At 44.9% G+C, this 57,671-nt stretch carries 52 protein-coding genes, 1 tRNA gene and 1 riboswitch (2 of these 54 running past the window's edge); of the genes, 30 read left to right on the forward strand and 23 right to left on the reverse strand.

Features of this window, described 5'->3' with window-relative positions; all coding sequences use genetic code 11:
• The 3 genes from yejK to ACZ5ZC_RS22070 all read left to right on the forward strand — a co-directional run.
• Positions 1-538: the 3' portion of a nucleoid-associated protein YejK gene (gene yejK / locus ACZ5ZC_RS22060; RefSeq protein ID WP_005396521.1), read on the forward strand. 461 nt of this gene lie to the left of the window's left edge; the window shows 538 of its 999 coding nt (coding positions 462-999); its start codon lies beyond the left edge, outside the window; it ends in the stop codon at positions 536-538.
• An 81-nt stretch (positions 539-619) separates the two neighbouring features.
• On the forward strand, positions 620-1,936 hold the full coding sequence (locus ACZ5ZC_RS22065; protein ID WP_464932291.1) for an Hpt domain-containing protein: 1,317 nt from the start codon (positions 620-622) through the stop codon (positions 1,934-1,936).
• A gap of 104 nt (positions 1,937-2,040) precedes the next feature.
• Positions 2,041-3,204, forward strand: a complete 1,164-nt coding sequence (locus ACZ5ZC_RS22070) for a chemotaxis protein (protein ID WP_464932292.1) — start codon at positions 2,041-2,043, stop codon at positions 3,202-3,204.
• Positions 3,205-3,292: 88 nt separating this feature from the next.
• Here the strand turns inward: ACZ5ZC_RS22070 and nhaC are convergent, their stop codons facing one another.
• The gene (gene nhaC / locus ACZ5ZC_RS22075) at positions 3,293-4,726 is read right to left on the reverse strand and encodes a Na+/H+ antiporter NhaC (RefSeq protein WP_005396525.1); all 1,434 of its coding nucleotides are present in this window, start codon (positions 4,724-4,726) and stop codon (positions 3,293-3,295) included.
• A gap of 430 nt (positions 4,727-5,156) precedes the next feature.
• Here nhaC and asd point away from each other — a divergent pair, with 430 nt between their 5' ends.
• Positions 5,157-6,272: an aspartate-semialdehyde dehydrogenase gene (gene asd, locus ACZ5ZC_RS22080; RefSeq protein ID WP_005396526.1), complete on the forward strand. Its 1,116-nt coding sequence runs from the start codon at positions 5,157-5,159 to the stop codon at positions 6,270-6,272.
• A 55-nt stretch (positions 6,273-6,327) separates the two neighbouring features.
• On the opposite strand, the gene ACZ5ZC_RS22085 is transcribed toward asd, so the two are convergent.
• Entirely contained in the window at positions 6,328-7,191 is an 864-nt protein-coding gene (locus ACZ5ZC_RS22085) for an ion transporter (protein ID WP_005396527.1), read from the reverse strand.
• Between the two features lie 35 nt (positions 7,192-7,226).
• Positions 7,227-7,865: a YchE family NAAT transporter gene (locus tag ACZ5ZC_RS22090; protein ID WP_005396528.1), complete on the reverse strand. Its 639-nt coding sequence runs from the start codon at positions 7,863-7,865 to the stop codon at positions 7,227-7,229.
• A 650-nt stretch (positions 7,866-8,515) separates the two neighbouring features.
• Between ACZ5ZC_RS22090 and adhE the strand changes: the two genes are divergently transcribed.
• A complete protein-coding gene (gene adhE, locus ACZ5ZC_RS22095) occupies positions 8,516-11,218 on the forward strand; it encodes a bifunctional acetaldehyde-CoA/alcohol dehydrogenase (RefSeq protein WP_046874521.1) in 2,703 nt (900 codons plus the stop codon).
• Between the two features lie 141 nt (positions 11,219-11,359).
• On the opposite strand, the gene ACZ5ZC_RS22100 is transcribed toward adhE, so the two are convergent.
• The 3 genes from ACZ5ZC_RS22100 to sodB form a co-directional block, all read right to left on the reverse strand.
• Positions 11,360-12,043, reverse strand: a complete 684-nt coding sequence (locus ACZ5ZC_RS22100; RefSeq protein WP_046874522.1) for an SDR family oxidoreductase — start codon at positions 12,041-12,043, stop codon at positions 11,360-11,362.
• Between the two features lie 191 nt (positions 12,044-12,234).
• Positions 12,235-12,738, reverse strand: coding sequence for a VC2046/SO_2500 family protein (locus ACZ5ZC_RS22105; protein ID WP_054867996.1), 504 nt, complete (start codon positions 12,736-12,738; stop codon positions 12,235-12,237).
• A 155-nt stretch (positions 12,739-12,893) separates the two neighbouring features.
• On the reverse strand, positions 12,894-13,478 hold the full coding sequence (gene sodB / locus ACZ5ZC_RS22110) for a superoxide dismutase [Fe] (protein ID WP_005396533.1): 585 nt from the start codon (positions 13,476-13,478) through the stop codon (positions 12,894-12,896).
• A gap of 284 nt (positions 13,479-13,762) precedes the next feature.
• Between sodB and ACZ5ZC_RS22115 the strand changes: the two genes are divergently transcribed.
• Both ACZ5ZC_RS22115 and ACZ5ZC_RS22120 read left to right on the forward strand, forming a co-directional pair.
• Positions 13,763-14,098 carry a Grx4 family monothiol glutaredoxin gene (locus ACZ5ZC_RS22115; protein WP_017635833.1) on the forward strand — a complete coding sequence of 112 codons (336 nt, stop codon included), beginning with the start codon at positions 13,763-13,765 and terminating at the stop codon, positions 14,096-14,098.
• A gap of 74 nt (positions 14,099-14,172) precedes the next feature.
• Entirely contained in the window at positions 14,173-14,802 is a 630-nt protein-coding gene (locus ACZ5ZC_RS22120; RefSeq protein WP_005396534.1) for a DsbA family protein, read from the forward strand.
• Positions 14,803-14,877: 75 nt separating this feature from the next.
• Here the strand turns inward: ACZ5ZC_RS22120 and ACZ5ZC_RS22125 are convergent, their stop codons facing one another.
• Positions 14,878-16,203 carry a Na+/H+ antiporter family protein gene (locus ACZ5ZC_RS22125; protein ID WP_005396535.1) on the reverse strand — a complete coding sequence of 442 codons (1,326 nt, stop codon included), beginning with the start codon at positions 16,201-16,203 and terminating at the stop codon, positions 14,878-14,880.
• Between the two features lie 28 nt (positions 16,204-16,231).
• Complete coding sequence (gene rnt / locus ACZ5ZC_RS22130) at positions 16,232-16,876, reverse strand: ribonuclease T (RefSeq protein ID WP_012841569.1); 645 nt, start codon at positions 16,874-16,876, stop codon at positions 16,232-16,234.
• Between the two features lie 263 nt (positions 16,877-17,139).
• Between rnt and motY the strand changes: the two genes are divergently transcribed.
• A complete protein-coding gene (gene motY / locus ACZ5ZC_RS22135) occupies positions 17,140-18,021 on the forward strand; it encodes a flagellar protein MotY (protein ID WP_012841571.1) in 882 nt (293 codons plus the stop codon).
• A gap of 120 nt (positions 18,022-18,141) precedes the next feature.
• Here motY and ACZ5ZC_RS22140 read toward each other — a convergent pair whose 3' ends face one another.
• The 10 genes from ACZ5ZC_RS22140 to ACZ5ZC_RS22185 form a co-directional block, all read right to left on the reverse strand.
• Entirely contained in the window at positions 18,142-18,576 is a 435-nt protein-coding gene (locus ACZ5ZC_RS22140) for a DUF2753 domain-containing protein (RefSeq protein WP_005384886.1), read from the reverse strand.
• A 150-nt stretch (positions 18,577-18,726) separates the two neighbouring features.
• Positions 18,727-19,143 carry a lactoylglutathione lyase gene (gene gloA / locus ACZ5ZC_RS22145; RefSeq protein WP_005380739.1) on the reverse strand — a complete coding sequence of 139 codons (417 nt, stop codon included), beginning with the start codon at positions 19,141-19,143 and terminating at the stop codon, positions 18,727-18,729.
• Positions 19,144-19,175: 32 nt separating this feature from the next.
• Positions 19,176-19,817 (reverse strand): endonuclease III, encoded by a 642-nt coding sequence (gene nth, locus ACZ5ZC_RS22150; protein WP_042522463.1) that lies wholly within the window; start codon positions 19,815-19,817, stop codon positions 19,176-19,178.
• A 64-nt stretch (positions 19,818-19,881) separates the two neighbouring features.
• The gene (locus ACZ5ZC_RS22155; protein WP_054867993.1) at positions 19,882-20,574 is read right to left on the reverse strand and encodes an electron transport complex subunit E; all 693 of its coding nucleotides are present in this window, start codon (positions 20,572-20,574) and stop codon (positions 19,882-19,884) included.
• Entirely contained in the window at positions 20,574-21,206 is a 633-nt protein-coding gene (gene rsxG / locus ACZ5ZC_RS22160) for an electron transport complex subunit RsxG (protein ID WP_006743364.1), read from the reverse strand. Before rsxG ends, ACZ5ZC_RS22155 begins: the two co-directional genes overlap by 1 nt.
• A 7-nt stretch (positions 21,207-21,213) precedes the next feature.
• On the reverse strand, positions 21,214-22,260 hold the full coding sequence (gene rsxD / locus ACZ5ZC_RS22165) for an electron transport complex subunit RsxD (protein ID WP_464932293.1): 1,047 nt from the start codon (positions 22,258-22,260) through the stop codon (positions 21,214-21,216).
• Positions 22,260-25,010 (reverse strand): electron transport complex subunit RsxC, encoded by a 2,751-nt coding sequence (gene rsxC / locus ACZ5ZC_RS22170; RefSeq protein WP_464932294.1) that lies wholly within the window; start codon positions 25,008-25,010, stop codon positions 22,260-22,262. Before rsxC ends, rsxD begins: the two co-directional genes overlap by 1 nt.
• A gap of 8 nt (positions 25,011-25,018) precedes the next feature.
• Positions 25,019-25,615, reverse strand: coding sequence for an electron transport complex subunit RsxB (gene rsxB, locus ACZ5ZC_RS22175; RefSeq protein WP_005396655.1), 597 nt, complete (start codon positions 25,613-25,615; stop codon positions 25,019-25,021).
• A gap of 3 nt (positions 25,616-25,618) precedes the next feature.
• Positions 25,619-26,197, reverse strand: coding sequence for an electron transport complex subunit RsxA (gene rsxA, locus ACZ5ZC_RS22180; RefSeq protein WP_005380762.1), 579 nt, complete (start codon positions 26,195-26,197; stop codon positions 25,619-25,621).
• Between the two features lie 328 nt (positions 26,198-26,525).
• Positions 26,526-26,601 (reverse strand) — tRNA-Asn (locus ACZ5ZC_RS22185).
• Positions 26,602-27,160: 559 nt separating this feature from the next.
• Here ACZ5ZC_RS22185 and uvrB point away from each other — a divergent pair.
• The 3 genes from uvrB (at position 27,161) to luxU (ending at position 31,234) form a co-directional block, all read left to right on the forward strand.
• Positions 27,161-29,191 carry an excinuclease ABC subunit UvrB gene (gene uvrB, locus ACZ5ZC_RS22190; RefSeq protein WP_046874402.1) on the forward strand — a complete coding sequence of 677 codons (2,031 nt, stop codon included), beginning with the start codon at positions 27,161-27,163 and terminating at the stop codon, positions 29,189-29,191.
• A gap of 295 nt (positions 29,192-29,486) precedes the next feature.
• On the forward strand, positions 29,487-30,893 hold the full coding sequence (gene luxO, locus ACZ5ZC_RS22195) for a quorum-sensing sigma-54 dependent transcriptional regulator LuxO (protein WP_005396653.1): 1,407 nt from the start codon (positions 29,487-29,489) through the stop codon (positions 30,891-30,893).
• On the forward strand, positions 30,890-31,234 hold the full coding sequence (gene luxU / locus ACZ5ZC_RS22200; RefSeq protein ID WP_012841577.1) for a quorum-sensing phosphorelay protein LuxU: 345 nt from the start codon (positions 30,890-30,892) through the stop codon (positions 31,232-31,234). The genes luxO and luxU overlap by 4 nt, the downstream gene beginning before the upstream one ends.
• Before the next feature lie 110 nt (positions 31,235-31,344).
• Here luxU and ACZ5ZC_RS22205 read toward each other — a convergent pair whose 3' ends face one another.
• Complete coding sequence (locus ACZ5ZC_RS22205) at positions 31,345-32,241, reverse strand: YvcK family protein (protein ID WP_074191595.1); 897 nt, start codon at positions 32,239-32,241, stop codon at positions 31,345-31,347.
• A gap of 175 nt (positions 32,242-32,416) precedes the next feature.
• Positions 32,417-32,551: riboswitch (molybdenum cofactor riboswitch) on the forward strand.
• Here ACZ5ZC_RS22205 and moaA point away from each other — a divergent pair.
• The 11 genes from moaA to ACZ5ZC_RS22260 all read left to right on the forward strand — a co-directional run bounded on the left by moaA (position 32,540) and on the right by ACZ5ZC_RS22260 (position 42,646).
• Positions 32,540-33,529, forward strand: coding sequence for a GTP 3',8-cyclase MoaA (gene moaA, locus ACZ5ZC_RS22210; protein WP_005396649.1), 990 nt, complete (start codon positions 32,540-32,542; stop codon positions 33,527-33,529). (Overlaps the previous riboswitch by 12 nt.)
• 105 nt (positions 33,530-33,634) lie before the next feature.
• Positions 33,635-34,147: a molybdenum cofactor biosynthesis protein B gene (gene moaB, locus ACZ5ZC_RS22215; protein WP_005396648.1), complete on the forward strand. Its 513-nt coding sequence runs from the start codon at positions 33,635-33,637 to the stop codon at positions 34,145-34,147.
• A gap of 26 nt (positions 34,148-34,173) precedes the next feature.
• Complete coding sequence (gene moaC / locus ACZ5ZC_RS22220) at positions 34,174-34,653, forward strand: cyclic pyranopterin monophosphate synthase MoaC (protein ID WP_005396647.1); 480 nt, start codon at positions 34,174-34,176, stop codon at positions 34,651-34,653.
• Positions 34,650-34,907: a molybdopterin synthase sulfur carrier subunit gene (gene moaD / locus ACZ5ZC_RS22225; protein ID WP_005396646.1), complete on the forward strand. Its 258-nt coding sequence runs from the start codon at positions 34,650-34,652 to the stop codon at positions 34,905-34,907. The genes moaC and moaD overlap by 4 nt, the downstream gene beginning before the upstream one ends.
• Position 34,908: 1 nt before the next feature.
• A complete protein-coding gene (gene moaE, locus ACZ5ZC_RS22230) occupies positions 34,909-35,364 on the forward strand; it encodes a molybdopterin synthase catalytic subunit MoaE (RefSeq protein ID WP_114323293.1) in 456 nt (151 codons plus the stop codon).
• Positions 35,365-35,896: 532 nt separating this feature from the next.
• On the forward strand, positions 35,897-37,573 hold the full coding sequence (locus tag ACZ5ZC_RS22235) for an ABC transporter substrate-binding protein (protein ID WP_457528823.1): 1,677 nt from the start codon (positions 35,897-35,899) through the stop codon (positions 37,571-37,573).
• Positions 37,574-37,701: 128 nt separating this feature from the next.
• Positions 37,702-38,622, forward strand: a complete 921-nt coding sequence (gene oppB / locus ACZ5ZC_RS22240; RefSeq protein ID WP_006742810.1) for an oligopeptide ABC transporter permease OppB — start codon at positions 37,702-37,704, stop codon at positions 38,620-38,622.
• 15 nt (positions 38,623-38,637) lie between these two features.
• Complete coding sequence (gene oppC, locus ACZ5ZC_RS22245) at positions 38,638-39,540, forward strand: oligopeptide ABC transporter permease OppC (RefSeq protein ID WP_005396642.1); 903 nt, start codon at positions 38,638-38,640, stop codon at positions 39,538-39,540.
• 27 nt (positions 39,541-39,567) lie between these two features.
• Positions 39,568-40,539, forward strand: a complete 972-nt coding sequence (gene oppD, locus ACZ5ZC_RS22250) for an ABC transporter ATP-binding protein (protein WP_005396641.1) — start codon at positions 39,568-39,570, stop codon at positions 40,537-40,539.
• A complete protein-coding gene (gene oppF / locus ACZ5ZC_RS22255; RefSeq protein ID WP_464932295.1) occupies positions 40,518-41,531 on the forward strand; it encodes a murein tripeptide/oligopeptide ABC transporter ATP binding protein OppF in 1,014 nt (337 codons plus the stop codon). Before oppD ends, oppF begins: the two co-directional genes overlap by 22 nt.
• Before the next feature lie 167 nt (positions 41,532-41,698).
• Positions 41,699-42,646: a glutathione S-transferase family protein gene (locus ACZ5ZC_RS22260; RefSeq protein ID WP_464932296.1), complete on the forward strand. Its 948-nt coding sequence runs from the start codon at positions 41,699-41,701 to the stop codon at positions 42,644-42,646.
• 113 nt (positions 42,647-42,759) lie between these two features.
• Here ACZ5ZC_RS22260 and ACZ5ZC_RS22265 read toward each other — a convergent pair whose 3' ends face one another.
• Positions 42,760-43,182, reverse strand: coding sequence for a DUF7282 domain-containing protein (locus tag ACZ5ZC_RS22265; RefSeq protein WP_464932297.1), 423 nt, complete (start codon positions 43,180-43,182; stop codon positions 42,760-42,762).
• Positions 43,183-43,468: 286 nt separating this feature from the next.
• Between ACZ5ZC_RS22265 and ACZ5ZC_RS22270 the strand changes: the two genes are divergently transcribed.
• Positions 43,469-44,746, forward strand: coding sequence for an MgtC/SapB family protein (locus ACZ5ZC_RS22270; RefSeq protein ID WP_464932298.1), 1,278 nt, complete (start codon positions 43,469-43,471; stop codon positions 44,744-44,746).
• 111 nt (positions 44,747-44,857) lie between these two features.
• Here the strand turns inward: ACZ5ZC_RS22270 and pta are convergent, their stop codons facing one another.
• Positions 44,858-47,002 (reverse strand): phosphate acetyltransferase, encoded by a 2,145-nt coding sequence (gene pta, locus ACZ5ZC_RS22275; protein ID WP_005396636.1) that lies wholly within the window; start codon positions 47,000-47,002, stop codon positions 44,858-44,860.
• 136 nt (positions 47,003-47,138) lie between these two features.
• Positions 47,139-48,335 (reverse strand): acetate kinase, encoded by a 1,197-nt coding sequence (locus tag ACZ5ZC_RS22280; RefSeq protein WP_005396635.1) that lies wholly within the window; start codon positions 48,333-48,335, stop codon positions 47,139-47,141.
• Positions 48,336-48,681: 346 nt separating this feature from the next.
• On the opposite strand from ACZ5ZC_RS22280, the gene yfbV reads away from it, so the two are divergent.
• The 6 genes from yfbV to ACZ5ZC_RS22310 all read left to right on the forward strand — a co-directional run bounded on the left by yfbV (position 48,682) and on the right by ACZ5ZC_RS22310 (position 55,964).
• Entirely contained in the window at positions 48,682-49,134 is a 453-nt protein-coding gene (gene yfbV, locus ACZ5ZC_RS22285) for a terminus macrodomain insulation protein YfbV (protein WP_054867655.1), read from the forward strand.
• Positions 49,135-49,477: 343 nt separating this feature from the next.
• Entirely contained in the window at positions 49,478-50,443 is a 966-nt protein-coding gene (locus tag ACZ5ZC_RS22290; RefSeq protein ID WP_012841583.1) for an ABC transporter substrate-binding protein, read from the forward strand.
• A gap of 174 nt (positions 50,444-50,617) precedes the next feature.
• Positions 50,618-51,553, forward strand: a complete 936-nt coding sequence (locus ACZ5ZC_RS22295) for an ABC transporter permease (RefSeq protein WP_054574798.1) — start codon at positions 50,618-50,620, stop codon at positions 51,551-51,553.
• Positions 51,550-52,344, forward strand: a complete 795-nt coding sequence (locus tag ACZ5ZC_RS22300; protein ID WP_464932299.1) for an ABC transporter ATP-binding protein — start codon at positions 51,550-51,552, stop codon at positions 52,342-52,344. Before ACZ5ZC_RS22295 ends, ACZ5ZC_RS22300 begins: the two co-directional genes overlap by 4 nt.
• Before the next feature lie 141 nt (positions 52,345-52,485).
• Positions 52,486-54,312: a maltodextrin glucosidase gene (malZ, locus tag ACZ5ZC_RS22305; protein ID WP_464932300.1), complete on the forward strand. Its 1,827-nt coding sequence runs from the start codon at positions 52,486-52,488 to the stop codon at positions 54,310-54,312.
• A 176-nt stretch (positions 54,313-54,488) separates the two neighbouring features.
• Positions 54,489-55,964, forward strand: coding sequence for a sensor domain-containing diguanylate cyclase (locus tag ACZ5ZC_RS22310; protein WP_134647358.1), 1,476 nt, complete (start codon positions 54,489-54,491; stop codon positions 55,962-55,964).
• A 35-nt stretch (positions 55,965-55,999) separates the two neighbouring features.
• On the opposite strand, the gene dusC is transcribed toward ACZ5ZC_RS22310, so the two are convergent.
• The gene (gene dusC / locus ACZ5ZC_RS22315) at positions 56,000-56,959 is read right to left on the reverse strand and encodes a tRNA dihydrouridine(16) synthase DusC (protein ID WP_054867659.1); all 960 of its coding nucleotides are present in this window, start codon (positions 56,957-56,959) and stop codon (positions 56,000-56,002) included.
• 170 nt (positions 56,960-57,129) lie between these two features.
• Between dusC and ACZ5ZC_RS22320 the strand changes: the two genes are divergently transcribed.
• Positions 57,130-57,671, forward strand: partial view of a YecA family protein gene (locus ACZ5ZC_RS22320; RefSeq protein WP_048625767.1) — the 5' portion only. It continues 76 nt past the right edge of the window; 542 of the gene's 618 nt are visible here — the first part of the coding sequence; the start codon lies at positions 57,130-57,132; the stop codon falls past the right edge of the window.

Below are 57,671 nucleotides of genomic sequence, written 5' to 3' on the forward strand. Positions count from 1 at the left end.
CTTGTCGAGCTACGACACTGATAAGGAATCTAATCGTTACTTGCAATACATCAAGGGACGCGTCGGCCGTAAAGTGGCGGATTTTTTCCTAGATTTCCTGCAAGCGGACATCGGCTTAGATACGAAACAACAAAACTTAGTGTTGATGCAGGCAGTGGATGATTTTTGTGCTGACTCGAAGCTAGAAAAGCAAGAAGTGAACGAGTACAAGAAACAAGTTTACGATTACTGCAATGAGCAAATTAAATCCGGTGATGAGGTTCAAATCTCAGAGCTTTCTGGAGAGCTTCCTCCAAGCCAAGATGGCACAAGCTTTATGGATTTCACCAAAGAGCAAGGGTACGAACTTGAAGAATCTTTCCCAGGTGACCGTGCGACGGTTCGCAAACTGACTAAATTTGTTGGCGCTGGTGGTGGCTTGAATATTAGCTTTGATAGCCTATTGCTTGGCGAGCGTATTTTTTATGACCCAGAGACGGATACCTTAACGATTAAAGGTACGCCACCAAATCTAAAAGATCAGTTGAGTCGCAACTAAAACCATATCGTCAAATTAAGAGAGCCAATGGCTCTCTTTTTTATGTGAATAAGAAACATCCATAGTATATGCTTGTAATTAATGGAGATATGCGAGGGGCGAGTGTTGCTGAAGCTAAAAGAAGGAATGGGGCGGTTTGTTTGGTTCTGGTTCGTGTTATGGTGTGTTTTAGCGCTAGGGATTTGGTTGCAAGCCAAACAAACGATTCAAACCATTTCAACAGTGAATGAGCTAGGAAGCAAAGTCGAAGAAGTCAGACACTTTTTTAACTTTGATCTGCCTTATCGTGTTAAGCACGTCGACCAAGTTTCACTAAAACTTCAGTTAGCCTATGCAGTTCGCTTACAGCTTGAAAGTGAGTTTTCTGAAGGAAAAATCACACCAGATATTACTCAATTGCTTTATGCGACCGATCGATTTTTAGAAAGTGCTCGAGCCTTTGTAGGAAGTGACAGTGAGCTAGTCTCATTAGCCGAGCAGTTGCGAAGAAGCCGCGCCCGAGATGAAAACTCTGAGCAAATTCAATCAATGTACTATCGCTTAGGCGCACTTGTTTTGGAGTCTATTTTTAGTGACTCAGCAACGAATAGCGATACTTATCGTGATTTAGACCGACTCTTTATCGAGTCGGACACGCTTTCTCCTCAAGAGCGAAGTGCTTTTCAGCGTCAACTAGCCCAGACTTCAAGCGCGCTATCTGCCAAGGCGCAAGGCAGCTATCTAGTTAATCAACTGCTTAATCCTGATTTCCCGAACCAGTTAACTTCGATAAATGACCAGTTGGAACAAAAGTTGATGACCTTTGTTACTTGGTTGTCAGTAATCAGTGGTTTATTTCTTTCTCTTATTTCATGGGGGCTTTTCTCCCAAAGAACCGTTCAGCCGCTAATACCATCAAGAGCAGAAGATAAAGAGTCTGAGCAAGCTGGTGGGTCTTACGTTGTTTTTTCTGCTCAGTCCGAAAGCGCTCAAAACGGCCAAGTTAACGAACAGAGTCATAATGAGCCGAACACATCACAAGTGGCAGTAGTGGAACGTGAGCCGTATATAGATATCAATAAGATGCTGGACTCGCTATCGGGAGATGAAAGCGCGGTGCGAATGTTACTTGAAGTCTTTATTCAGGATCACTCTGGCGATGGTTCAAAAATGCATCGGCTATTAGAAGAGGATAAAGAGCAAGCGCAAAGAGCGGCTCATAGTCTTAAAGGGGTCTCGGGAAGTTTAGGGGCAATGCCATTGCACTGCATTTCGGGTGATATTGAACTGTTGATTAAACAAGGGCAAAAAGTGCCGGAAGAGAAACTGACACGTTTAGATGATGTCCTAAAGCAAACCATACTTTTCGCTAACCACGTTCTCAATAGTGAAAAGATACAAGAAGCGCTAACAGATTGATATTGCTCTGACTTACAATCATCAGAGTTGGGGTATTAAAGGCCCGAACTATATGACTTAGTTCGCTTTATTCCTGTTCCATACAATTTGTTAAAGGTACTTTCATGTCCGTTCGTCGATTGTCTTCAATGATGTTGATAGGGTTGGTTGTGATGCTTTCAGGGTGCTCCCTGTTAGAAGTGAAAATCGAGAGTCAAACCGTCCCTCTTACCAAACAAGAGCTTAATATGCGTCTCCTGACTCGTGAGTATGCGCAACAGTTTTTTGCTCAGGTAGAGCAAGCTGCTGATGCATTGCACGATCAATATGAGCCGCATGATAAAGTCCATCAATCTTATATTTTGCTTTGGAAGATAAATGCTGAAGAAGGTCTTCAAGCCGCAGCATACCAAGTCTCGCCAATGGCAGCACTGATTGATACTTGGACTTTTACGCTACAGATGGATCAATTCTTTACGACTGGCCCTGGTAATGAACTATTTGCGACAGATGAGGCAAAGTTAGTTTCTGCTCACTTAGCGAAAGAGGTGGATAAACTGGCTCAATCTCTGTTGAAACAAGAAGCGTACATCAAGACACAAGCGTTTGTTGCAGAGTTCGTTAAGCAACATCCATTCGCGGACTTAAGTATGATCAGGACGCCAGCTTACCGTGGGTGGTTAGATGCGAATCAAATTAGCGAGGAAGAGGCAGTGACTACGCTAGGTACAATGCCAGAAGCATTAGGTGATGTCTCGGATCGTCTAAGCCTTGTATCAGAACAGACCCCCAAAATTATGACTTGGAAGGCGCAGTTATTAGCATTAAATAGCTCTGCCAGCATCGAAAAAGTTAATGCTGCGCTAAATAGCCTACAAATTACGGCTGATTCGATGAAGGACTTTATTGATAACAATCCAGAGTACATGCGCTATTTGGCAGAGCAAATGGCGGTAGAGTTACAACCTTTGGTTGACGATATTGACCAAAAAACGCAAGCGCGTTTATCTCAATTGGGTGAGGAGCGCCAAGCTTTAGAGCTGATGGTAGCCAGAGAGCGCCAAGAAATCGCGCAGATCATTACCCATGAGCGTGAGAAGTTTGTTCAAGATATGGACCGAGTCTCGCAGGAAGTGGTCAGTTTAGCGATGACCAAGCTGATTGAGCTCGTTAAAAGTACCATTATCTACTTCATCTTGTTCATTGCCGTTATATTCTTTGCACCACTTGGCTTGGGCTATTGGTTTGGTAAGCGTGCAGCAGTGAAAGCGCAAGTCAAACAAAGTTAACGTTTGGTTGAGATATAAAAAAGAGCGCTCATGCGCTCTTTTTCTTTGTCTCTCACTCGGAAGAGAGATTCTTCCTATCTATGCGAACTTAAGCGGTTTGCTGCTTCAGTTCGCCTTCTGCTTGTTCAACTGCTTCCGCCGTTGGTTCGCATTTATCAACAAACCAACCCATGTAGGAACTGATGATGGTCACAATGATACATACAAAACTTAGCCACATGAACGGTGCATAAGACAGTGTCGCAACACCCAGAATACTTGCCATGTAGATACCGTTGTCACTCCATGGAACCATACCAGATGTTAATGTGCCGCCGAACTCTGCGTTACGAGACAAGTTCTTACGTTTGTAGCCTAGGCGATCGTAGTTCTTCGCACAGATTTTTGGTGTCAGGATAAGTGAAACGTACATCGCTGAACCAAATACGTTCCCCATAAAGGCTGTACCGATTGTACTTGTTGCCAGTGAACCTGCACTTTGAACGCGTTTTTCAAACAGCTTAGCGATAGTTTCTAACACACCCACTTTATCTAGTAGACCACCAAAACCAAGGCCGAATACGATAACTGCTACTGAGCCAAGCATTGAAGACATGCCGCCACGGTTAAGAATGGAGTCAATGAAATCTACGCCTGAAGAAATCGCAAACGGAGCCCAAGCGGTGTTGAACGCGGTTAGGAAGTCTACATCTTGAATCATTACTGCCCAAATAATACCGAGCAGAGAACCAAAACTGATCACTGGGAATGAAGGCATACGCATTGCTAGAAGTGACAATACGATGATCACAGGAACAAATGAGTAAGGGGTGATGTAGAATTGCTGCTCCATCGCTTTAATTACAGAGTCTACCTGGCTCATGTCAACTTGACCTGCGTAGTGGAAGCCAAATGCAGTAAACATAATGCCTGTAATAATGTAGCTAATGAGTGCGATCGGCAGCATGCCTTTAATATGTTCCATCACTTCAACGTTAGACATCGATGAAGCAAGAATCACAGAATCTGATAGAGGCGACATTTTGTCACCAAAGTAACAACCTGAAAGCACCGCACCAGCTGTAATTGGTGCAGGAACGCCAAGGCCTTGGCCAATACCCATCATCGCAATACCAGCAGTACCAGCAGCGCCCCAAGAGGTGCCAGTCGCTAGCGCAGTCAATGAACAGATGATCATGGTTGCGAGCAAAAAGATAGAAGGGTGAATTGCTTTAAGGCCGTAGTAAATAATGGTTGGAACAATACCACCAGAGATCCACGTACCAACAAGCGCGCCAACGGCAAGAAGAATTAAGACGGCTCCAAGTCCATTGGAAATGCCATTTAGTGCAGCTTTTTCCAGATCTTTGTACTGATGACCAAGCTTAATGCCTAATATCATGATAATGAACCAACCGATGTACAGCGCTAGCTGGATCGGTAGGTCTAGCTTGGCAGTGAACGAAAATGCCAGCAGTAGAAATAAACCGAGCGAGATAAATACCTGTATCAAGCTTGGTAGGCGTGGTGTAACTTGCTTCATATGTGCCTCTGTCAATCTTGGAGCAATAGAGGAAGGCGCTCCTTGTTGTAATCGCGCATAACATACATTAACAAAAATTATATTTCGAATATTTGGTGTTTTATCTTGATGTTCGTCGGCAAAAACGTTTGCTTGTGAAATTAACTGTTAGTTTGTTTTAACTTTTTTGGTTTTAAATGTTGTGTAATGTAAAATTATTGTGCTTCATGTGTTATTTTGTCACTGAGTGGTAAGACCAATTTGGAGTAACAGGGCTTTCCCTACTTGAAAAATGGCCGAAATCGCAAACCAAACACTAAAAAATCTCGTTTAACACGAATTTTCATAGGAAAAGGTTAAAAAATAGGCTTATTTACAAAATAGGGGTTGAGATTTTGATGCGAAAAATTAACTATGGGGTAGGTTTTTTAATACATGGAGAGTTAATACGATGAGAGTTGGTTTAGTTGGTTGGCGCGGTATGGTTGGTTCAGTCCTTATGCAGCGTATGGTTGAAGAGAAAGACTTCGACCTAATCGAACCAGTATTCTACAGTACTTCTCAAGTTGGTATTCCTGCTCCTAACTTAGGAAAAGACGCAGGCTTACTGCAAGACGCGTATGATATTGAAAGCTTAAAACAGCTTGATGCGGTAATTACATGTCAAGGTGGTAGCTACACAGAAAAAGTTTACCCAGCACTTCGACAAGCCGGTTGGAAAGGCTACTGGATTGACGCAGCATCTACGTTACGTATGGCGGAAGATTCCATCATCACGCTTGATCCTGTGAACTTAAAGCAAATCCAACAAGGCATCCACGGTGGCACGAACACATTTGTTGGTGGTAACTGTACGGTTAGTTTAATGCTAATGGGTCTAGGTGGCTTATTCGAAAAAGGCCTTGTTGAGTGGACAAGCGCAATGACATACCAAGCCGCTTCTGGTGCTGGCGCGCAAAACATGCGTGAACTGATCTCGCAAATGGGCGTTATCAATGACTCTGTAAGTTCCGAACTTGCAAACCCATCAAGCTCTATCCTAGATATTGATAAAAAAGTTGCAGACACAATGCGCAGCGGTTCTTTCCCTACCGATAAATTCGGTGTACCACTAGCTGGCTCGCTTATTCCGTGGATCGATGTGAAACGTGATAACGGTCAGAGTAAAGAAGAGTGGAAAGCGGGCGCAGAGGCAAACAAAATTTTGGGCTCACAAAGCTCGCCTGTGCCAATCGATGGTACTTGCGTCCGTATTGGTGCGATGCGCTGTCACTCTCAAGCACTCACTATCAAGCTTAAGCAAAATGTCCCAATGGATGAAATCGAAGAAATCATCGCCACTCATAACGACTGGGTTAAAGTGATTCCTAACGATCGTGACATTACTGCGCAAGAACTTACACCTGCAAAAGTAACAGGCACTATGTCCGTACCAGTAGGTCGTCTACGTAAGATGGCAATGGGTGATGACTTCCTAAATGCTTTCACTGTTGGTGACCAACTACTATGGGGCGCAGCAGAACCATTGCGTCGTACGTTACGCATTATTCTTTCTGAGAAAGCATAATCACATCAATCTTTGTTTGATGACAAAATAAAAGAGCTCCCTAGGGAGCTCTTTTTTATGCTTCGTCTTCTCCACGAACAACGCGTTTATCAGGATCGGCCAGTTCACTACCACAGTGTTTACAGTAAGTCGCATCAGAGTCGTGCCCGGCGTGAGAACAGTTCGGACACTTCACTAATACTTTGTGCGATTGCATTTCTTGGTGAAGCTCTGCTGTGAAAATACCAGTAGGGACCGCCAAAATTGAATAACCCAACAACATGGTGAGTGAGGCAAGCCCTTTTCCGAGATCTGTTTGAGGTACCAAGTCACCATATCCAACCGTTGTGATGGTCACAATAGCCCAATAAATACTTTTCGGAATGCTAGTAAATCCGTTTTCAGGCCCCTCAATGACGAAAATCAGCGACCCAAAGATCGTGACCATAATGGCGACAGAGCTAAAGAAGATAAAAATCTTTCTGCGCGCCATCAGTAGAGAGCGTAAGAGGATGTTGGACTCTTGAAGATAGCGGACCAACTTGAGTATGCGGAATATTCGCATGACTCGCAGTGCTCTTATTACGCCCATAAAGGAGGCAGAAGGGAAAAACAGTGCTAAGTAAGTAGGTAAAATCGCGAGTAAATCAACGACGCCATAAAAGCTCTTCGCATAGGCGGCTGGTTTTGGAGAGCAATAAAGTCGGAGAAAATACTCAATAGTGAATAAACCGGTAAAAGTGTACTCCAAGTATTTCAGCTCTTTTGCCCACTCGGCGCGTACGGATGGTATTGAGTCTAATACCAGTACGATTAGAGAACTGATAATCGCGATAATGAGTGCAATATCGAAGGTTCGACCAGCTTTGGTATGAGTACCAAAAATGGTGACATATAGAGTATGTTTGAGAGAGTCAGTCGTCATGACAAAGCGATCCATTGTTGAATCGCTCTATCATACAATTTTATAGAAACTCAGGCTAATCCTGGAAATAAGTTGCGTAAACCATTGGCGATAAACTCAATACCCAATGCGCCTAATATCAACCCCATGATACGGGTAATGACGTTGATACCAGTTTGACCCAAAAATCGCACGATCAGTGGGGCAGAGCGGAACAACAGCCACGAGCATAGACAGAACAAGCCAATTGTAATGCTGATGCCTACCGTATCAAACATGCTTGGGTAGCGTGCACCGTAAACAATAGTCGAACTGATTGCGCCTGGTCCTGCCATTAGCGGCATCGCAAGAGGAACAACACCGATCTGCTCGCGACTCACGTATTCTGATTTTTCCTGTTTGTTTTGTTTATCTTCCCCCAGTTTACCGCTCATCATAGAGAACGCGATGCTAAGTAGCAGTAGCCCACCTGCAACACGAAACGAATCCAGAGAAATGCTGAACATATCTAATAGTAACTGGCCAGCAAAGAGCGAAATGATCAGAATGATAGCAACAGCCACGTTCGCTGTGGTTGCCGTATTGCGCTTTTCGTCTGGTGTCATATGTCCGGTTAGTGACACAAACACAGGCATGATACCAACAGGGTTTACTGCGGCGACCAAACCAAGAAAAAACTGCAAGAAGATAGCAAGTTCAAAAGTTTGCATGTTGCGTACTCATTAAAGTTCACATTAGTGAAAAGGCGAAGGGGTAATTTGGGCGTAATGTAAGGCAAAAGTTGGGTTGGAAGAAATGAAAAAAACTAACGCATTTCCTACTGTTTTAGTGAGAAAAACTAATTCTTTAATAAACTGTATCTAATCTGGAAAATAATTGTTGCGTATAAAGTTGCTGTCAAAGCGTGCTGTTTTACATAAACGTTAACATTCGCACACTTTTGATAAAAACTAAGGTGGTTTGTAGAGAGATGTATTCGGTTCGATATACTCTCAGTAGCACAAGGAATTGGGCCTACATGTAATTTTGTTGGCTAAAAATGAAACTTTTTTACAGGTTGTTGTAGTTTCTTTTATTTATTTGTCTATTTGCTTCTTTTTTGTTCAATAAAAATTGAAGATTAATTTATTTGTTTATCAGTGAGTTATGTCGTTTTAGTGTGATGGAGCACCACTTTGGTGGTATTTAGGTCGTGAGAACTGATCCAAGTCAATTTTTTTCACACTCTGAAATATTATACTCAGTCCTGAAAGCAATTTACTAAGACGTTTGTTTTCTAAGTGACTGATAAACAGTAAAAACGATAAGTAATAGCCTTAGTAAAAAGTTTTTAATATTTGTTAATTTTAGGAGATTCCCTATGCCTGTAACTAATATGGCTGAACTAGATGCAATGGTCGCTCGCGTTAAGAAAGCGCAAGAAGAGTTTGCTACTTACTCTCAAGAGCAAGTAGACAAAATCTTCCGTGCAGCGTCTCTTGCAGCTAACCAAGCTCGTATCCCTCTAGCGCAACAAGCGGTAGAAGAATCTGGTATGGGTATTGTTGAAGATAAAGTAATCAAGAACCACTTCGCTTCTGAGTTTATCTACAACAAATACAAAGACGAACAAACGTGTGGCATCCTAGAAGAGGATGACAACCTAGGCACTATGACTATCGCTGAGCCTGTAGGTATCATCTGCGGTATCGTACCAACAACTAACCCAACATCTACAGCGATCTTCAAATCTCTAATCTCTCTGAAGACTCGTAACGGTATTATCTTCTCACCACACCCACGTGCGAAAAACTCGACTAACGACGCAGCGAAACTTGTTTTAGATGCAGCGGTAGCAGCAGGTGCACCAAAAGACATCATCGGTTGGATCGACCAGCCTTCAGTTGAGCTATCAAACGCTCTAATGAAACACGATGACATCGCTCTTATCCTTGCAACTGGTGGCCCAGGCATGGTTAAAGCAGCTTACTCTTCTGGTAAACCAGCAATCGGTGTAGGTGCAGGTAACGTTCCTGTTGTTATCGACGAAACTGCTGACATCAAACGTGCAGTGGCTTCTATCCTGATGTCTAAGACTTTCGACAACGGCGTAGTATGTGCTTCTGAGCAGGCTGCAATCGTAGTTGACGAAGTTTACGACGAAGTGAAAGAGCGTTTTGCTTCTCACAAAGCTTACGTACTAAGCAAAGCAGAAGCGGAAAAAGTTCGTAAAGTACTGCTTATCGATGGCGCGCTAAACGCGAAAATCGTAGGCCAACCAGCAGCAGCAATCGCTGAAATGGCAGGCGTTAAAGTTCCAGCAGATACTAAAGTTCTTGTTGGTGAAGGTCTGGGTAAAGTTTCTTACGATGACGCATTTGCTCACGAGAAACTATCTCCAACTCTAGGTCTATTCCGTGCTGACAACTTCGAAGACGCGGTTGCTCAAGCGGTAACTATGGTTGAGATCGGTGGTATCGGCCACACATCTGGTCTTTACACTAACCAAGATACTAACGCTGACCGTATCCGTTACTTCGGTGACAAGATGAAGACAGCTCGTATCCTAATCAACATCCCGACTACTCACGGTGGTATCGGTGACTTGTACAACTTCAACGTTGCGCCTTCTCTAACTCTAGGTTGTGGTTCATGGGGTGGTAACTCTATCTCTGAGAACGTAGGTCCTAAACACCTAATCAACAAGAAAACTGTAGCGAAGCGAGCTGAAAACATGTTGTGGCATAAACTACCTAAGTCAATCTACTTCCGTCGTGGTAGCCTTCCAATTGCTCTAGGCGACCTAGAAGGTAAGAAACGCGCATTCTTAGTAACTGACCGTTTCCTATTCAACAACGGTTACGCAGATGACGTAGTAAGCCTACTTAAAGCTCAAGGCATGGAAGTTCAAACATTCTTCGATGTTGAAGCTGACCCAACGCTTTCTGTTGTAGAGAAAGGTGCGGCTCAAATGGCTAGCTACCAACCAGATGTTATCCTAGCATTAGGTGGTGGTTCACCAATGGATGCTGCGAAGATCATGTGGGTAATGTATGAGCACCCAGAAACTCACTTCGAAGAACTAGCAATGCGCTTTATGGACATCCGTAAACGTATTTACAAGTTCCCTAAAATGGGTCAAAAAGCTGAGCTTGTATGTATCACTACAACTTCAGGTACTGGTTCAGAAGTTACACCATTTGCGGTTGTTACTGACGACAAGACTGGCGCTAAATACCCACTAGCTGACTACGAAATCACGCCAAACATGGCTATCGTTGATGCTAACCTAGTGATGAACATGCCTAAGTCTCTAACAGCATTTGGTGGTTACGATGCAGTAACTCACGCTCTAGAAGCTTACGTATCTGTTCTTGCGAACGAATACTCTGACGGTCAGGCTCTACAAGCACTTAAGATGCTAAAAGAATACCTACCTTCAAGCTACGCGAACGGCGCTAACGACCCAATCGCTCGTGAGAAAGTACACAACGCAGCAACTATCGCTGGTGTGGCATTTGCTAACGCATTCCTAGGTGTTTGTCACTCAATGGCGCACAAACTAGGTGCTGAGTTCCACATTCCACATGGCCTAGCAAACGCATTACTTATCTCTAACGTTGTACGTTACAACGCGAACGATAACCCAACTAAACAAACAGCGTTCTCTCAATACGACCGCCCACAAGCACGTCGTCGTTACGCTGAAGTTGCTGACCACTTAGGTCTAAGCCAAGCTGGTGACCGTACTGCTCAGAAAATTGAACGTCTACTAGCATGGTTGGATGAGCTAAAAGTGAACCTAGACATCCCAATGTCTATCCAAGCGGCAGGCGTAGCTGAAGCAGACTTTATCGCGAAACTTGATGAGCTAGCAGTTGAAGCGTTCGATGACCAATGTACTGGTGCGAACCCTCGCTACCCACTAATTAGCGAACTTAAAGATGTGTTAATGGCTTCTTACTACGGTAAAGCATTCGTTGAAGGTGAAACTTTCGAAGGTACAACAGTTATCAAGAAGAAAGCAGACCAAGAAGCAGCGAAAGCGGCGCCTAAAGCAAAGAAAGAAAAAGCTGACGCGTAATCAAGAGTCGTGTGAGTAAGGTTTTCGCTAGCACGAAACCTTAACCGGGAAAAAGTAAAAGCCCCAGTCATTTGACTGGGGCTTTTTTGTTGAGAAAGTTGAGTAATAGCGATCCATTGACGCAACAAACACGTTGTCCATTCATACTTCTGTAGCAACCACTCTGCCACTAAAATACTCATTTGATACGATATATGCGGTATTGCGAACCAATTCATCTTGGATCTCGGCCCAGTGTCTTTCGTTAAGTTCTTCTCTTGTATGGTTTACCGAAGGAATGACGCCACCCACCCGAATATTAAATGGAGTGAGCTCTTTTGCCCAGCTGTGAGTAAAACCTGACACCAAAGCAGCCATGCTTTCGACTCCCGTTAAATCTTCATGGCTGTCATGGGAAATGACGTTAACAATTACCCCTTTCTTATTTCTAGCGCGAAATCGTTCGGCTCCCACTTGGCCATAGGTGTAGAGGAAACGCGCTGCAGAAGACAAGTGATCAATGTAAGTACTCATAGGTTCGGGAGCCATCAAGCCTGGCATGGGAGAGCTCGTCCAGCAATTGACTATCACGTCTGGTGTCGCACGCAGCTGCGATTCTATTTGATCAAACAGTAAGTTAATGGACGTTGTGTTATCACTGCACACATTCATCGCATAGACTTTATCTGTGAAGGCACTAATCTGCTCATAGCTCGCTTTTAGAGCGCTAGAGTTTTGGTCACAAAGAATCAACGTCGCTCCAAGGTGAGCAAAGTGACTAGCACAAGTCCTTCCTATAACAGAACCTGCAGACGTGACGAGAATAATTGATTCTTTAATATCCATAACACCTTCACTGTATCCCTGTGTGAAAAAAATACACCAGTGGTTTGTGCTATTAGCATGGTTGAAATTAGAAAGGCTCAGTGTGAAAGACTTCAAACTAACGCTTTTGGATGAGGACTATTATGCGGTAATTTGTAAGGCGTCACATTTCTGACTGTGGATACTGCAAGCTGTTGGTTGAACAATGATCTCTATACTTGCAGTTGAATTTGATACTGACGTTGAGCCGTCACTAGTTGATTGTATAGCCCTGCATCTGGGATGAGGTTTTTGTTGCGCTCGCCCAATTTGCGTCGCTCATGACCGGATAGGTTGTGATAAACGTCTTCAGGAAGATTAAACGTATCTTCCGGCAAGTAGGTCAGGGCATCTGGTTTCAAGTAGTGACTCAGTTTCGCTGAGGGTAGACCTGCACCGTGGAATTGTTTTGCTTGCTGCGCTGCTAGCTCATAGCTGCTGCTATCAGAACGAAGAGCTTGAGGCGTTGACAATTCAAGTTGTTGACGGAGTATATCTTCGCTAGTGGCTACTTCTTTGATTTGCTCTACAGGTACAACGTCGCGTACATCGTTAGAAAACATCGACAAAATCAGTGCAAAATCAGCACGACGTCCTTCGTGGACAGCATGGTTGATACCATTGCCGAACTGAAGTTCGTTAATAATTGCCGCTTTGTCTAAAGTATGAATTTGCATGATGTTCCTCGCTCGATGCCATTTTAACGGCGTGTCTGAGAAGAACTTTAGGAAAAAGAAGAGATTAAATTGGAGTTTTTAAGCGAAAAATAAAAAGCTCGCTGGTTCAGCGAGCTTTTAAAATAAGACTAAATTGAACTTAGGGGGAAGTAAAATTACTTCGCTAGGTTCTCAGCTACGAAGTCCCAGTTTACAAGTGCCCAGAAGCCGTTCATGTAATCAGGACGTACGTTGCGGTAATCGATGTAGTATGCGTGTTCCCACAGGTCAACAGTTAGAAGTGGTGTTGTACCTTCTTCTGTTAGAGGAGTAGCAGCGTTAGAAGTGTTAACGATCTCTAGAGAGCCGTCAGCTTTCTTAACAAGCCAAGTCCATGAAGAACCGAAGTTGTTGATTGCTGAATCAGTAAACTTCGCTTTGAATTCTTCGAAAGAACCGAATGCTGCGTTGATTGCGTCAGCAACTGCGCCTGTTGGTTCGCCGCCCGCGTTTGGAGCAAGACAGTGCCAGTAGAACGTGTGGTTCCAGATTTGCGCTGCGTTGTTGAATACGCCACCAGTAGAAGTCTTGATGATCTCTTCTAGAGTTTTGCCTTCGAACTCAGTGCCAGGGATAAGACCATTTAGCTTAACAACGTAAGTGTTGTGGTGCTTACCGTGGTGGTAGTCTAGAGTCTCTGCTGAGATGTGTGGTTCTAGTGCGTCTTTCGCGTAAGGAAGAGCTGGTAGTTCAAATGCCATTACTCGATTCTCCATTGATTTGAAAGGATGACCTTTCGATTGCTTCCAGTGTTTTTTATAGCTGTGTAGCCTTTAAGGCTGACTTGCTAAGTATTTTAGCAAGTTTTTACTTTATTAAAACCCCGATATGAAAATATTTTAAGGGGTTAGCGGCTGTGAAGTGCTGAATTGTTCGCCATCAAGCAACCTGAATTTAAGCCTTATTAATTATATGGTTTTTATTCTGTCGTTATTGAGTAGAATGTGGCAAATAAACAAAGTTCAAACCCATGAATGAGGAAGCGATGGAAACTATCGACAAAATCAAACAGCAGATCTCTGAAAACTCAATCCTGCTGTACATGAAAGGATCACCGAAACTGCCAAGCTGTGGTTTCTCTTCTCAAGCGTCACAGGCTCTAATGGCATGTGGTGAGAAGTTCGCTTACGTAGACATTCTGCAAAACCCAGATATCCGTGCTGAGCTACCAAAGTACGCACAATGGCCAACATTCCCTCAACTATGGGTTGAAGGCGAGCTTATCGGCGGTTGCGACATCATTCTAGAAATGTTCCAAAAAGGTGAACTTCAGCCTCTAATCAAAGAAGCTGCAGCGCGCGCTGAAGATCAAGCTGAGTAATTCGTAAATACTCACATTTAGCGATAGAATACGAAGGAGCCGTACTGGCTCCTTTTTCTTTTTAGGTTAGTGGAATGAACATAAAGCTTTACTACGTGCATGACCCAATGTGCAGTTGGTGTTGGGGTTACAAACCGACGCTTGATAAATTGAAACAGCAACTGCCAGGCGTTATTCAGTTTGAGTATGTGGTGGGTGGTCTTGCGCCAGATACTAGTTTGCCGATGCCACCAGAGATGCAACAAAAACTCGAAGGTATTTGGAAGCAGATTGAGCGTCAGTTGGGCACCAAGTTTAACTACGATTTCTGGAAGCTTTGTACGCCAGTAAGAAGCACTTACCAATCTTGTCGCGCAGTTATCGCTGCGGGCTTTCAAGATTCTTATGAGCAGATGCTAGAAGCGATTCAACATGCGTATTATTTACGTGCGATGCCTCCTCATGAAGAAGCGACTCACTTGCAGCTAGCTAAAGAAATTGGTTTGAATGTTCAGCAGTTCAAGAACGATATGGACGGCTCTTTCTTAGAAGGTGTGTTCCAAGATCAACTGAGTCTTGCAAAGAGCCTAGGCGTGGATTCTTACCCTAGCTTGGTTCTTCAAATTAACGACGCTTATTTCCCGATTGCCGTGGATTATCTGTCAACAGAGCCTACCTTGAAACTGATACGTGAACGTATTATTGACAATATGCCAGCGCAATAATCGCGATTTCAAATAACAAAAAGCCGCTCAATGAGCGGCTTTTTCGTAACTAAGTATATCCATCAAACAACGGTACTAAAGCACCATTGCAGCAATCCAACCAAAGATGATCAGTGGAATGTTGTAGTGGATAAAGGTTGGAACAACCGTTTCCCAAATGTGCTCATGCTGACCGTCGGCATTTAGACCAGATGTAGGGCCTAATGTCGAGTCGGACGCTGGAGAACCAGCATCACCCAAAGCAGCAGCAGTACCAACTAGCGCGATTGTTGCCATTGGCGAAAAACCAAATGCCAACGCGAGTGGAACGTAGATTGTCGCCAAGATTGGAATGGTTGAAAACGATGAACCAATGCCCATTGTTACTAGCAGGCCAACGATCAGCATCAGTAGTGCTGCAAGCGGCTTATTATCACCAATGCTCGTAGAGAGAGACTGTACTAATGTCTCAACGCCACCTGTTTGCTTCATTACCGCAGCAAAACCTGCGGCAGCGATCATGATGAAACCAATCATAGCCATCATATGCACGCCTTTTGTGAAGACATCGTGCGTTTCTTTCCAAGCTATCACACCGCCAAAAGTAAACACCATAAAGCCAGCTAGAGCACCAATAATCATTGAGCCAGTGTAAAGCTGAACACCCAATGCGGCGACAATACCAAGAGCAGCCACCAAAATGTGCTTTTTATTGATAGCATGATCTGTCTCGTGAACGACAGTCAACTCCGTTTCTTCGTAGATGCGCGGTTTACGGTAGCTAACAAAGATCGCCAGCAATAGACCAAACAACATACCAGCACCTGGCAGTAACATTGCAGTTGGAACTTGGCTTGCAACCACGTTCTCCAAACCGTTGTCATGTAGGTTCTTTAATAGAATGTTGTTTAAGAAAATGCCGCCGAAACCAACAGGTAAGATCATGTAAGGTGTGATCAAACCAAAGGTAAGAACACACGCGACCAAACGTCGATCGAGCTTAAGTTTCGCAAATACGCCCAAAAGAGGTGGAATCAAAATTGGAATAAAGGCGATATGGACCGGAATTACGTTCTGAGATGACATAGTGACAAGAACGAGCGCGACTAACACCGCGTACTTTAACCCGGTAGTTGACGCCGAGTTTTCTTTACCGTTTAAGCGCTTGATAACACTTTTTGCCAGTAGGTCCGTGATGCCAGATTTAGAGATGGCAACGGCGAAAGTACCTAACATTGCGTAGCTCAGAGCGATAGTCGCACCGCCACCTAAACCACTTTCGAACGCGGCAACTGTGTCTCCAAGGCTCATGCCTGCGACAAGGCCACCAACGATGGCACTAAACGTGAGGGCAACCACCACGTTTACGCGCATCAATGCTAACACGAGCATGACGCACACTGATATAACGACAGGATTCATACTTTTCCTAATATGTTGTGTTTACTTATTATTCTTCATCAACAAGCGGCCAACCGCCGAGGGCCTTCCATTTGTTGACAATACCGCAGAATAATTCTGCTGTTTTTTGTGTATCGTAAAGCGCTGAGTGTGCTTCACGATTATCGAATTCCATCCCGGCCGTTTTGCATGCTTTCGCGAGAACCGTTTGACCATAAGCAAGGCCACTCAATGTTGCCGTGTCAAAAGTAGCAAAGGGATGAAAAGGGACTCTTTTTAGTTTACAGCGCTCATTGGCTGCATTTACAAAACCTAAGTCGAATGCTGCGTTATGGGCAACCATAATTGCGCGCGAGCAATCTGCGGCTTTTTGTTCTTTGCGAATAAGTTTATAAATCTCTTTTAACGCTTCTTGCTCAGAAACTGCACCACGAAGAGGGCTATATGGGTCACGAATACCATTGAATTCTAGCGCTTCTTTTTCTAAGTTAGCGCCCTCAAATGGCTCAACATGAAAATGAATGGTGGAGGCTGGATGCAACACGCCATCTTCGTCCATTTTTAACGTAACGGCGCAAATTTCTAAAAGTGCATCAGTTTGAGCATTGAAACCTGCGGTCTCAACGTCTACTACCACAGGGAAATAACCACGAAAGCGTTTTTTCAAGGTCAGAGCTTCATTTTCTATTGTCATGTCGGCTTATTTTTGTGTGACGAAGGCTGCATTATTGCAGATTATACCGACGAGAAAAACCGCAATTTAGGAGAAAAACGGAATTCTATTTTGCATCTCATCAATACGCTCGATCGCATTTCGGGTGATTGAGTTACCATGATTAACGTTAATCGTAATATCACGATATTTCGCACGTTGGCGAGGTTTTTGCATGCCAGGTGAAGTGGTTTTATTGATTCAAATTGACGGCAACAGACTGCCGTTTAAGAGACAGTACTTAGATGAAGAAATGGCTGATTACTAGTGGCGTTGTATTTTCGTTGTTTAGCACAAGCAGTTTTGCTGTGATGGGCAAACGTTATGTTGCCACTCCACAGCAATCTCAATGGGAAATGGTGGTCAACACACCGTTAGAATGCCAACTTGTTCACCCTATTCCAAGTTTTGGAGATGCGGTATTTTCATCTCGTGCGAATAAAAAAATCAATTTAGACTTTGAGTTAAAAATGCGTCGTCCGATGGGAGAAACACGTAACGTCAGTCTCATCTCTATGCCGCCACCTTGGCGACCAGGTGAACACGCCGATCGAATTACAAACCTAAAGTTTTTTAAACAGTTTGATGGTTATGTCGGAGGGCAAACAGCATGGGGCATTTTGTCTGAGCTGGAAAAAGGGCGTTATCCGACCTTTAGTTATCAGGATTGGCAGAGCCGAGATCAGAGAATTGAAGTCGCATTGTCATCCGTGCTGTTTCAAAATAAGTACAACGCGTTTAGCGACTGTATTTCCAATTTATTGAAATACAGTTTTGAAGACATTGCCTTTACGATTTTGCACTACGAAAGACAAGGCGATCAGTTAACCAAGGCTTCCAAAAAGCGTTTATCACAAATTGCAGATTATATCCGACATAATCAAGATATCGATCTCGTGCTGGTGGCGACGTACACCGATTCAACCGATGGCAAAAGTGCGAGCCAAAGTTTATCTGAGCGACGTGCAGAGTCACTTCGTGATTATTTTCAGTCTCTAGGGCTACCGGAAGATCGAATTCAAGTGCAAGGGTACGGCAAGCGTCGTCCTATTGCAGATAATGGCTCGCCAATAGGAAAAGACAAAAACCGCCGAGTCGTAATATCACTTGGGCGAACCCAAGTGTAACGAATATAAAAACGCCGAAGCTGAAAGCTTCGGCGTTTTTGATTTACTGACGTTGTTAATAATATTTTAGTGGTATTTTGCCAAGCACCTTTCGGTGATTCCTGCTGTATAATTTGAATGTTAGTTTAAGCGGAATTTGGCAATGACTTCGCAATTGGTTGCGGTATCTATTTTTTCAACCTGTTTGGCAATAGCTGGATTAGGGTGACGCTTCATAAAGTCTATCAACGCCTTAGTACAGCATCCTATCGAGTCGATAAAGCTTGCACACTCTTTATTTGGGCATTGTGGGATAAGTGTTAAGACTTTCTCAGAGGCCAGTTGAAGGTATTTGAGTTCATAGTCAGTATCTCCGGCCCAACGCCAGAACTGAGCTAAGTTATGACAAGAAATCACAGAAATTAATAATCGCTCGTCTGCTTCAATTTCCACACATTCGCTAATATCTTCACTCAGGCTTAGGGCTTGCTGGTAATGAAGAATGCTGCGAACAGGGTCATCTAGTTGAAGTGCCGTATCGGCTAGAAGTGTGTGTTTTTCCCATTCACTGATCATTATCGTAATCCCGCATATCGAAGTTGCGAATGAATCTAAACGATAATTATTATCAAGTAAAGTGTTTTGTTTATAAAAGAACAGGCAGATCGCAGACCTGCCTGTAATCGATGTTCAACTTGCAGTACAAGTGATTATTAGAAGTGCCGCTTAGCCTTCAAGACCTGCTGAAGCTTGCTTGTTTTGGATAAGCTCAATCATATAACCATCTGGGTCTTTTACGAATGCAATGTGCGTGCTTCCGCCTTTTACTGGACCTGGTTCACGCGTCACATTACCGCCCGCCGCTTTGATAGCGTCGCAAGTTGTGTAGATATCATCAACACCAATGGCGATATGACCAAAAGCAGTACCTAGGTCATATTCAGTTTTACCCCAGTTGTAAGTTAGCTCGATCACAGCACCTTGGGATTCGTCACCGTAGCCAAGAAACGCCAGTGTGTATTCGTACTCTTTATTCTCGTTCGTACGAAGCAACTGCATGCCCATAACTTCAGTGTAAAACTTGATGGATTTGTCTAGATCACCTACGCGAAGCATAGTGTGGAGAATTCGACCATTTGACATTTTTTGCTCCTAGCTTTGATTTTCAAATAGCGTTAGCTATCTGGATATACTTTCTCTTTATATTCGCACAAATCTTCAATAATGCAGCTACCGCAGCGAGGCTTTCTCGCCAAGCACGTGTAGCGGCCATGAAGAATGAGCCAGTGGTGCACATCGAGTTTGAACTCTTTTGGCACAACTTTTAATAGCTTTTGCTCGACATCATCAACCGTTTTGCCCATTGCAAACTTAGTACGATTCGACACGCGATAAATGTGCGTATCGACGGCAATGGTTGGCCAACCAAAAGCGGTGTTGAGCACGACGTTTGCGGTCTTGCGACCTACGCCTGGTAGCGCTTCTAACGCTGCACGATCTTCAGGAACTTCACCATTGTGTTTTTCCAACAAGATCTTACAAGTCTTGATAGTGTTTTCTGCTTTTGAGTTAAACAAACCGATGGTCTTTATGTATTCTTTTAAGCCATCAACTCCCAAATCGAGAATACTTTGTGGTGTATTAGCGACAGGGAAAAGCTTGTCGGTGGCTTTATTGACACTTACATCGGTTGCTTGCGCTGATAGTAATACCGCGATTAGCAGTTCAAAAGGGGAGCTCCAGTTAAGCTCAGTTTGAGGATTCGGATTGTTTTCTCGTAATCGCTCAAGAATTTCGATTCTTTTTATTTTGTTCATTGCTGACTTCCAATACCGTCTCTGCGGTTTATGAAAAAGGCTCCTATGACAGAGCCTTATTTTGTTATGCGTTGGTGACGCGAGCACGTTCTATGGTTGGTTTTTCTTCTTTAGGTTGACGTGCCTGGACTGAATTATCGATGACATTTTTAAGCGCTATCAACAGACCAACACCGATAAATGCACCGGGTGGAAGAAGCGCTAGCAGAAAGCTGTTGTCAAATTGGAAAACTTGAATGCGGAGAGCGGATGCCCAGTCTCCTAATAGCAGATCTGCCCCGTCGAATAGCGTGCCATTACCAATTAACTCACGCATGGCACCTAGCACGACCAAAACGCTTGTCATACCAAGACCCATCCATAAACCGTCTAATGCTGCAGGCGCAACATCATTTTTTGAAGCGTATGCTTCAGCTCGACCAATAATGATGCAGTTGGTTACAATCAGAGGAATAAAGATACCAAGAGACAGGTATAAACCATACGCATAGGCATTCATCAATAACTGAACGCAGGTAACAAGTGAGGCAATAATCATCACGAATACAGGAATGCGGATCTCTTTTGGTACGTAATTACGAATAAGAGAAACCGTGACGTTGGAGCCGACCAGCACTAATAAGGTTGCAATACCAAGACCTAAGGCATTGGTTATTGTGGAAGAAACCGCTAGTAGTGGACACAGACCCAGCAGCTGTACGAGAGCAGGGTTATTACTCCACATACCGTTTTTCATCAGCAATTTATTCTCATTCATTACTGCTCTCCTTCACAGCCCAAAGGCTGGCTAAGAATGTCTTCACGAGATTGGTTTACGTAGTTAACGGTATTTCGCACCACTTTTACGACGGCTCTAGGCGTGATCGTTGCACCAGTAAATTGATCGAAATCACCACCATCTTTACGAACTTTCCATGAGTTCCAGTTACTTTCCGTGACTTGTTTGCCCGTAAAGCTCAGGATCCAGTCGGTGACACGAAGATCAATTTTGTCGCCCAGGCCAGGGGTTTCTTGATGGCTTAAGACGCGTGTCCCCAAAATATTGCCCTGATTGTCAATCCCAGTAATAACTTTTATCTCACCATTGTAGCCATCTGGCGCGATGGATTCTATTGCGATTGCTGTTGGTTCACCATTCTTCGTGGCGAGGTAGGCTGGCATCGCACGTAATGTCCCCAGTTCTGGTGACGTGACCATAGTGCAGGCTTGCGTGAGTGCGTTGTCATGCATGTTTTCTGGAATGACTTGATTCAAAACAGAAAGCAATTGTTGTTGTTCTTGTATCTTGATTTGGTCTTTTGTTAGGTACTGAGTAAAGGCGACTAATCCGGTTGTTGCACAGGCAAAGATCGCAAGTGTCAGACCATTTTTTCTAATAGCGGTTAACATGTTTACCTCAGTGACCGTAAGTTCTAGGTTTGGTGTAGTAATCGATCAGTGGCACACACATATTTGCAAGTAACACTGCGAATGCAACACCATCAGGGAAGCCACCCCAACTGCGAATGATAAAGACCAAAGCACCAATAAGCGCGCCAAAGATCAAACGTCCTTTAACGGTTGTCGACGCCGACACGGGATCGGTTGCAATAAAGAATGCGCCAAGCATGGTTGCACCTGATAACAAGTGGAAGATTGGCGACGCAGTTTCCCCTGGGGTCAGTAAGCTGAACACGAGGCTAAATAGCGTCAGGCTCACTAGGAAACCTACGGGGATATACCATTGGATGATGCGTTTTTTGATCATCACTAAACCACCAAGTAAGTAGGCAAGATTTACCCATTGCCAACCAATGCCAGCTAAGCCATCGAATATTGGCTGCGACAGTACTTCGCTTGGGGTTGCACCTGTATGAATACCAGTTTTAAATGCATCAAGTGGCGTCGCCATTGTCACGCCGTCAACCCCCGTTCGAACTTGCTGAAGCGATAAGCCGTCGTAATCATAGCCCGTAAAAATTAAAGAGAGTGTATCTGCAAAATTTACGTGATCAGGTATGAGTGACGTCGGGGCACTCCAACTCGTCATTTGCACTGGGAATGAGATCAACAAGACCACATAAGCGACCATGGCAGGATTGAATAAGTTTTGACCAAGGCCACCATATAGGTGTTTAGCGATTACGATCGCGAAAATAAGTCCGATCACCATAATCCACCACGGAGACCATGGTGGGATAGCCACGGCTAATAACCAAGCGGCAACGATCGCACTGTTATCACGTAGTGCTCGCATCGGCGAACGTTTACGGAAGACCATAACTAAGGCTTCAAGTGATACAGCGACTGCGATGGCAAAAATCAGCTGAATAAGCGTTCCCCACCCAAAGAAGTAGGTCTGAGCCGCTAAACCTGGGAGAGCACAAAGTGCCACCCATTTCATTAAGTCAGGTGTACTACGACGGCTGTGGGTATGCGGTGAACTGGCAATAAAAAACGACACTACTCGTTCTCCTCAGTATTATTTTTATTAGCTTCTTGCTGCGCTTTGCGAGCCTTCGCGCGCGCAATAGCAGCAGCGACAGCCGCTTTTTTCGGATCTTCAGTTTGTTCAGCAGGCGTTTCAGCTTCTAACGTTTCGGCTGGTTCTTCTTGCTTAGCTTTACGCGCTTTGGCACGCGCAATAGCCGCAGCGACAGCCGCTTTTTTCGGATCTTCAGCTTGTTCAGCAGGCGTTTCAGCTTCTACCGTTTCGGCTGGTTCTTCTTGCTTAGCTTTACGCGCTTTGGCACGCGCAATGGCAGCAGCAACCGCGGCTTTCTTCGGATCTTCAGTTTGTTCATCAGTCGTTTCAGCTTCTACCGTTTCGGCTGGTTCTTCTTGCTTAGCTTTACGCGCTTTGGCTCGCGCAATGGCAGCAGCAACCGCGGCTTTTTTCGGATCTTCAGCTTGCTCAGCAGGCGCTTCAGCTTCTACCGTTTCAGCTGAGTCTGCTTGTTTCGCTTTACGAGCCTTAGCGCGTGCAATGGCAGCAGCAACCGCGGCTTTCTTCGGATCTTCAGCTTTCTCAGCAGGCGCTTCAGTTTCTTCCGTTTCAGTTGAGTCTGCTTGTTTCGCTTTACGCGCTTTGGCACGCGCAATGGCAGCAGCAACCGCGGCTTTCTTCGGATCGTCGGTTGGCTCAGTAGGCGCTTCTGCTTCTACCGTTTCAGCTGAGTCTGCTTGTTTCGCTTTACGAGCCTTAGCGCGAGCAATAGCAGCAGCAACCGCGGCTTTCTTCGGATCGTCGGTTTTCTCAGTAGGCGTTTCAGCTTCTTCAGTTTCAGTTGAGTCTGCTTGTTTCGCTTTACGTGCTTTGGCACGTGCAATGGCAGCAGCAACCGCGGCTTTCTTCGGATCGTCGGTTTGCTCAGCAGGTGCTTGAGCTTCTAACGTTTCGGTTGGTTCTTCTTGTTGAGCTTTTTTCGCTTTAGCTCGGGCGATGGCTGCTGCAACTGCCGATTTCTTATCATCAGCGTTGTTGTCTGGTGTTTCGCCTTGCTCTTTTTGTGCTTTACGTTCGCGGGCTAGACGTTTGCGTTCTTCGCGCAGTTTTGCCATTTCTGAGTTATCAGGTTCACTAGAGCCTGCTTTAGCGGCTGCGGCCTGTTTTGCCTTCGCTTTGGCAATGGCTGCTGCGACGGCAGGTTTCACGGCTGGCTCTGCTTTTTCTGTTGTTTCTGTCTTCTGAGCTTTCACTCGTGCGATCGCTGCTGCAATCGCATCATCACCACCAGAAGATTTCATGTCTTTACGGCGCTGATCGGCTGCTTTCTTAAAGCGACTTTCACGTTCTGCTTTTTCGCGCTCCATGCGCGCTTTCTTCTCTTCAAAACGCAGCTTCGCTCGCTCAGCAGCTTCCGCTTCTTGTGTTCTGGTGCGAATTTCCGCTTTTGCTTGGCGGTAGTACTGTACGAGAGGAATTTCACTTGGACACACAAACGCACAAGCACCGCACTCGATACAATCCTTTAAGTTTAGTTCTTCGAGTTTGTCATACTCTTCAGCTTTTGCATGCCATTGCAGTTGCTGAGGTAGCAGTGAAGCAGGGCAAGCTTCAGCACATTGGCTACAGCGAATACATTCCATCTCATGTTGGTGTGGAGAGATCTCACGACGAGTCGGGGCAAGGATACAGTTTGCTGTCTTGGTAATCGGCACTTGAGAGTGGGGAAGGGTGAAGCCCATCATTGGTCCACCCATGATTAAACGTTGTAACTTCTTATCGGCTTTATAGCCAAACTCATCCAATAACGCCTGTACTGGTGTACCTAATAATGCCCAAACATTGCGTGGTTGTTTGAATGTTTTACCGGTGAGAGTCACCACGCGTTTTATCATCGGTTCACCATCGATGATTGCGCGTTTGATTGAATAAAGAGAACCGACATTTTGAACCAAAATACCAATATCGGCTGGAATTGCGCCGCTTGGTACTTCTTTATTGGTCAAAATTTTGATCAGCTGTTTTTCACCACCAGAAGGGTATTTAGTCGGGATAACGCGAATGACGATATCTTTGTTTAGAGCCGCAGCTTCTAACGCTTTAATTGCCTCTGGTTTGTTATCTTCAATACCAATAATCGTGAGCTTTGGTGTCAGGATATGTTCGACAATCTCGATACCTTGGATGAGCTCTTCGGCATGCTCTTGCATGAGCTTGTCATCTGATGTGATGTATGGCTCACACTCAGCTGCGTTGACGATAAGAATCTCTGTGCGAGCAAAACCTGATTGGATTTTTTTTGCGGTAGGGAAACCTGCGCCACCCATACCTGAAATGCCTGCGAGACGAATAATATCGATCAGTGCGTCAGGTGTTTCTTGTTTGTAATCCGCGACGGGTTTTCTGTCACACCATGTATCGTTACCATCAGGGGTAATGACCGCACAGAGTTCACTCAGACCTGAAGGGTGAGCAACGGTTCTGGGCTCAATTGCGGTGATCGTACCCGATGTAGGAGCATGCACTGGAACGGTAAAACCAGTTTCGGATTGCGTTAATGGCTGACCTTTTAATACGTGGTCACCTTCGGCAACCAATAAGTTACCAGCCTTACCAATGTGCTGTTTTAGCGGTAATACAATTTCTGATGGGATAGCCGCGTGAACGAGCTCAGTTTTGTTGGACTGCTTTTTGTTTTCTGCCGGATGCACTCCACCAGGGAAATCCCAAAGCGAGCCTGTACGAATTTGTTCAATCAAAGACAACATGCGAAACCTTACTTAATTGAATCTTTCACGTTCGCTGCATCGTCGGCAGCATCCGTAATGTTGAGTACTGGAATGGAGTTAAGTTGCCACTTCCAGCTTTCCGTGGTGGTTGCCACAGGAATCATTTCAATACAATCAGTTGGACATGGTGCAACACATAAGTCACACCCCGTACATTCGTCTTTAATTACGGTATGGACCGCTTTTGTACCGCCTACAATTGCATCCACTGGACACGCTTGAATACACTTAGTACAGCCAATGCACATATCTTCATGGATAAACGCAACGGTTGGAATTTTGCTGTCGAGATCGTGCGCAGATTCTTCTGGCTCAACACCCATTAAGTCGGCGAGCTTTTCGATTGTTGCCTGACCGCCAGGTGGACATTTGTTGATGTGGTCGCCATTTGCAATCGCTTCAGCATAAGGGCGGCAACCAGGATAGCCACATTGACCGCATTGAGTTTGAGGTAAGATTGCGTCGATTTGATCCACAATTGGGTCTGCCTCGACTTTGAAGCGAATAGAAGCAAAACCAAGTATCGCGCCGAAAATCGCAGCAAGAACTGCTAACGCGATGATCGCAATTAAAATCGTACTCATTGTTTACTTCACCAAACCTGTAAAGCCCATAAAGGCTAGTGACATTAAACCCGCTGTAATCATTGCAATTGATGCACCTTTAAAAGGCACTGGTACGTCGGCGGCAGCTATGCGCTCACGCATGGATGCAAAAAGTATCAACACCAATGAGAAACCAACAGCGGCGCCGAAGCCGTAGATAATCGATTCGATAAAGTTATGGTTCTCATTAATATTAAGAAGCGCGACGCCTAATACCGCGCAGTTTGTAGTGATCAGCGGTAAGAAAATACCAAGCAAGCGATAAAGTGTTGGACTTGTTTTGTGCACAACCATTTCGGTGAACTGCACCACAACGGCTATCACCAAAATAAAACTCATGGTTCGAAGGTACTCAATACCCAGTGGACGAAGAATGTAGCTTTCCACTAAATACGCACACACTGACGCGAGCGTTAGCACAAAAGTTGTCGCTAAGCCCATACCTATTGCTGTTTCCAGTTTTTTGGACACACCCATAAAAGGACAGAGGCCCAAAAACTTCACCAGTACAAAGTTGTTCACCAGCACAGTGCCGACCAACAACAAAACATATTCGGTCATAGTTATTACGTTCTTAAAATCCGATCTTGATATTATCGTGTTTTGTGACACCAATAACAACCAGTGAACGATGTGGTTTTACATACACGATGGAAAAATAGTCGTCTATGTGAGGTATTTTGATGAATCAATAAGAAATTGAACAGCTTGCTGAATGGATTTTACAAAGACGCTGGTGCTGTCTTTCCTCAAAGAATCTTTTGCTCAGAAGGCGGGAATTACATTTAGCGAGTAATTTTAAGTCGTCACTTGAGATATTGATGGTGAAAGAAGTTTTTTATTTCAAAACGAAAAAAGCCGTGTCTTGCGACACGGCTTTTTTGGAATTTGGCTCCTCCTGCTGGGCTCGAACCAGCGACCTGCGGATTAACAGTCCGTCGCTCTACCAACTGAGCTAAGGAGGAATTGCTTTGCTTGAAAGCGGGACGAATCTTACCGAGCAGCCAAACTACTGTCAACAGTAAAAAAATACATTTTTAGCAAAAAATATTGAGGGAAGGGCTTTACTTTTCTGTACTGCTTGTCAGCAAAGGGGTGAGGTTACTTATCCACTAATTTTGTGGATAACTATGTTGATGAGATCTGAGTAAAGATCTTTTATATGCAACCTGGTTTTTATTTAGTGAATTTTTAATCAGAGCTATACAGAGAATATGCAATTAAAACATAGATTTATTGATGTTAAGCAAAATGTATTCAAGGTGGATAAAAATCTAGCTTTTGGGGATAAAGAGTGTTTAGGCCAATTTTTGGGGAAAAGTTGTGGAAACTGCAATGTGAAGAATGGGTGTGGCTCTTCAGCTAGGGCGAAGTACTATATCAGAGTAGGTTTTGTATGGCTACAGCATTCTAGACAAACAAGAAAATTTATTAACAATGGTGGGTAAATTTTCGATAGACGTAGATTTCATTGGCTAAGGTGTATATATATACAGCCAAAGCGCAGTAAAGTTGAGGAAGGGTATGAGTAAAGTCTATGAATTGGTCTCCGATTATCAGCCATCGGGTGACCAGCCGGGAGCGATCAAGCAGCTGCTTGAGGGGCTCGATGCTGGACTGGCACATCAAACACTATTGGGGGTAACGGGATCGGGTAAAACGTTCACACTAGCGAATGTTATCGCTCAAGCCCAGCGACCTGCAATATTACTTGCTCCAAACAAAACGCTCGCAGCGCAATTATATGGCGAGATGAAATCATTCTTTCCCAATAATGCGGTGGAGTACTTTGTTTCCTACTACGATTACTACCAGCCTGAAGCTTATGTCCCGACGACGGATACTTTCATTGAAAAAGACGCATCGGTTAACGCTCACATAGAGCAAATGCGCCTTTCAGCAACGAAAGCACTATTGGAACGTAAAGACGCGATTATCGTTGCGTCTGTTTCTGCTATCTATGGTTTGGGGGACCCAGAATCTTACTTGCAAATGATGTTGCATTTACGTCGTGGTGACGTGATTGATCAACGGGACATGCTACGACGTTTGGCAGAGCTACAATATTCAAGAAATGACGTGGCATTTGAGCGAGGACAGTTTCGGGTTCGTGGCGAAGTGATTGATATCTTTCCAGCGGAATCTGACCAAGACGCAGTTCGTGTCGAAATGTTTGATGATGAAATTGACTGCATCAGTGTTTTTGATCCATTGACTGGTGTGGTGAAACAGCGAGATTTACCACGCTACACCATTTATCCTAAGACGCACTACGTGACACCAAGAGATCGCATTCTTGAAGCGATCGAAAATATTAAGGTTGAATTAGAAGTACGCAAAAAGCAGCTTCTAGACAACAACAAGCTACTGGAAGAACAGCGTATTAGCCAGCGGACTCAATTCGATATCGAGATGATGAATGAGTTAGGTTTTTGCTCAGGTATCGAAAACTATTCTCGCTATCTCAGCGGACGCTCGGAAGGCGAGCCGCCACCGACATTGTTTGATTACTTGCCTCATGACGGTTTGTTGATCATCGATGAATCCCACGTGACGGTGCCGCAGATTGGTGCCATGTATAAAGGTGACCGCTCTCGTAAAGAAACGCTGGTGGAGTTTGGTTTTCGCTTACCTTCTGCGTTAGATAATCGTCCGCTCAAGTTTGAAGAGTTTGAAGCGTTAGCACCGCAGACGATTTTTGTCTCTGCGACGCCAGGAAATTATGAACTAGAAAAATCTTCAGGCGATGTGGCGGATCAAGTTGTTCGTCCAACAGGCTTGCTTGACCCAGAATTGGAAGTTCGCCCAGTAGCGACCCAAGTAGACGACTTGTTGTCTGAAATTCGCCTCCGTTCTGCTAAAGATGAGCGAGTTCTAGTGACAACATTGACCAAACGGATGGCCGAAGATCTCACCGAGTATTTGCACGAACATGATGTTAGGGTCCGTTACTTACACTCAGATATTGACACCGTAGAACGTGTGGAGATCATTCGCGATCTTCGTCTTGGCGAGTTTGACGTGCTGGTGGGAATTAACTTGCTACGAGAAGGCTTGGACATGCCTGAAGTTTCGCTGGTTGCAATATTGGATGCAGATAAAGAGGGCTTCTTGCGCTCCGAGCGTTCACTGATTCAGACCATTGGTCGTGCTGCGCGAAATCTTGAAGGTAAGGCGATTTTGTATGCTGACCGAATCACCAACTCCATGAAAAAGGCGATGGATGAAACCAACCGCCGCCGCGAGAAGCAGAAAGCGTACAACGAAGAAATGGGCATTTCGCCGCAAGCGCTCAAACGAAATATCAAAGATATTATGGAATTGGGCGATATTACCAAGTCTAAACGTCAGCGTAATACTAAACAGGTACCGTTGTCGAAAGTGGCGGAGCCTTCGCAAATATACGAGGTCATGTCTCCTCAACAGTTGGAAAAAGAAATCAGTCGACTTGAGGCGGCAATGTATCAGCACGCGCAAGATTTAGAGTTTGAATTGGCGGCGCAAAAGCGTGACGAGATTGAAAAACTAAGAGCGCAGTTCATCGCAAATAGTTAAAAATAAGCTTAATGATCTAGCTTAGCCAAGAGTTTTAGATTGCTTGCAAAAAAAAAGAAGCCAATAGGCAGTCGGGTCTATTGGCTTGTTTTGTGAACATCTCGTTCACTAACAACGTCAGTTGGCTAGGTGACCCGAGGGGTCACTAAACTATCAGCATGGTTTATGCCATTTTTTAAATAATTGATATTATTTTTGAATCCTTTCTCTTACCCATAATTTAGCTAATGTTATTTGCAAAATGCAAAGCGTAATGCGATTATTGTTTAAAACACAACAAAATATTAGCTAGGTTATGCAACAAAAATCTGAAGGTCCTAAATCTCGTTACCTTTTAATGGTTGAGGATACCGCATCTGTTGCGGCACTGTACCGCTCATACCTGACACCGCTTGGTATAGATATCAATATTGTCGGTACAGGTAGGGATGCCATTGAAAGTCTCAACCATAGAATTCCAGATCTTATTCTGCTCGATCTTCGTCTGCCAGATATGACGGGGATGGACGTTTTACACGCTGTAAAAAAGAGTCATCCAGACGTACCTATTATTTTTATGACCGCTCACGGTTCTATCGATACCGCGGTAGAAGCAATGCGTCATGGCTCTCAAGACTTTTTGATCAAACCGTGTGAAGCAGACCGTTTACGTGTCACGGTTAACAATGCGATTCGTAAAGCGACTAAGTTAAAAAACGAGGCTGATAACCCGGGCAATCAAAGTTATCAAGGCTTTATTGGCAGCAGCCAAACTATGCAACAGGTTTACCGCACGATTGATTCAGCAGCGAGCAGTAAAGCGAGTATCTTCATCACTGGTGAAAGTGGTACGGGTAAAGAGGTATGTGCCGAGGCAATCCATGCGGCAAGCAAGCGTGGTGACAAGCCTTTTATTGCGATTAACTGTGCTGCAATTCCAAAAGATTTGATTGAGAGTGAACTGTTTGGTCACGTGAAAGGTGCTTTTACCGGTGCAGCAAATGATCGTCAGGGTGCAGCGGAATTAGCGGATGGTGGCACACTTTTCCTTGATGAATTGTGTGAGATGGATTTAGATTTGCAAACCAAATTGCTACGATTTATTCAAACCGGCACGTTCCAAAAAGTGGGCTCATCAAAAATGAAGAGCGTGGATGTTCGCTTTGTTTGTGCAACTAACCGTGACCCATGGAAAGAGGTACAAGAAGGTCGATTCCGTGAAGATTTGTACTATCGTTTGTATGTCATTCCTTTGCATTTGCCACCTTTACGTGAACGAGGTGAAGATGTCATTGAAATTGCATACTCACTGTTAGGCTATATGTCGCACGAAGAAGGAAAAAGCTTCGTGCGTTTTGCGCCTGATGTAATCGACCGATTTAATAGCTATGAGTGGCCAGGCAACGTTCGTCAGTTACAAAACGTGCTGCGCAATATCGTTGTTCTAAACAACGGTAAAGAAATCACGTTGGATATGTTACCGCCACCGCTGAATCAACCGCTTGACCGTCCGTCTTCTGTGGCGAAATTCATTGAGCCGAAAGTGATGACTGCGTCTGAGATTATGCCGTTGTGGATGACAGAAAAAATGGCGATAGAGCAAGCGATTGAAGCGTGTGATGGCAATATCCCCCGAGCGGCGGGATACCTTGATGTCAGTCCGTCGACGATTTACCGCAAGTTACAGGCTTGGAATGGCAAGGAAGAGCGGCAAAAAGTATGAGTGTGAATGTATTAAATCAGCAAAAAATCGATGAACTGTCGATGGAGATTGGCAGTGATAATGTTCCTGTTTTACTCGATATTTTCTTAGGGGAGATGGATACCTACATCGAGAATTTATCTCAGTTTCAAGGGACAGAGCGATTGCGTTACCTAAAAGAAATCAGTCACGCGTTAAAAAGCAGTGCAGCGAGCTTTGGAGCAGACCGTCTTTGTCAATTGGCGATGTCGATAGATAAAAAAGCCAAAGCAGGTGAGTTAGCTGAAGAGTCAGACGAGTTAAAAACGATGTTCGATCTTTTGCACGAAACACGCGACGCTTATCGTGATTGGCAGCAGTAATGCATTGTTCTGATGAGGCTCTTACACAAAACCCTTCACTTGAGTGAAGGGTTTTTTCATTGCTGACAGCGAGTAAACTTGAAGCTATCCCCTAGCTTTAGAGGGCTTTTTTAAATTGAAAGCCTTAGCTGGCTTTCAATAGCGAGCTTGAGTTTATCTCGGTCGTGACGCCAATCTCGGTTCGACGAAGCTAACGATTCCGTCACTACATTCCACTGGCTCAATACTTCTTGCTCGGTTTCCTCTGCTAGAACCACGTCTATCTTCCTACCTTGGCAGGCACGCTCACACCATTCTAATTTTTGTGCCATGGTCATTCGTCCGGCTGGGCCGTACTCCGGGCTCAAGTTGGCAACGAAAATGACTTTTGCTTTCTCATTGGCGGCAATGGCTTTGCCGAGCTCAGGCAACAGCAAAGGAGGCATGATGCTGGTTAAAAAGCTGCCAGGACCAAGAATAATAGCGTCTGCCTCTGCCAGTGCAGTTACTGCTTCTTTAGTTGCAGGGACTTCTGGTGATAGATCGAGACGGCGTAAATCGGTGTTCATCTCGTCTACATTCGTTTCTCCCGTGACCCACTTCCCATCCACGGATAACGCGGAAAGATCGGAAGGGTGTTCAGACATAGGAAGAATGTTAACGTCGACTTTTAACATGTTTCGAATCAGATTGATGGCATCTAACGGTCTGACCGATAAGTTATCGAGCGCCGTAAGCATCAAGTTACCGAGGTTATGACCATCAAGCTCGCCAGTACCTTTGAAGCGATATTCAAACATCATTGAACTGATCGACGGCTCTGTGATCAGCTGATTAATGCAGTTCCGTGTGTCGCCCCAGGCGATTCCACCTTGGCAGTGACGAATTCTTCCTGTTGAGCCACCATTGTCTGTTGTGGCGACAATGCCAGTTGCATTGCCGCCAAAATCCCGTAGTGCGGCCAACATTCGACCTAAGCCATGACCACCGCCAACAGCGACCACTTTTTTATCCGTGTAGATATTCATTACGTTCTTCTAATAATCTTGTAAAAAACGGCTACAATTTATCTCAAGGAGTGCTTGAAAGGTACTCACTTAGCGGTAAATTGTGTCTCTAGAGAGTTTTTTATCACTCAAGTCTGGATTCCAGTACAAATATTAAGTATTTTACACCGCAAAGCTATCAGAGGTTTCATATCTCTGGTTGCCATAACTCCGAGCTCACTATTGCTAAGTCCGAGGATAAGCGTTTTGAGCCAGTGGCGTACTGTCACAAGGGCATGATTGGAAATGGCCATGCCTCCCGTGTTTGGAAAGGTGTTCCGTGGCGCAACAATTCGAAGACAAATTTCATCGTAAGTTCTATTACTTGCGTCTGTCTGTGACCGACGTATGTAATTTCAAATGTACCTATTGCCTTCCTGATGGCTATAAGCCTTCGGGCAATAAAAACTCGTCTTTTTTATCTCTTCCTGAAATCAAACGGGTCGTAAAAGCGTTTGCTGATTGTGGCACGTCAAAAGTGCGCATTACTGGCGGTGAACCAAGTTTACGCAAAGATTTTACCGACATTATCCACTCAGTGGCGACGACGCCTGGTATCCAAAAAGTAGCAACGACGACCAATGGTTACCGCATGGCGAAGCAAGTCGCAGACTGGCGTGAAGCGGGCTTAACTCACATCAACGTCAGCGTGGACAGCCTTGATCCGCGCATGTTCCATCAAATCACAGGTGAAAATAAGTTTACTGAAGTCATGAATGGTATCGAACGTGCGTTCGAGGTCGGTTATGAGCAAGTAAAAGTTAATGTGGTGTTGATGAAAGATCTTAACCATCAAGAACTGCCAGCGTTTCTCAACTGGATAAAAGATCGTCCAATCCAACTGCGCTTCATCGAGTTGATGCAAACGGGTGAGATGGATGATTTATTCAATAAGCATCATGTGTCCGGCGTAGCAATTCGTAATCAGTTGATTGCAAACGGTTGGCTGCTTAAAGTGCGCTCTCATAATGACGGCCCCGCGCAAGTGTTTGTTCATCCAGATTACAAGGGTGAAATTGGTCTAATCATGCCTTATGAAAAAGACTTTTGTGAGAGCTGCAACCGACTACGCGTCTCTGCGATGGGTAAGCTGCATCTGTGTTTGTTTGGAGACCACGGTGTAGAACTGCGTGATCTACTGGAACGTGATGAGCAAGAAAGTGAGCTTATTGAACGCATCCAAGCGCAGTTACAAACTAAGTCGGTGAGCCACTTCTTGCACGATGGTAATACGGGTATGACGCCGCATCTGGCGTCTATCGGCGGCTAAATCAACTCAAATTTTGTAGGGAAAGCTTATTTATAGGCTAGCTTTCCCTCGCTTTTCTAGAATCGATACCAAACGTATCAAAGTTAAAAGAGAATAGGTGAACACATGGGTCACGCTGAAAGCAAATTTCAACCTGCAAATATTGCCGTTCTAACGGTATCTGACACTCGTACCGAAGAAAACGATACCTCTGGTCGCTACCTTGTTGAACACGCTCAAGAAGCGGGTCACAATGTTGTCGATAAGCAAATTGTTATTGATGACATGTACAAAATTCGCGCAATTGTTTCTCAGTGGATTGCGGACGACAATGTCCAAGCGATCATGATTACTGGTGGTACAGGGTTCACGTCACGTGACAGCACGCCAGAAGCGCTGAAGCCTCTGTTTGATAAAGAAGTAGAAGGTTTTGGTGAGTTATTCCGCATGGTGTCTTACGAAGAAATTGGTACGTCAACGATCCAATCGCGTGCAATTGCAGGTTTTGCGAACCATACAGTTATCTTCGCAATGCCTGGTTCAACAGGCGCGTGCCGCACTGGCTGGACGAAGATTATCAAGCAGCAGTTAGATGCAAGCCATCGCCCTTGTAACTTCATGCCGCACCTATCTGTATAACCTTTCCTAAAAGCGAAGGAAAAACAATGACTCAATTTACCCATATCAACGCGTCTGGCGAAGCTAATATGGTCGACGTGTCTGCAAAAGCTGAAACGGTTCGTGAAGCACGTGCAGAAGCATTTGTTCACATGGCCCCAGAAACCTTGCAACTGATTGTTTCCGGGCAGCATCACAAAGGTGATGTGTTCGCGACGGCTCGAATTGCTGGTATCCAAGCTGCAAAGAAAACGTGGGATTTGATTCCACTTTGTCATCCTCTGTTGCTTTCTAAAGTCGAAGTTCAGTTGGAGGCTATTGAGTCAGAAAACAAAGTTCGTATTGAATCTGTTTGTAAGCTTGCAGGTAAAACGGGCGTAGAAATGGAAGCGCTCACGGCGGCTTCTGTTGCTGCACTGACGATTTACGATATGTGTAAAGCGGTGCAAAAAGACATGGTTATCGGTCAAGTTCGTCTCCTAGAAAAGACGGGTGGAAAATCTGGACACTTCAAGGCGGAATCATGATTAAAGTACTTTTTTTTGCTCAGACTCGTGAGCTGATTGGTATCGACAGTGTCGAATTAGATGATCAATTTGAAACGGTTGAAGCGATTCGCGCGCATCTCGTGGAAGAGGGCGCAGATAAAAATGGTAAGTGGGATTTGGCTTTAGAGCCAGGAAAGCTACTTGCTGCTGTTAATCAATCTATTGTCCCACTTGATACCGAAGTAAAAGCGGGGGATGAAGTTGCATTTTTCCCACCGGTAACCGGAGGTTAAGATGGACCCACGCGTCTCTGTACAAGTTGAAGACTTTTCCGTTGATCACGAATATCAACGTTTATCCGAAGGTACGGCTGCTGGTGCTGTCGTAACATTCATTGGTAAAGTTCGAGATATGAACCTTGGCGATAATGTTGTTGGTTTGCACTTGGAACACTACCCAGGCATGACTGAGAAGAGCTTGAGCGACATTTGCGATCAAGCTGAATCACGTTGGCCATTATTGGGCGTACGCGTGATTCATCGCGTTGGTGACATGGATAGCGGTGATCAAATCGTCTTTGTTGGTGTTTCAAGTGCACACCGTGGAGCAGCATTTGATGCTTGCGAGTTCATTATGGACTACTTGAAAACCAAAGCACCATTTTGGAAGAAAGAACGCACGACGAATGAAGATCGTTGGATTGAGTCGCGCGACACCGATCATCAAGCTGCGCAGCGTTGGGAAAAATAGAACCCACGCCTCATTCTAGTGAAAAAAGCTAAGTGTCAATGGCACTTAGCTTTTTTTGTACTTATCTTCATAATTCTGCTCATTTGACTTCAACACAACCCGTACTCGCTCTGGTGATATTCTTCACAATAAAAGTTTTTAGCCCAATATATAAACAATTATTTGTTAGACTTCATTTGTCATAAATGTTAAATAATATGTAAATATCTAGCATAAGATGCTATCAAATGGTTTAAATGTAGATTAATCGAAAGTTTTGTCTGTGGAATGTCGCTTCTGGTCTCCATTTGGCTGGTGAATACTTTTTGATTAGAGTTTACTGCTAGATATGTGTGGTTTAGTCAGGATTATTGGTTTTTTTGCTACATTTTTATGGCAAATTACTTCAATGATTGCTAATGTGTGCCGCAGTCTTTGTAAGGTTTTAGGCTTTTGTGCTCAGAAAACGCACTAAAAAAATCTAAAACTCTGACCGTTCCAGGCCCTTACAAAGAAGTCATGGATGCTAACGAAAAAATTTGGAGTTTTACGCATGTATAAGAATAAAATCACGCGCGCTTTATTTATTGGTGCTGGTCTTTCTCTCGCTTTAGCTGGTTGTGGCGAAAAGCCTGTAGAGAAACAAGCTGCTGAGCCTGCTCCGGCTCCACCCCCTGAAGCTAAATCTGATTCTAAAGAGCCAAAACTTGCTGCTGTTCAAGAATTGGTGCGTGGTAACGGTACAGAAGTTGCGACAATAGACCCTCATAAATCTCAAGGTGTTCCAGAATCCCACGTGATTCGCGATCTTCTTGAAGGCCTAGTAAACCAAGATGCGGACGGTAACACTATCCCTGGTGTTGCAGAGTCTTGGGAAACTGAAGACAACAAAACATACACTTTCCACCTGCGTGAAGACGCAAAATGGTCTAACGGTGATCCTGTTACTGCAGGTGATTTTGTATACAGCTTCCAACGCGCAGTCGACCCAGCAACCGCTTCTCCATACGCTTGGTACATGGAATACACCAAGATGAAGAACGCAAAAGACATTGTTGCGGGTAAAAAAGACAAGAGTGAGTTGGGTGTTAAAGCGGTTGACGACCACACGTTAGTGGTTGAGCTAGACACTGCTGTACCATACTTTGTGATGATGATGGGCCACACAACAGTGAAGCCTGTTCACCAAGCAACCGTTGAAAAGTTCGGCGATCAATGGACGAAGCCTGAGAACTTTGTAGGTAACGGTGCTTATGTTGTTGACAACTGGGTTGTAAACGAGCGTTTAGTTCTAAAACGTAACGAACAATACTGGGACAACGAAAACACGACGCTTGATCAAGTTACTTTCCTACCAATCGAAAACCAAGTAGCGGAAATGAACCGCTTCCTAGCAGGTGAAATCGACTTCACGAATGAACTGCCTACAGAGCACTTCAAGCGTTTGAAGCAAGAGCATCCAGAAGACGTGTCTGTATCGGGTAACTTGTGTACTTACTACTACATCTTCAACACGAAGAAAAAGCCGTTTGATGATGTTCGCGTACGTAAAGCGATTTCTTATGCGATTGACCGTAATATCGTGACTGATGCGATCCTAGCACAAGGTCAAAAGCCAGCTTATTTCCTAACGCCTGAAATCACGGCGGGTTTCAACCCAGAAATCCCTGCATACGGCAAAATGACGCAAGAAGAGCGTAACGCTGAAGCGGCGCGTCTATTGGAAGAAGCGGGTTACGGCGCAGACAACCCTCTTGAATTTAACCTTCTATACAACACGTCAGAGAACCACAAGAAACTTGCGGTTGCACTGGGTTCAATGTGGAAGAAGACGCTTGGTCTAGACGTTACGCTAGAAAACCAAGAGTGGAAAACTTACCTATCTACCAAAGATTCTGGCAACTTTGAGGTTGCTCGTGCAGGTTGGTGTGGCGACTACAACGAAGCTTCATCTTTCCTAACGCTGATGATGAGTAATAACACTACTGGTGGTATTCACTACGACAGCAAAGAGTACGATGCAATCATGAACAAAGCATTTGCTTCAACTTCTGACGAAGAGCGTCAAGCGCTTTACCTAGAAGCAGAGAAGTTGATGGCAAAAGATATGCCAATCGCACCTATCTACCAGTACGTGAAATCACGTCTACTATCACCGAAAGTTGGTGGCTTCCCAGTCAATAACGCGGAAGACAAGATTTACTCTAAAGATCTCTACATCACAGAGTAATTCGTAACTCGATAGAACTATAAAAATGAGGCTCTACATGTGAGAAATTGCATGTAGCGCCTATCTTTAGTCCAAAAGAATTGGACGACTTCTTTAATTTAACTGTCACAGACTGAAAGAGTGAGTTTATGCTTAAATTCATCGCAAAAAGGATATTTGAGGCGATCCCAACAATGTTGGTTTTGATCACCGTATCTTTCTTTCTTATGCGCTTTGCACCGGGAAACCCTTTCTCGACAGAGCGTCCATTGCCACCCGAAGTAATGGCAAATATCGAAGCTAAATATGGCTTAGATAAACCTGTATTTGAACAATACACCACGTATTTGACCAATGTTATCCAAGGGGATTTCGGGCCGTCATTTAAATACCTTGATTACTCGGTTAACGAGCTGATCGCGGTTGCCTTACCTGTTTCGGCTAAAGTGGGCTTCATCGCCTTTATCTTTACCCTGATTATGGGGGTTACCGTCGGTACCATTGCTGCGCTCAAGCAGAATACTTGGATTGATTACACCATCATGTCGACAGCGATGCTCGGTGTGGTAATGCCTTCTTTTGTATTGGCACCTGCTCTTATCTATCTGTTCTCGCTTCACTGGAATATCTTCCCTGCGGGCGGTTGGCAAGATGGTAGCTGGCAGTATTTAGTGCTTCCTGTCATTGGTATGTCACTACTGTATGTTGCAACCTTCGCTCGTATTACGCGTGGTTCGATGATCGAGACACTGAACAGTAACTTTATTCGTACGGCTCGTGCTAAAGGTCTAAGCTACCGTTACATCATCATCAAGCACGCTCTTAAGCCGGCACTTCTCCCTGTTGTTTCTTACATGGGTCCTGCTTTCGTAGGTATCATCACCGGTTCTGTTGTTATCGAAACCATTTTTGGTCTACCAGGTATTGGTAAGCTATTCGTTAACGCTGCGTTTAACCGTGACTACTCGCTAGTAATGGGTGTAACCATCCTGATTGGTTTCCTATTCATTTTATTCAACGCGATTGTAGATATTCTACTTGCAATGATTGACCCGAAAATTCGCTACTAACAGGGACGTTTGGTTATGTTAACGAAAAAAGAAAACCTAGAAGCGATTGAGAAGTTCTCCGAAAACTTGGAGATTGAAGGTCGCAGTCTTTGGCAAGATGCTCGTATCCGTTTTATGCGCAACAAAGCGGCAATGGTGAGCTTATTCCTTCTTGTTCTAATGACGTTGGCGGTGATTATTCTGCCAATGATCGCACCGCACACCTTTGATGATACTGACTGGTACGCGATGCACGTTGCACCGAATGCTGACCATTGGTTTGGTACTGACAGCCTAGGCCGTGACTTATACGTGCGCACGCTAATCGGCGGTCGTATTTCGTTGATGGTGGGGGTCATGGGTGCCTTTGTAGCCGTACTGATTGGTACGCTCTATGGCGCAGCATCTGGTTTTATCGGTGGTAAAGTTGACCGTGTGATGATGCGTATTCTAGAGATTTTGTACGCGGTACCGTTTATGTTCCTAGTTATCGTACTTGTGACATTCTTCGGTCGTAACATCATGCTGATCTTTGTCGCGATTGGTGCTATCGCATGGCTAGATATGGCGCGTATCGTACGTGGTCAGACACTCAGCTTACGTAGCAAAGAGTTCATCGAAGCTGCACATGTGTGTGGTGTTAGCAACTGGAAAATTATCACTCGTCATATCGTGCCGAACGTACTGGGCATCGTAGCGGTTTACTCTACGCTGCTTATCCCGAGCATGATCCTGACGGAGTCATTCCTATCATTCCTTGGTCTTGGTGTTCAGGAACCGATGACAAGTTGGGGCGCTCTTCTACAAGAAGGTGCACAGACAATGGAAGTGGCAATCTGGCAGCTGGCATTCCCAGCCGTGTTCATGGTTGTGACGCTATTCTGCTTCAACTACGTTGGTGACGGCCTGCGCGATGCGCTGGATCCAAAAGACAGATAATTAAAAGATAAGATTAAGGAAGCAATGATGAGCTTATTAGATGTCAAAGATCTGCGCGTCGAATTCACCACGCAAGATGGTATCGTAACCGCAGTAAACGATTTGAACTTCTCCCTCAACCAAGGCGAAACCTTAGGCATCGTTGGAGAGTCGGGATCAGGTAAATCTCAAACCGTATTCGCAATCATGGGCCTGTTGGCTAAGAACGGTATTATTTCTGGTAGCGCAAAGTTTGAAGGCAAAGAAATCCTAAACTTACCAGAAAAAGAACTGAACAAAGTTCGCGCTGAACAGATCGCCATGATCTTCCAAGACCCAATGACATCGCTGAACCCTTACATGAAGGTAAGTGACCAGTTGATGGAAGTGCTTATGCTGCATAAAGGCATGGGCAAAGCGGAAGCATTTGAAGAATCAGTACGCATGCTGGAAGCGGTGAAAATCCCTGAAGCGCGTAAGCGTATCACGATGTACCCGCATGAGTTTTCAGGCGGTATGCGTCAGCGTGTAATGATCGCGATGGCGTTGTTATGTCGCCCTAAACTGCTTATTGCCGATGAGCCAACAACAGCACTTGATGTGACGGTTCAAGCACAGATCATGGACCTGCTTAATGAGCTTAAAGACGAGTTCAACACGGCGATCATCATGATCACGCACGACCTTGGTGTTGTTGCAGGTTCGTGTGACAAAGTGCTGGTGATGTATGCAGGTCGTACGATGGAGTACGGCAACGTAAACGAAATCTTCTATAATCCAAGCCACCCTTATGCAGAGGGTCTGCTGAAGGCGATTCCTCGCCTTGATACGGAAGGTGAAATTCTGCCAACCATTCCCGGTAATCCACCAAACTTGCTTCGTCTACCACCGGGCTGCCCTTATCAAGAGCGTTGCCATCGAGTGATGGATCGTTGTAAGCGTGAAGCGCCAATTCTGACTCCATTTGGTGATGGTCGTCAGCGCGCATGTTTTTCTGAATGGGAGGCTTGGAACAAATGAACGCAGTAGATAAAAAGCTAATTCTGGACATTTCAGAGCTGAAAGTTCACTTCAGCATTGCGTCAAAATCAGCATGGCCGTGGTCAAAGCCTTCAAGCCTAAAAGCGGTTGATGGGGTGAACGTTCGACTATACGAGGGGGAAACACTTGGTGTAGTAGGCGAGTCAGGTTGTGGTAAATCGACGTTTGCGCGCGCCATCATCGGTCTTGTTGAAGCGACGGATGGCGAAGTAGTTTGGTTAGGTCAAGATCTAACTAAGATGAAAGACGTCCAACGTCGTGAAACGCGTAAAGAAATCCAAATGATTTTCCAAGATCCTTTGGCATCTCTTAACCCACGTATGACGGTTGGCGACATTATTGCTGAGCCTCTTGAAACGTTCTACCCAGAACTGTCTAAGCAGGAAGTGAAAGAGCGCGTTAAAGAGATGATGGCGAAAGTGGGTCTATTACCTAACGTTATTAACCGTTATCCGCACGAGTTCTCGGGTGGTCAGTGCCAGCGTATCGGTATTGCGCGTGCGCTTATCCTTAAGCCTAAGATGATCATCTGTGATGAACCCGTATCGGCGCTTGATGTATCTATTCAAGCTCAGGTTGTTAACCTGCTTAAAGAGATTCAAAAAGAACTAGGCCTTTCTCTGGTATTCATTGCGCATGATTTGTCAGTGGTTAAACACATCTCAGATCGTGTTTTGGTCATGTATTTGGGTAATGCTGTCGAGCTCGGTGAGGCGGAGGCGCTGTTTGCTGATCCTAAGCACCCATATACACGCGCATTGATGTCAGCGGTTCCGATTCCGGACCCGAACATTGAGCGCAGTAAGAAAATCCAAATGCTGGAAGGCGACCTTCCTTCGCCGATCAGTCCACCATCGGGTTGTGTGTTCCGCACTCGTTGCCCACAAGCAACCGAAGAGTGTGCGAAGACGAAGCCAACGATTCAAGGCAACGACGTTCACGCGGTATCTTGTTTGCACGTTAGTGTATAAATTCAGCCTGTGACGGGCTTAAGCGCGACACCTTCATCGGGTCGCGCTTTTTTTATGCATCTGATTTATACATTCGAATTTCTTGAACATGATGTCCTAAGTTCAGTGATTTTCTGTTTGATAGGAAACGCTAATATAGACATAAACAGAATGAGAGGAGCGCAATCATGGGTAAGTTGGTCGAAGGTGTTTGGCATGACGTCTGGTATGACACAAAATCAAATGGTGGCAAATTTGTGCGTGAAGATGCCGGATTCCGTAACTGGGTTAAAAACGAACCTGATGCGGAGTTTAAACCAGAGTCTGGTCGATACCATTTGTATGTCTCTCTTGCTTGTCCTTGGGCACACCGAACGCTCATCTTCCGCAAGCTGAAAGGCTTAGAACCACATATTGATGTCACGGTTGTTTGCCCTGATATGTTAAGCCAAGGCTGGCAAATGGGGCTTCCTGAGCCACTATTTGGTCACACTCGTATGCACCAAATCTACACGCAGGCCAAACCAGATTACACAGGCCGTGTAACTGTGCCTGTGCTTTGGGATAAAAAGACCAATACGATCGTGTCGAATGAGTCGTCAGAAATTATTCGTATGTTTAACACGGAGTTCAATGCGTTAACAGGAAACCACGATGACTATTATCCAGAACAGCTAAAGCATGTTATTGACGAGTGGAACGATTTTGTTTATCCAAACGTCAACAATGGAGTGTATCGCTGTGGTTTTGCGACCACGCAAGAGGCATATGAAGAAGCATTCGATTCTTTATTCGCTGCGCTAGATAAAATCGATTCGCACCTATCGACGCATCGTTATTTAGCGGGGAATACTATTACTGAGGCTGATTGGCGTTTGTTTACGACTCTGGTCCGTTTCGATGCCGTGTATGTGGGCCACTTCAAATGTAATAAGCAGCGCATCGCAGACTACGAAAATATTCAAGGATACTTAAAAGAGCTGTATCAAGTCGAAGGCGTCGAAGAAACCACGGATTTCTACCATATTAAACGTCACTACTATTTCAGCCACACTGGGATTAACCCGACGCAAGTCGTACCCAAAGGGCCTGATTTAGACTTAAACTCTCCTCATGGAAGAGAAATAATTAGCTAGTTTGCTACCTCCATCAGAAATGAAAAAGTACTTAACGGTTAGCAATATCGTTAAGTACTTTGATGCCAACTAAATACTAGGAGCAGGAGAGTGACTCTTAAGTGTGCGCTCGTCTACTTAGCGCGTACGACGTCCATCACTAATTTTCCGTCGACTTTTACAGGGCCATCTTCTTTGGCTCCGAGTGTATATTCAAATACGCCAGTCTTCATTCCCCCTTTTTCTCCGTGGACCATTAGCATCAGCATGTCGCCAGACTCAACCGGTTCCATCAAAATTGCATTCACGTTCTCATTCTGTCCCATCTTTAGTGGGGCATAGCCGATAACAGGGCCAGGCTTCATTGATTCGTCCGTTTGGTGGACGACCATCCATCCGTTGTCGTCAGCATGAGCCATTTTTGCGGTTACCGTTCCTCTGGACATATCTTGATCAACGCCTTTAATGCTTGGGGCAGAAAAGCTGAATGAAGAAAAACTGAACAGAATTGCAGCTAAACCAAGCTTTAGCAGTGAGTTGTTGATGGGGTTGTTCATATGTATTCCTTACTTATGTGTGAGTTTGCTTAATAGCAGTCCATCTTCGATACGTAGTTCGAGTAAGAAAGTTCAGTTGAAATGTAAATAATGCTGATAAATTGAACAGGGAGGGCCGCTTCGTTCTATTACGTTTTGGTGGCAGGTAAAAGAATAATGAAATTATAAGACGCAATGGTAAGCCTGGAACCGGAGCCATTTTCTGATTATCCTCTCATCGTCACAGCTTCTTACCCATATTCAAATAAACTAATGATATAACAACCGCTTTTTAACGGGGTGATGCATGGATATCAATGAGTTTGTCAGTGGCGAGCATCTAATTTGGAATCTGCTTATTGCTCTATTACTGGGGGCAATTGTTGGCACCCAACGTGGCTGGGTGATGCGCAATAGCGTAGAAGGCAGTCGTGTCGCGGGCATTCGTACTTTTTCTTTAGTCGGTTTACTCGGTGGTTTAGTTGGCATTCTCGCCAACATCTATACACCTTTACTCATTGGTTTTGCGTTTATCGCTTTAGTCATCCTCACTTGCATCGCTTTTGTTATACAGCAGAAAAAGAGCGGAGATGTGAGCATCACTGGTGTGGTTAGTATCATGGTGGTGTTTGTTCTGGGTAACCTTGCCGTGTCGGGTGAGGCTGTTTTGGCTGCAGCAGCGGCCGTCATTACCGCGGTAGTGCTCGATAACAAAAGAGAGCTACATCAAGCGCTACAAAAACTGCAAGAGTATGAGTTAGACGCAGCACTGCGTTTATTACTTATCTCGATAGTCATGTTACCACTGTTACCAAATCAATCTTACGGCCCTTGGAATGCACTTAACCCGTATGAGATTTGGTGGATGGTTGTGCTGATCGCTAGTATCTCGTTTGTCGGTTATTTTGCGATAAAGATCGGCGGGGCGAAGCGAGGTATTTTGTTTACGTCTGTATTTGCTGGTCTTAGCTCTTCGACAGCATTAACGTTGCAGTTTTCCCATCTTTCTCGTGAGCAAGCGAGCATCAGCCCGTTACTCGCTAGTGGTATTCTTTTGAGCTGCGGAACCATGTTCCCTCGTTTACTTATCGTACTGTCCGTTATCAATCCGCAATTAGTGAAACTGCTTTGGCCAATTGTGATGGCGATGATGGTTGCGCTGTACATTCCGGCATGGTGGATTTGGCGCAGAAGTGAAGTTGAGCAGATTGAGCAATCAAATAAGCAAACGAACCCTCTTGCTTTGCAGTCGGCACTGTTCTTTGGCCTCGTGTTGGCGTTGATTATGCTGCTTGCTCACGCTTTGTCTGACTGGTTTGGCAATGCGGGGGTGTTGTTCCTTTCTGCTTTATCAGGGATTACTGACGTTGATGCGATCTCGTTAACCCTCGGACGTCAAAGTACGCAAACATTAAGCGTGACCACTGCTGCGTTAGGCATTTTGATTGCCGCTTCGGTTAATACCATTGTGAAAATGGGGATGGTTATCGCGATAGGGGATAAGAAGCTTTGGCGCCGAATCGCACCCGTGATGACAGGTTGTGTTGTGGTTGGGGCTGGGGTATTTATGGCGCTATATTCATAAGAGCGTATTAGTGCTATTGCTCATAGCCTCTTTGCTGTGTGGCCAACAATAAAAAAAGCCCTCGACGAATCGAGGGCTTTGGATAGTTGTCCAACTAGATGTCAGAAGCGATTATTTAGCTTCTTGGTCTGCTTGGATTGCTGTTAGAGCGATTGTGTACACGATATCGTCTACTAGCGCGCCACGAGACAAGTCGTTTACAGGCTTGCGCATACCTTGCAGCATTGGACCGATAGAAACTAGGTCAGCTGAACGTTGTACTGCTTTGTAAGTCGTGTTACCCGTGTTTAGGTCTGGGAATACGAATACTGTCGCTTTACCTGCTACTGGAGAGTTAGGCGCTTTAGACGCTGCCACGTTTTCCATGATAGCTGCGTCGTACTGTAGAGGACCGTCGATCACTAGATCAGGACGCTTCTCTTTCGCGATGCGAGTTGCTTCACGTACTTTATCAACGTCTGCACCCTTACCAGATTCACCAGTAGAGTAAGAGATCATAGCAACGCGAGGGTCGATACCGAATGCTGCTGCAGAGTCAGCAGATTGGATAGCGATTTCAGCAAGCTGTTCAGCGGTTGGATCTGGGTTGATCGCACAGTCACCGTAAACCAGTACTTGATCAGGCAGAAGCATGAAGAATACTGAAGATACGATAGACGCATTTGGTGCAGTCTTGATGATTTGGAACGGAGGAACGATAGTGTTCGCCGTAGTATGAACAGCACCAGAAACTAGGCCGTCAACTTCGTCGTTCTCAAGCATCATTGTGCCTAGGAATACTGAATCTTGTAGCTTCTCACGAGCCACAACTTCAGTCATGCCTTTCGCACCGCGCAGCTCAACTAGACGAGCAACGTAGTTTTCACGAACAGCATCGGCATCGATGATGGTTACGCCAGTACCTAGCTCAACGCCTTGTTGAGCTGCTACGCGACGGATTTCATCTGGGTTACCTAGAAGCACACAGTCTGCAATACCGCGTTCAGCACAGATTGCTGCCGCTTTAACAGTACGAGGTTCGTCACCTTCTGGAAGAACGATACGCTTGCCTGCTTTACGAGCAAGTTCAGTTAGCTGGTAACGGAACGCTGGTGGACTTAGACGACGAGACTTCTGAGTACCTTCAGTCATTGACTCGATCCAGTTACCGTCGATGTGACCAGCAACGTGCTCGTTGATGAACTCGATACGCTCTTTATCGTCTGCAGGTACTTCGATGCTGAAGCTCTGTAGGTTTAGAGATGTCTGCCAAGTGTTACCTTGTGCTTTGAAGATAGGTAGACCAGTGTCGAACGCTGGTTTACATAGACCTTCGATTTCGCGAGGGATGTCGTAACCGCCAGTTAGCAGTACAGCACCAATATCCACACCGTTCATTGCAGCAAGAGAAGCAGCAACGATAACATCAGGACGGTCTGCAGAAGTAACAAGTAGAGAGCCAGGTTTGAAATGCTCAATCATGTTTGGCAGAGAACGTGCACAGAAAGTGATGCTCTTGATACGACGAGTGTTGATGTCACCTTCGTTGATGATATCTGCTTTCAGGTGCTTAGCCATGTCGATTGCACGAGTCGCAATCAGATCAATGCTCCATGGCACGCAACCTAGTACACGAATTGGAGAAGTGTTGAAGATTTCCATCACTTTCAATTCGTTTTGTTTCGCGCTATCTGCATCGTCAAAGATTTCAGATAGGTCAGGGCGAGTACGGCCAGCTTCGTCAACAGGAGCGTTTAGCTTGTTGATGATAACGCCAGAGATGTTTTTGTTCTTAGTGCCGCCGAAGTTAGAACATGCTACTTCGATACGCTCTTTCAGTTGCGCTGGGTTATCAGTACCTGGAGTCGCAACTAGCACGATTTCTGCACCAAGTGTTGCCGCGATTTCCGCGTTTACTTGGTTTGCAAATGGGTGCTTACGAGTAGGTACAAGACCTTCGATTAGCGTAACGTCTGCGTCTTTGTTGATTTGGTTGTAACGTTCAACAACGGTTTCTAGCAGCTCGTCCATGTTGTCGTTACCGATTAGGCTTTCAGCAACAGACATCGCCATTGGTTCACCGATCTTCATATCGCTGTTGTGGCCGACGATAGTTGAAGTCAGATCTGGCTGATCACCACCTGAACGTGGCTGACAGATTGGCTTGTAGAAAGAAACTTTAACGCCTTTACGCTCCATAGCGCGAAGAACACCCATGCTAACGCTTGTTAGGCCAACGCCTGCGCTAGTAGGGATAAGCATAATAGTACGAGACATTCGTAGAGTACCTTTAGCTATTTGGGGGATAAAAGCTCAACTCTTATTCCATGAAGCTCGAAGAATAGGAGTTGAGCCCCTAAGAAATTCGTTTGAATGAAAATCTGGCTAGCCGAGTGGCTAGCCAGTAATTCAATTAAAGACCTGTCAGGCGTGCAGTGTCTTCAGCGATGACTAGCTCTTCGTTAGTAGAGATAACCATTGCAGGGATACGGCTGTTTTCAGTCGTGATAACGCCTTCGCCGCCGAAGCGAGCTTTAAGGTTAGCTTCGCTATCTACTTCGATACCGAAGATGCCAAGACGGTTTAGAACCATTTCACGGATAGGGCCAGAGTTCTCGCCGATACCGCCAGTGAAAGTGATTGCGTCTAGACGACCGTCCATTGAAGCAGTGTAGCCAGCTACGTACTTAGCTAGACGGTGGCAGAACACGTCCATTGCGCGTGTTGCTTCTTCTTTCTCACCGTAGTTGTCTTCAACGAAACGACAATCAGAAGTCACTTCAGTTAGACCTTGAAGACCAGACTCTTTAGTTAGCATCGTGTTGATTTGATCAACAGAGTAACCTAGAGCGTCGTGTAGGTGGAAGATGATCGCAGGGTCGATGTCGCCACAGCGAGTACCCATTACTAGACCTTCAAGTGGAGTAAGACCCATAGAAGTGTCTACAGATTGACCGTTCTTGATTGCACATACAGACGCGCCGTTACCTAGGTGGCAGTTGATGATGTTTACTTCTTCAACTGGTTTGTTTAGTAGGCCAGCAACTTCACGAGTGATGAACAAGTGAGAAGTACCGTGCATACCGTAACGACGGATACCGTGTTCTTTGTATAGGTTGTATGGAAGAGCGTATAGGTAAGACTCTTCAGGCATAGTTTGGTGGAACGCAGTGTCAAATACAGCAACGTTTTTCAGCTCTGGGAAGTTTTTCTTAGCCGCTTCGATACCGATGATGTGAGCAGGGTTATGAAGAGGTGCAAATGTTGCAGCGTCTTGAATACCTTTTAGAACTTCATCAGTAATTAGTGCAGATTGAGTGAACTGCTCGCCGCCGTGAACGATACGGTGACCGATTGCGCCTAGGTTAGCTTTAAGCTCTGGCTTAGAAGCAAGAATAGTTTCTACCATAAACGCTAGTGCTTCTTCGTGAGCTGCACCATTGCCTAGTTGAGCTTCGTGCTTGCCATCAAGTTTCCACTTGATGCGAGCTTCAGGAAGGTGAAGACACTCAGCAAGACCTGATAAGTGCTCGTCGCCGTTCTCGGCATCAACAACGGCAAATTTAAGAGAAGAACTACCGCAGTTTAAAACTAAAACTAGCTTAGACATGTATGACTACCTGTTATTCGTCTGATAAAAAATCAGTTAAAGAATGAAAAATTAATCACAAGAATAGCCGATACCCAGAAGGCTGCGTACTAATCCTGGTCAAAAATTGTTCTAATTCCATATAAAGAAATAGTGATGAACCCATCCATCACTATGATGCGATCCGTGCAGATAGATATCTCGGAGTTGCTTAAATTGTAAATAACAGCAACAATGAGATTGAGGGTCTGCAAAGGATAGCGATAATAAGCAATGATAACAAAAAAAATTTGAAAGAATATTAACTTTCATCAATTTTTTGTACCTTCAGTTGAAATGTTCAACTATTTTTTAGTGAGAGAGCGGTATGAGTAATAAAGTCGGATTGATCCATAGCCTGAAAGATGGCCAGAATTACATGGAGATCTGGCCGGTTCGTAAAGAGCTAAGCGCCATATTTCCGGAACAGCGTATCATTAAGGCGACTCGCTTTGGCATTAAAGTCATGCCAGCCGTCGCTGCGATCAGCGTACTCACTCAAATGGTATTCAACAATTACCACGCGTTACCTCAGTCTATTGTTGTCGCCTTGTTTGCGATTAGCTTGCCACTCCAAGGGATTTGGTGGCTTGGTGCTCGATCCAACACGAAACTGCCGCCTTCTCTGGCATCTTGGTATCGGGAGCTGCATCAAAAGATTGTGGAAACAGGTTTTGCACTAGAGCCTGTTAAAGCTCGCCCTCGTTATAAAGAGCTTGCGATAATACTGAATCGAGCGTTTCGTCAGCTTGATAAGTCCTCACTAGAGCGTTGGTTCTAATCTAAGTTTTTTGAAATGGAGTGTGCATTAGCCACTCCATTTTTGATCCTGCCTGTGATTACCTTGCGCTTCAGCCACTCCTACCATCTTTGATGGTGCGTACATTACTTGGTTTACCAAGGATTCTTATCGAGATGAAGAGACCTCTCGATCACAAATGTTGCTTTAGTGTTAAATCTTTCTTTTCTTTACTAAGACTTAGTAGTAATAATAAAAACAAGATGCGCAAGAAGTGCACAGTTATACGAACACAACATTACCCCCTTCAAACATTTGAATTCACGAGTCGATATTCATGTTGAATGCTCGCGAAACAAGGACGAAGTCACATCAAGGAGTTATGATGAAAACGAAACGTTTATTAGCCACTGCCGTTCTATCTGCTACTGCTATTTTCTCTTCTGCCAATGTACTGGCCGCCACTGCAACCGTTGCAGTTTCACAAATTGTCGAACACCCGGCGTTAGACGCGACGCGCCAAGGATTGCTTGATGGTTTAAAAGCGAAAGGCTACGAAGAAGGCAAAAATCTAGAATTTGATTATAAGACCGCACAGGGTAATCCAGCGATTGCGGTGCAAATTGCCCGTCAGTACGTCGGTGAAAATCCTGATGTGTTAGTTGGCATCGCGACACCTTCGGCACAAGCTTTGGTGTCGGCTACTCGCTCTATTCCTGTTGTCTTTACTGCGGTAACAGATCCGGTTGGTGCGAAATTGGTTAAGTCGATGGAACAACCAGGCAAAAACGTAACTGGCCTGTCTGATCTTTCACCCGTTGCTCAGCATGTCGATCTCATCCAAGAAATTCTTCCTCAGGTGAAAAGCATCGGGGTTGTATTTAATCCCGGTGAAGCTAATGCCGTGACTTTAGTTGAATTACTAAAAGAAAGCGCAAAAGCAAAAGGCATACAAGTGGTTGAAGCGACAGCACTAAAAAGTGCTGATGTTCAGTCTGCGACTCAAGCGATTGCAGCGAAATCAGACATTCTTTACGCCCCAACAGACAATACAGTTGCAAGTGCGATTGAAGGGATGATTGTGGCAGCGAATCAAGCGAAAAAACCTGTATTTGGTGGTGCGACGTCATATGTCGAAAAAGGAGCAATTGCAGGCTTAGGTTTTGACTACTACCAGGTTGGTGTACAAACCGCGGATTACGTGGCGGCGATTCTTGATGGTCAAGAACCAGGCAAATTGGATGTAAAAGTCGCGACGGGCTCTGACCTTGTAATTAATGAAAGCGCAGCATCTAAGCTCGGTATCAAGCTGCCAAGTTCTGTGGTTGAACGTGCGACAAGCATGCAATAAGTAACGCTTTTTGGGGTTAAGCCTGTCACGTTGGTTGGTAGAGGCTTGCCCCAAAATTGATACTCGCCGGATTTCTCGTGTAGAGCATTCTGCTAGAGAAGAAGGGGAGTATACGTTAGAAGTCTTAAGTTCAGGTTGGTATTAGCCAGCCTGAGCATGCAGAAAGGAGCAGTTATGTCTGCATTTGCTTTTTTTGGCGCACTCGAAATTGGCTTGATTTATGGCCTAGTCGCTCTGGGTGTGTATCTTACGTTCCGTGTTCTCGATTTCCCCGATTTGAGTGTGGATGGCAGCTTTCCAATGGGAGCGGCGGTGGCTGCAACGGCGATTGTCGCAGGTATTAATCCTTGGCTTGCGACAATAATGGCGATGATAGCCGGTAGTATGACGGGGTGGGTAACCGCTTTTTTGGCTGTTCGATGTGGTATTTTGCACCTGTTAGCTTCCATTCTTACCATGATTGCGGCATTTTCAATCAATATTCGTATTATGGGTAAACCTAATATGGCGTTGCTTGGAGAGGATACGATTCTCACTCCGTTTGAAGCCTTGGGCGATCCGATGTTCATTCGTCCTCTGGTTGTTGGGGTCTTAGTTCTTTTGTCCGCTTTCTTTGTCATTCGCCTGCTGAACAGCGACTTTGGTCTTGGTTTACGAGCCACGGGCGTTAATGCGCGTATGGTTTCTGCGCAAGGGGCGAGCACTGGTTTTTATACCTACTTTGGGTTGGCTTTATCTAACGGTTTTGTCGGATTCGCAGGCGCGTTGTTTGCACAAACGAACAGCTTTGCAGATGTGACCTCTGGCGTGGGCACCATTGTGGTTGGTTTGGCTGCTGTGATTTTGGGCCAGACCCTTATTCCCGGGCGAAAAATTTGGGTTGCGGTATTTGCTGTCATCATCGGTTCGGTGCTTTATCGTCTTGCAGTGGCTTTCGCTTTGAGCTCTGGCATGTTTGGTTTACAAGCTTCAGACCTCAACCTGGTTACCGCAGTATTGGTGGCTGTGGCGCTTATTGCTCCAAAGCTAAAACAGAGCATGAGAGCGAAACAACGCGTTACTGATGCTAAACAAGCGGCATCAAAAAATGGTTCTGGGGAGGCGTTATGATTGAACTTAATAACATTCAGGTCACGTTCAACCCTGGGACGATTTTGGAAAATCGTGCACTGAAAGGTGTCTCTTTAGAGGTTCCAGAACATCAATTTCTTACCGTGATTGGTTCTAATGGCGCAGGAAAATCGACGTTGCTTGGCGCGGTAACAGGCGAGACGCCGATGATAGGTGGTCAGGTGATCATTGATGGCAAAGACGTCACCAAGCAGACGGTTGCCCAACGTGCGACGCAATGCGCACGAGTGTTTCAAGATCCATTGGCCGGAACCTGTGGAGAGCTAACGATAGAAGAGAACATGGCTTTAGCGTACATGCGTGGTAAAAAACGCAGCTGGGGGTTGGCGCTCTCTTCTAAACGTCGCAAGCTGTTCCAAGAGCGAATTAGCATCCTAGGGCTTGGTTTAGAAGACCGCTTGGGCGATAGCATTGGGTTGCTGTCTGGTGGGCAACGACAAGCCGTTAGCCTTGTGATGGCGACGTTATCGGAGAGTAAGTTGTTATTGCTTGATGAACACACGGCTGCGCTTGATCCTCGTATGGCGGCGTTTGTTATCGACTTAACTAAACGTATTATCGATGAGTTCGATTTAACCGTGATGATGGTGACGCATTCGATGAAAGACGCATTAGCATGTGGCGATAGGACCGTAATGCTTCACCAAGGTGAAATTGTGCTTGATGTGGCTGGAGAGCAGCGCGCTAACATGCAGGTACCAGACTTGTTGGATATGTTCTCCAAAGTGCGTGGTGAAGAGCTTGCAGATGACAGTCTCTTGTTGAACTAAGCGGTATCCGACAAGTCACTACGCCTACTAAGTGTGATCCTCCTTGGGAAAATTGGCTTATATGTCAACTCGCAAGGAGGATTTCTTGTCTCTCATTCTTCAATAACATAGTGGCATATCCGATGACGAGGAGTGCCCATAATGAACCTGCCATTTATTTTTCATAGTCAAACCATTGATGGTTTAGCTTTTAATCACGAGCAAGTCACAGTCAGACTGAAAACCGAGACATTGGATTTTGATTCCGTCTATGTGCGCATTGAGCCGGACAATGAAGAATATCTGGTTGACATGGCTCAAATTGGAACAGCTGGGGAATTGTTACTATGGGAAGCATCGTTCCGACCAAATCGAGATCGAGATGTCACACATTATGTGTTTAAGCTCCTCAAAGACGGACAACAATACTGGCTCGATGCACGAGGCGTACAAAAGCGTATTCCACCCAAAGAGTTCCACTTTAAGTTGAATGTAAACCATCAACCACCAAGCTGGGTGCAAGAGCAAGTTTTCTATCAAATCTTTCCTGACCGTTTTTCTGCTAGTAAAAGTGAATCTGACATTCGTAAAGCTTATGCTCAGCATGATTTAGAAGCGATCATTAAATCGTGGGGAGAAGCGGTGGGGTCTCACAAAAATACAGGAGCAAGAGAGTTTTTTGGCGGCGATCTCAAAGGTGTGGAACAAAAGTTGGATTACCTTGAGCAGCTCGGCGTAACAGCGCTTTACTTCAATCCGATTTTTTCTTCACCAAGTAACCACAAATACGACACCACTGATTACTTCACTGTTGATCCTATGTTTGGCACCAATGCTCAGTTTGCGGAACTGTGTGAGAAGATTCGCGGTAAGAATATGAAGATTGTCTTAGACGCGGTGTTTAACCACACGTCAGTGCATCATCCTTGGTTTGATATCCAACAAAAAGGAGAAGGGGCGTATGGCAATCCGCAGTCAAAGTTCCGCGATTACTACTTTTTTGACGGCGAAACCAATCACTATATTGGTTGGAAGGGCATTGGTAACTTACCGGTTCTGAATTTCGAAAATGAACAAGTGCGTGACTATATCTATCAAAGTGAAGCATCTGTCATTAAGCACTGGCTTAAGCCTCCATACTCAGTCGATGGTTGGCGATTTGATGTTATCCATATGCTTGGCGAAGGAGAGGGAGCGAAAAACAATGCTCATTATGTTGAAGCGTTTCGCCATGCGACGAAGTCAGTCAATCCGAATGCCTATGTGCTAGGTGAGCACTTTTTTGAAGCAACGCAGTGGTTGCAAGGTGATCAAGAGGATGGGGCGATGAACTACTACGGTTTTGCTCATCCAGTTCGAGCTTTTATCGCGCAGCAAGATATTATGTATGAACCAATCAACATTGATGGTTTGGAGTTTAAAGCATGGTTGGACGAAGCCAGAGCAAAAATTCCATTTTCGAATCAGCTATCGCAGCTAAATCAACTCGATAGTCATGATACTGCTCGTTTTATCACACTGGTTGATGGTGATAAGCGTAAAATGAACATCGCACTTGCTCTGCTCATGACATACGTCGGTACACCTTGTATTTACTATGGGAGTGAAGTCGGACTAGAGGGAGGGCTGGACCCGGATAATCGTCGCTGTTTCCCTTGGAATGAAATCGAAAACTCAGCATGGCTGTCGATTTACAAGCAATGGATTTCGATACGCAAACAGTACAAGTCTTTACAGTCTGGTAGTATTCAATGGCTGCATTGCGATACCAACGTGCTGGCTTATGCGCGCGTACTTGGAAGTGAAGCGATCGTTGTTGTGATGAATCTAAGTGGCGATGAGGGTTCAATTGACTTGCCTCTGTGGCAACTTGGTTTGGAGGCTACCCATCTTTCGTCACTTCTGGATGGACGCGAACTTATTGATTATAAGGGTCATCTTTCTGTCAATATACCTGCACAGAGCTTCAAATTGTGGCAACTGAAGTGACACTACATTCTATATTGATTAAACTTCTTTAATATATAAACAGTCTCCTACAATGCGTACACATTTGTTGGTTATTTGATTATCTGGCGATGCGCACTACGCATTGCCAGTTGATAAGACAGCGTAATCCCATTGTTTGATAAGAGACGATCTACCTTTCACATACATGGTACTCAATGGTTAACCAAAGGCGATTTAGTCTCTCATTTGTCATCTTTTTTCCCCTCGCATTATTTGTAGTGGTTTTGCTTGTTACGACAAAAAACTACTACGATGCGGTCAATCGCTATATTGATTCTGAGTATGCACGTATTGATCGTGCCATGTCCCGTGGTATTAAAGTCCTCACCGCCTTAGATTATAGTTTTACAAACTATACGAATTACGCTAACCCATTGTCTGAAGAGCACAATTCTTTAGTCAAAAAGGGGCTTTGTTATATTTGGCCGATAGACGTCTTGTTGCTAGAGAGTGTCTACAGTGAGGGGTTACCTGCGGTTGATCTTGATTACATGATTGTGGGCGATGAAAGCTTATGTCAGCAAGGTTCAACGATTAACCAATTAGCTGAACAAAAGGCGGGTTTTGCACCGTCATTGTCTTTTCTGCACGATATTGAATCCCATATCGTTGGTATTCATTACATCGATAAGCGTGGTTACGTCATTTCGTCTCCTGACACGTACGCGAAAAACTTCACTAGAGAGCTTTGGTCAACGCTAAAAGCGCGCCCATTTTGGCAAAAAACCGCACAAGATAAAGTGAACATCACCTTGGCCGGACCTGGGCCGATGTTGGATTCGATGGAAGGTCAAATCATTAGTATGACGGTGCCTGTTTACGAAAAAGGGAGGCATCAAGGTGTGCTGTCCATTGATTTTGATGTCAATGCGTTGATGGCTTCGTCACTAGGTCTTGTTGGTAAGTTTCATTTGGTTTCCAATTTACAATCCATTCCTTCAAACAGTACACGTATCAAACCAGTCGAGTTAGAGCGATTGAGTGCGAATCACAGCATGTATTACGAGTACAACCTTTGGGATGAAGCTAAGAACCTAGCGGTGTTTGAAAAATACAGCCTTATTGTTGCGATCTCTATTTACGTTTTGAGCACAGTCGTATTGTTCTATGTGAATATGCATAGTGAGCGACGTTATTTTAAAGATCTCGCCGCCAGAGATCCGATGACGAGCTTGTTGAACCGTCGAGGAATGCAAACCGTGTGGCGCAATAAGATGACGAAAAAACAGGTTGCATTAGCAGTGTTCGATATTGATAACTTCAAGAAGATCAATGATACCTATGGTCATGATGTCGGCGATTCTGCGATTCAGCTAGTTGCAAAATGTATACGTGAAAATATTCGCCACACAGATGTCGCCTCAAGATTTGGTGGCGAAGAGTTCGTGTTGGCGATTTACGACGAAGACTCGGAAGGCATTAAGCTAATTTTAGAGCGGGTAAAAAAAGCCATAGACGAACGCTCGACACGCGTGACTAAAGAAGGTTTTACGATCTCTGGCGGTGTGGTGTTCAGTAAAGAGAACCGAGTGGAAAGCTTTGATGAGTTATTTAAAGCGGCAGATGAAAAGTTATATCAAGCCAAGAGTACAGGCAAAAATAAGATTTGCTACGAAGATCTAAGCGCTTAAAGGGCGAGCAGTTCGCCCTTTGCAATGCTCAGGTTTTATGCAACCTGAGAATTTAACTCATCACGATAACGTTGAATATGCTCAACAATCGGCGCGGCTTTGTTAAACGTTCGGATTTCTCTGAATAGATCTTTTGCTTCAGGATAGGCCTGACGTAAGTAAGAGAACCATTGTTTTACGCGGTTTGGATAGTACAAGCCTTTGTCGCCTTTCATCTCAAACTTGGAGTAGTAGATCAGTAGCTCAACCACCTCGGGCCATGACATTGGCTGGTGGTTGTGTTTTACCATGTTGCCCAAGTTAGGGATATTGAAAGCGCCGCGGCACACCATCAAAGAGTCAACGCCAGTCGTTTTAATGCAACGTTGACCGTCCTGGTAATTCCAAATTTCGCCATTCGCAATAAGCGGAATATCAAAACGTTCGCGAATTTGGTTGATGTAATCCCATTTTATCTCAGAAGCTTTGTAACCACCTTGTTTAGTACGTGCGTGTACTGTTAATTCATTTGCGCCAGCAGACTGAATGGCATCGACAATTTCAAAACAATCTTCAGGGTTCTCCCAGCCAAGACGAATTTTTGCGGTCACAGGAATGGTCTCAGGAACAGCTTCTCGACAAGCTTTAACCACACGGTGAATTAGCTCAGGATGCTGAAGTAGAGCTGCACCACCCTTACTTTTATTGACCATTTTGGCTGGGCAACCAAAATTTATGTCGATGCCTCTAGCGCCAAGGCTTGCCGCTTTAATTGCGTTCTCAGCCATCCAGTTTGGTTCTTGTCCTAACAATTGCACATGTACTGGCACACCTGATGCGGTTTGAGAACCTTGCAACAGCTCCGGGCATAAACGGTGAAATACATGATCGGGCAATAACTGGTCGATGACTCGAACAAATTCCGTAACACATAGGTCATAGTCGTTTATCTCGGTCAGGATTTGGCGCATCAAATGGTCTAAAACGCCTTCCATTGGGCCTAGTACAACTCGCATAGTTTGCCTAATACAGTTTGGTGATAAAAAGGAGGGCGATTGTAGCGATGTCAGCTAAGTTTGTCATTAAAAGACTCAAAGCACTCAATACAGTCAAACTCGCAACTCCCGGTTACGTGCTTTTATGCTCTGAGGTATAATGCCGCCAAATTTATGGGAAACCAGATGTCATGCAATACACATTGATTGAGAAAGGCGAAATTCACATCGATGAATCTTGCCTATTTATCGAAGGCGCAGTGCTCGCTGCTAATCTGACGACAAAACCACTCGCTCCTGAAAAGTGGTTAGAGCCGCTATTAGGTGAAGGATTCAAAGCGATTCAACCGGCAGTAGAAGAGCAAATTCACAAGCAGCACAACCGAATTCAACGAAACGAATATTCCGTGCTAGAGCTAACAGGCAAAGAACCTGAACAACTTGCTGATTTTGCCGAAGGCTTTATGTCTGTTTGGCCAATGATTGAAGAACAATGGCAAGACGTTGAGCTCAATGATGGATTGCAGCGTATGCTACAAGCATTACTGACCACTTTGATGCTGGCTATCGATGAGTCGGCAACGCAGCAACAGATGCGCGACGCCGGTATTGAAACGCCTCCAGCTCTTGCAGACTTGATCGACCAGCTTGATTTGATGGTCGGTGAAGTGGCGTTAGGTGCGGATGAGTTGATGGTAGGCAATAAGGCTCAAAGCCTAAACCCATTCAAAGG

Source organism: Vibrio sp. JCM 18905, assembly GCF_055393305.1.

Bases quoted from the DNA above. Each gene is read 5' to 3' on its own strand.
- ACZ5ZC_RS22065 (WP_464932291.1), top strand. From the start codon at position 620: ATGGAGATATGCGAGGGGCGAGTGTTGCTGAAGCTAAAAGAAGGAATG.
- ACZ5ZC_RS22070 (WP_464932292.1), top strand. From the start codon at position 2,041: ATGTCCGTTCGTCGATTGTCTTCAATGATGTTGATAGGGTTGGTTGTG.
- nhaC (WP_005396525.1), bottom strand. From the start codon at position 4,726: ATGAAGCAAGTTACACCACGCCTACCAAGCTTGATACAGGTATTTATC.
- asd (WP_005396526.1), top strand. From the start codon at position 5,157: ATGAGAGTTGGTTTAGTTGGTTGGCGCGGTATGGTTGGTTCAGTCCTT.
- ACZ5ZC_RS22085 (WP_005396527.1), bottom strand. From the start codon at position 7,191: ATGGATCGCTTTGTCATGACGACTGACTCTCTCAAACATACTCTATAT.
- ACZ5ZC_RS22090 (WP_005396528.1), bottom strand. From the start codon at position 7,865: ATGCAAACTTTTGAACTTGCTATCTTCTTGCAGTTTTTTCTTGGTTTG.
- adhE (WP_046874521.1), top strand. From the start codon at position 8,516: ATGCCTGTAACTAATATGGCTGAACTAGATGCAATGGTCGCTCGCGTT.
- ACZ5ZC_RS22100 (WP_046874522.1), bottom strand. From the start codon at position 12,043: ATGGATATTAAAGAATCAATTATTCTCGTCACGTCTGCAGGTTCTGTT.
- ACZ5ZC_RS22105 (WP_054867996.1), bottom strand. From the start codon at position 12,738: ATGCAAATTCATACTTTAGACAAAGCGGCAATTATTAACGAACTTCAG.
- sodB (WP_005396533.1), bottom strand. From the start codon at position 13,478: ATGGCATTTGAACTACCAGCTCTTCCTTACGCGAAAGACGCACTAGAA.
- ACZ5ZC_RS22115 (WP_017635833.1), top strand. From the start codon at position 13,763: ATGGAAACTATCGACAAAATCAAACAGCAGATCTCTGAAAACTCAATC.
- ACZ5ZC_RS22120 (WP_005396534.1), top strand. From the start codon at position 14,173: ATGAACATAAAGCTTTACTACGTGCATGACCCAATGTGCAGTTGGTGT.
- ACZ5ZC_RS22125 (WP_005396535.1), bottom strand. From the start codon at position 16,203: ATGAATCCTGTCGTTATATCAGTGTGCGTCATGCTCGTGTTAGCATTG.
- rnt (WP_012841569.1), bottom strand. From the start codon at position 16,876: ATGACAATAGAAAATGAAGCTCTGACCTTGAAAAAACGCTTTCGTGGT.
- motY (WP_012841571.1), top strand. From the start codon at position 17,140: ATGAAGAAATGGCTGATTACTAGTGGCGTTGTATTTTCGTTGTTTAGC.
- ACZ5ZC_RS22140 (WP_005384886.1), bottom strand. From the start codon at position 18,576: ATGATCAGTGAATGGGAAAAACACACACTTCTAGCCGATACGGCACTT.
- gloA (WP_005380739.1), bottom strand. From the start codon at position 19,143: ATGTCAAATGGTCGAATTCTCCACACTATGCTTCGCGTAGGTGATCTA.
- nth (WP_042522463.1), bottom strand. From the start codon at position 19,817: ATGAACAAAATAAAAAGAATCGAAATTCTTGAGCGATTACGAGAAAAC.
- ACZ5ZC_RS22155 (WP_054867993.1), bottom strand. From the start codon at position 20,574: ATGAATGAGAATAAATTGCTGATGAAAAACGGTATGTGGAGTAATAAC.
- rsxG (WP_006743364.1), bottom strand. From the start codon at position 21,206: ATGTTAACCGCTATTAGAAAAAATGGTCTGACACTTGCGATCTTTGCC.
- rsxC (WP_464932294.1), bottom strand. From the start codon at position 25,010: ATGTTGTCTTTGATTGAACAAATTCGTACAGGCTCGCTTTGGGATTTC.
- rsxB (WP_005396655.1), bottom strand. From the start codon at position 25,615: ATGAGTACGATTTTAATTGCGATCATCGCGTTAGCAGTTCTTGCTGCG.
- rsxA (WP_005380762.1), bottom strand. From the start codon at position 26,197: ATGACCGAATATGTTTTGTTGTTGGTCGGCACTGTGCTGGTGAACAAC.
- uvrB (WP_046874402.1), top strand. From the start codon at position 27,161: ATGAGTAAAGTCTATGAATTGGTCTCCGATTATCAGCCATCGGGTGAC.
- luxO (WP_005396653.1), top strand. From the start codon at position 29,487: ATGCAACAAAAATCTGAAGGTCCTAAATCTCGTTACCTTTTAATGGTT.
- luxU (WP_012841577.1), top strand. From the start codon at position 30,890: ATGAGTGTGAATGTATTAAATCAGCAAAAAATCGATGAACTGTCGATG.
- ACZ5ZC_RS22205 (WP_074191595.1), bottom strand. From the start codon at position 32,241: ATGAATATCTACACGGATAAAAAAGTGGTCGCTGTTGGCGGTGGTCAT.
- moaB (WP_005396648.1), top strand. From the start codon at position 33,635: ATGGGTCACGCTGAAAGCAAATTTCAACCTGCAAATATTGCCGTTCTA.
- moaC (WP_005396647.1), top strand. From the start codon at position 34,174: ATGACTCAATTTACCCATATCAACGCGTCTGGCGAAGCTAATATGGTC.
- moaD (WP_005396646.1), top strand. From the start codon at position 34,650: ATGATTAAAGTACTTTTTTTTGCTCAGACTCGTGAGCTGATTGGTATC.
- moaE (WP_114323293.1), top strand. From the start codon at position 34,909: ATGGACCCACGCGTCTCTGTACAAGTTGAAGACTTTTCCGTTGATCAC.
- ACZ5ZC_RS22235 (WP_457528823.1), top strand. From the start codon at position 35,897: ATGTATAAGAATAAAATCACGCGCGCTTTATTTATTGGTGCTGGTCTT.
- oppB (WP_006742810.1), top strand. From the start codon at position 37,702: ATGCTTAAATTCATCGCAAAAAGGATATTTGAGGCGATCCCAACAATG.
- oppC (WP_005396642.1), top strand. From the start codon at position 38,638: ATGTTAACGAAAAAAGAAAACCTAGAAGCGATTGAGAAGTTCTCCGAA.
- oppD (WP_005396641.1), top strand. From the start codon at position 39,568: ATGAGCTTATTAGATGTCAAAGATCTGCGCGTCGAATTCACCACGCAA.
- oppF (WP_464932295.1), top strand. From the start codon at position 40,518: ATGGGAGGCTTGGAACAAATGAACGCAGTAGATAAAAAGCTAATTCTG.
- ACZ5ZC_RS22260 (WP_464932296.1), top strand. From the start codon at position 41,699: ATGGGTAAGTTGGTCGAAGGTGTTTGGCATGACGTCTGGTATGACACA.
- ACZ5ZC_RS22265 (WP_464932297.1), bottom strand. From the start codon at position 43,182: ATGAACAACCCCATCAACAACTCACTGCTAAAGCTTGGTTTAGCTGCA.
- ACZ5ZC_RS22270 (WP_464932298.1), top strand. From the start codon at position 43,469: ATGGATATCAATGAGTTTGTCAGTGGCGAGCATCTAATTTGGAATCTG.
- pta (WP_005396636.1), bottom strand. From the start codon at position 47,002: ATGTCTCGTACTATTATGCTTATCCCTACTAGCGCAGGCGTTGGCCTA.
- ACZ5ZC_RS22280 (WP_005396635.1), bottom strand. From the start codon at position 48,335: ATGTCTAAGCTAGTTTTAGTTTTAAACTGCGGTAGTTCTTCTCTTAAA.
- yfbV (WP_054867655.1), top strand. From the start codon at position 48,682: ATGAGTAATAAAGTCGGATTGATCCATAGCCTGAAAGATGGCCAGAAT.
- ACZ5ZC_RS22290 (WP_012841583.1), top strand. From the start codon at position 49,478: ATGAAAACGAAACGTTTATTAGCCACTGCCGTTCTATCTGCTACTGCT.
- ACZ5ZC_RS22295 (WP_054574798.1), top strand. From the start codon at position 50,618: ATGTCTGCATTTGCTTTTTTTGGCGCACTCGAAATTGGCTTGATTTAT.
- ACZ5ZC_RS22300 (WP_464932299.1), top strand. From the start codon at position 51,550: ATGATTGAACTTAATAACATTCAGGTCACGTTCAACCCTGGGACGATT.
- malZ (WP_464932300.1), top strand. From the start codon at position 52,486: ATGAACCTGCCATTTATTTTTCATAGTCAAACCATTGATGGTTTAGCT.
- ACZ5ZC_RS22310 (WP_134647358.1), top strand. From the start codon at position 54,489: ATGGTTAACCAAAGGCGATTTAGTCTCTCATTTGTCATCTTTTTTCCC.
- dusC (WP_054867659.1), bottom strand. From the start codon at position 56,959: ATGCGAGTTGTACTAGGCCCAATGGAAGGCGTTTTAGACCATTTGATG.